At 66.8% G+C, this 41315-nt stretch carries 37 protein-coding genes; 18 read left to right on the top strand and 19 right to left on the bottom strand.

Features of this window, described 5'->3' with window-relative positions; translation table 11 throughout:
- The coding region (locus tag GKO32_RS39480; protein WP_446680223.1) for a sunset domain-containing protein at positions 1 to 1162 on the top strand (1162 nt) is incomplete at its 5' end.
- Positions 1163 to 1221: 59 nt separating this feature from the next.
- On the opposite strand, the gene GKO32_RS32265 is transcribed toward GKO32_RS39480, so the two are convergent.
- The 3 genes from GKO32_RS32265 to GKO32_RS32255 all read right to left on the bottom strand — a co-directional run bounded on the left by GKO32_RS32265 (position 1222) and on the right by GKO32_RS32255 (position 4898).
- Positions 1222 to 2289, bottom strand: a complete 1068-nt coding sequence (locus GKO32_RS32265) for a 2-oxoacid:ferredoxin oxidoreductase subunit beta (RefSeq protein ID WP_154760683.1) — start codon at positions 2287 to 2289, stop codon at positions 1222 to 1224.
- On the bottom strand, positions 2286 to 4190 hold the full coding sequence (locus GKO32_RS32260; RefSeq protein ID WP_154760682.1) for a 2-oxoacid:acceptor oxidoreductase subunit alpha: 1905 nt from the start codon (positions 4188 to 4190) through the stop codon (positions 2286 to 2288). The genes GKO32_RS32265 and GKO32_RS32260 overlap by 4 nt, the downstream gene beginning before the upstream one ends.
- Before the next feature lie 261 nt (positions 4191 to 4451).
- Positions 4452 to 4898, bottom strand: a complete 447-nt coding sequence (locus GKO32_RS32255) for an Lrp/AsnC family transcriptional regulator (RefSeq protein ID WP_312868932.1) — start codon at positions 4896 to 4898, stop codon at positions 4452 to 4454.
- A gap of 73 nt (positions 4899 to 4971) precedes the next feature.
- On the opposite strand from GKO32_RS32255, the gene ddaH reads away from it, so the two are divergent.
- The 11 genes from ddaH (at position 4972) to GKO32_RS32200 (ending at position 16232) form a co-directional block, all read left to right on the top strand.
- Entirely contained in the window at positions 4972 to 5802 is an 831-nt protein-coding gene (ddaH, locus tag GKO32_RS32250) for a dimethylargininase (protein ID WP_246245050.1), read from the top strand.
- 186 nt (positions 5803 to 5988) lie between these two features.
- Entirely contained in the window at positions 5989 to 7233 is a 1245-nt protein-coding gene (locus GKO32_RS32245; protein WP_154760680.1) for a class I SAM-dependent methyltransferase, read from the top strand.
- Positions 7230 to 8027, top strand: coding sequence for a sugar phosphate nucleotidyltransferase (locus GKO32_RS32240; RefSeq protein ID WP_312868931.1), 798 nt, complete (start codon positions 7230 to 7232; stop codon positions 8025 to 8027). Before GKO32_RS32245 ends, GKO32_RS32240 begins: the two co-directional genes overlap by 4 nt.
- The gene (locus tag GKO32_RS32235) at positions 8024 to 8671 is read left to right on the top strand and encodes a PIG-L deacetylase family protein (RefSeq protein ID WP_376766020.1); all 648 of its coding nucleotides are present in this window, start codon (positions 8024 to 8026) and stop codon (positions 8669 to 8671) included. The genes GKO32_RS32240 and GKO32_RS32235 overlap by 4 nt, the downstream gene beginning before the upstream one ends.
- Before the next feature lie 3 nt (positions 8672 to 8674).
- Complete coding sequence (locus GKO32_RS32230) at positions 8675 to 9688, top strand: NAD-dependent epimerase/dehydratase family protein (RefSeq protein WP_154760678.1); 1014 nt, start codon at positions 8675 to 8677, stop codon at positions 9686 to 9688.
- A complete protein-coding gene (locus GKO32_RS32225) occupies positions 9685 to 10944 on the top strand; it encodes a DUF4910 domain-containing protein (protein ID WP_154760677.1) in 1260 nt (419 codons plus the stop codon). The genes GKO32_RS32230 and GKO32_RS32225 overlap by 4 nt, the downstream gene beginning before the upstream one ends.
- Position 10945: 1 nt before the next feature.
- Positions 10946 to 12247 carry an MATE family efflux transporter gene (locus tag GKO32_RS32220; RefSeq protein WP_246245048.1) on the top strand — a complete coding sequence of 434 codons (1302 nt, stop codon included), beginning with the start codon at positions 10946 to 10948 and terminating at the stop codon, positions 12245 to 12247.
- Complete coding sequence (locus tag GKO32_RS32215) at positions 12244 to 13173, top strand: glycosyltransferase family 2 protein (RefSeq protein WP_154760676.1); 930 nt, start codon at positions 12244 to 12246, stop codon at positions 13171 to 13173. Before GKO32_RS32220 ends, GKO32_RS32215 begins: the two co-directional genes overlap by 4 nt.
- On the top strand, positions 13170 to 14372 hold the full coding sequence (locus GKO32_RS32210; RefSeq protein ID WP_312868929.1) for a polysaccharide pyruvyl transferase family protein: 1203 nt from the start codon (positions 13170 to 13172) through the stop codon (positions 14370 to 14372). Before GKO32_RS32215 ends, GKO32_RS32210 begins: the two co-directional genes overlap by 4 nt.
- Positions 14369 to 14917: a dTDP-4-dehydrorhamnose 3,5-epimerase gene (gene rfbC, locus GKO32_RS32205; protein WP_154760675.1), complete on the top strand. Its 549-nt coding sequence runs from the start codon at positions 14369 to 14371 to the stop codon at positions 14915 to 14917. The genes GKO32_RS32210 and rfbC overlap by 4 nt, the downstream gene beginning before the upstream one ends.
- Before the next feature lie 4 nt (positions 14918 to 14921).
- Positions 14922 to 16232: a glutamate-1-semialdehyde 2,1-aminomutase gene (locus GKO32_RS32200; protein ID WP_154760674.1), complete on the top strand. Its 1311-nt coding sequence runs from the start codon at positions 14922 to 14924 to the stop codon at positions 16230 to 16232.
- 1 nt (position 16233) lies between these two features.
- Here GKO32_RS32200 and GKO32_RS32195 read toward each other — a convergent pair whose 3' ends face one another.
- Positions 16234 to 16866, bottom strand: coding sequence for a phosphatase PAP2 family protein (locus GKO32_RS32195; RefSeq protein WP_312868928.1), 633 nt, complete (start codon positions 16864 to 16866; stop codon positions 16234 to 16236).
- Positions 16867 to 16944: 78 nt separating this feature from the next.
- On the opposite strand from GKO32_RS32195, the gene GKO32_RS32190 reads away from it, so the two are divergent.
- Complete coding sequence (locus tag GKO32_RS32190) at positions 16945 to 17202, top strand: FitA-like ribbon-helix-helix domain-containing protein (protein WP_154760673.1); 258 nt, start codon at positions 16945 to 16947, stop codon at positions 17200 to 17202.
- Positions 17199 to 17594: a type II toxin-antitoxin system VapC family toxin gene (locus GKO32_RS32185; protein ID WP_154760672.1), complete on the top strand. Its 396-nt coding sequence runs from the start codon at positions 17199 to 17201 to the stop codon at positions 17592 to 17594. The genes GKO32_RS32190 and GKO32_RS32185 overlap by 4 nt, the downstream gene beginning before the upstream one ends.
- Before the next feature lie 2 nt (positions 17595 to 17596).
- On the opposite strand, the gene GKO32_RS32180 is transcribed toward GKO32_RS32185, so the two are convergent.
- The 12 genes from GKO32_RS32180 to GKO32_RS32125 form a co-directional block, all read right to left on the bottom strand.
- Positions 17597 to 18760: a glycosyltransferase family 4 protein gene (locus tag GKO32_RS32180; RefSeq protein ID WP_312868927.1), complete on the bottom strand. Its 1164-nt coding sequence runs from the start codon at positions 18758 to 18760 to the stop codon at positions 17597 to 17599.
- Positions 18757 to 19968 (bottom strand): O-antigen ligase family protein, encoded by a 1212-nt coding sequence (locus tag GKO32_RS32175; RefSeq protein ID WP_246245046.1) that lies wholly within the window; start codon positions 19966 to 19968, stop codon positions 18757 to 18759. The genes GKO32_RS32180 and GKO32_RS32175 overlap by 4 nt, the downstream gene beginning before the upstream one ends.
- A 1-nt stretch (position 19969) precedes the next feature.
- Entirely contained in the window at positions 19970 to 21460 is a 1491-nt protein-coding gene (locus GKO32_RS32170) for a right-handed parallel beta-helix repeat-containing protein (RefSeq protein WP_312868926.1), read from the bottom strand.
- Positions 21457 to 23382 carry a heparinase II/III family protein gene (locus GKO32_RS32165; RefSeq protein WP_154760688.1) on the bottom strand — a complete coding sequence of 642 codons (1926 nt, stop codon included), beginning with the start codon at positions 23380 to 23382 and terminating at the stop codon, positions 21457 to 21459. Before GKO32_RS32165 ends, GKO32_RS32170 begins: the two co-directional genes overlap by 4 nt.
- Positions 23382 to 25544: a bi-domain-containing oxidoreductase gene (locus tag GKO32_RS32160; protein ID WP_312868925.1), complete on the bottom strand. Its 2163-nt coding sequence runs from the start codon at positions 25542 to 25544 to the stop codon at positions 23382 to 23384. The genes GKO32_RS32165 and GKO32_RS32160 overlap by 1 nt, the downstream gene beginning before the upstream one ends.
- Positions 25541 to 27433 carry an asparagine synthase (glutamine-hydrolyzing) gene (asnB, locus tag GKO32_RS32155; protein WP_154760671.1) on the bottom strand — a complete coding sequence of 631 codons (1893 nt, stop codon included), beginning with the start codon at positions 27431 to 27433 and terminating at the stop codon, positions 25541 to 25543. Before asnB ends, GKO32_RS32160 begins: the two co-directional genes overlap by 4 nt.
- Positions 27434 to 27435: 2 nt before the next feature.
- Positions 27436 to 28956: a Wzz/FepE/Etk N-terminal domain-containing protein gene (locus tag GKO32_RS32150; protein ID WP_312868924.1), complete on the bottom strand. Its 1521-nt coding sequence runs from the start codon at positions 28954 to 28956 to the stop codon at positions 27436 to 27438.
- Positions 28953 to 30278 (bottom strand): GumC domain-containing protein, encoded by a 1326-nt coding sequence (locus tag GKO32_RS32145; protein WP_154760670.1) that lies wholly within the window; start codon positions 30276 to 30278, stop codon positions 28953 to 28955. Before GKO32_RS32145 ends, GKO32_RS32150 begins: the two co-directional genes overlap by 4 nt.
- A gap of 124 nt (positions 30279 to 30402) precedes the next feature.
- Positions 30403 to 31596 carry a glycosyltransferase family 4 protein gene (locus GKO32_RS32140; protein ID WP_154760669.1) on the bottom strand — a complete coding sequence of 398 codons (1194 nt, stop codon included), beginning with the start codon at positions 31594 to 31596 and terminating at the stop codon, positions 30403 to 30405.
- Positions 31586 to 32902, bottom strand: a complete 1317-nt coding sequence (locus GKO32_RS32135) for a nucleotide sugar dehydrogenase (RefSeq protein WP_154760668.1) — start codon at positions 32900 to 32902, stop codon at positions 31586 to 31588. Before GKO32_RS32135 ends, GKO32_RS32140 begins: the two co-directional genes overlap by 11 nt.
- A gap of 102 nt (positions 32903 to 33004) precedes the next feature.
- Positions 33005 to 33877, bottom strand: a complete 873-nt coding sequence (locus GKO32_RS32130; RefSeq protein ID WP_154760667.1) for an LLM class F420-dependent oxidoreductase — start codon at positions 33875 to 33877, stop codon at positions 33005 to 33007.
- 45 nt (positions 33878 to 33922) lie between these two features.
- Positions 33923 to 34843, bottom strand: a complete 921-nt coding sequence (locus GKO32_RS32125) for a YncE family protein (protein WP_312868922.1) — start codon at positions 34841 to 34843, stop codon at positions 33923 to 33925.
- 135 nt (positions 34844 to 34978) lie between these two features.
- Here GKO32_RS32125 and htpX point away from each other — a divergent pair, with 135 nt between their 5' ends.
- Positions 34979 to 35842, top strand: coding sequence for a zinc metalloprotease HtpX (gene htpX, locus GKO32_RS32120; RefSeq protein ID WP_312868921.1), 864 nt, complete (start codon positions 34979 to 34981; stop codon positions 35840 to 35842).
- Between the two features lie 316 nt (positions 35843 to 36158).
- Here the strand turns inward: htpX and rfbA are convergent, their stop codons facing one another.
- Positions 36159 to 37040, bottom strand: coding sequence for a glucose-1-phosphate thymidylyltransferase RfbA (gene rfbA / locus GKO32_RS32115; protein WP_154760666.1), 882 nt, complete (start codon positions 37038 to 37040; stop codon positions 36159 to 36161).
- A gap of 91 nt (positions 37041 to 37131) precedes the next feature.
- On the opposite strand from rfbA, the gene GKO32_RS32110 reads away from it, so the two are divergent.
- Entirely contained in the window at positions 37132 to 37764 is a 633-nt protein-coding gene (locus tag GKO32_RS32110) for a DsbA family oxidoreductase (protein ID WP_154760665.1), read from the top strand.
- Here GKO32_RS32110 and GKO32_RS32105 read toward each other — a convergent pair.
- Positions 37761 to 37982, bottom strand: coding sequence for a hypothetical protein (locus GKO32_RS32105; protein ID WP_154760664.1), 222 nt, complete (start codon positions 37980 to 37982; stop codon positions 37761 to 37763). The two genes, GKO32_RS32110 and GKO32_RS32105, sit on opposite strands and share 4 nt — an antisense overlap.
- Positions 37983 to 38446: 464 nt before the next feature.
- Between GKO32_RS32105 and GKO32_RS32100 the strand changes: the two genes are divergently transcribed.
- On the top strand, positions 38447 to 39643 hold the full coding sequence (locus GKO32_RS32100) for an IS110 family RNA-guided transposase (RefSeq protein WP_154760663.1): 1197 nt from the start codon (positions 38447 to 38449) through the stop codon (positions 39641 to 39643).
- Between the two features lie 443 nt (positions 39644 to 40086).
- On the opposite strand, the gene GKO32_RS32095 is transcribed toward GKO32_RS32100, so the two are convergent.
- On the bottom strand, positions 40087 to 40992 hold the full coding sequence (locus tag GKO32_RS32095; protein WP_312868920.1) for a hydroxymethylglutaryl-CoA lyase: 906 nt from the start codon (positions 40990 to 40992) through the stop codon (positions 40087 to 40089).
- An 81-nt stretch (positions 40993 to 41073) separates the two neighbouring features.
- Here GKO32_RS32095 and GKO32_RS32090 point away from each other — a divergent pair.
- Positions 41074 to 41315, top strand: a 242-nt coding sequence (locus GKO32_RS32090; RefSeq protein ID WP_208024612.1) for a hypothetical protein, incomplete at its 3' end; no start/stop codon positions are given.

The following is a 41315-nucleotide window of genomic DNA, read 5'->3' as shown; positions in this document are numbered from 1 at the left end:
GGGCAGCCTCGGAGAGCAGATCTCAGATGCGGCGGTGGCCAGTCGGGGGAGTCTGGGGGAGCAGGCGCCAGAGCAGTTCGAGCCGGGTGGTTTTGGTGACCACGAGCCGGAGCTGACGTCGGCTGGCAGTGGCCGCGGCGGATTTGGTGACGTGCTGAACCCAGCGCCCGAGCAGGCCGCGCAGGGTGGCCTCGATGAGCGGGTGGCGGGACCCGAGTCGGAGCGGTTGGAGCTGGATCGGTTCGGGCGGGCGGCGGAGTCTGCGGCGCTTGGGGTTGAGCGGGACGGTTCTGGCGAGCAAGGGTCGGAGCCGGCGAGTGCCGGGCCGGACGCGGATCCTCTTGGTGGGCGGACGTCTGAGCCCATGCAATCTGATCTTGGCGGCCTCGACCGCCCGCCCCCAGCTCGCCACGAGTCGGACGCCGAGAAGACTTCGATCTTCGCGTCGTTCCAGCAGGCTGAGCCGCTCCAGCGAGCAGAGCCGGAGCCGCCGCGGCATGAGGCAGGGTCGCTGTTCGCGCCTGCCTCGGAACACGAGCGGGGTTCCCTGCCGGGTTCGTTGTTCGACCCCAACGCGCAGCCGGAGCCAAGCCGCGGCTACGCGTCGCAAGCGGAGCCGGAACACAGCTATGGGTCGCATGCGGCCGCTGAGGAAGAAGCGCCGGCATACGCCTTTGGGGAGCCGGAAACGACCGAGGAGCCCGGCAAAGCCACTGAGTCGACCGCGATCTTGCCAAAGCGTCAGCCGCGGTCGACGCCGCGCAGTAGTTTCGAGCCGCCGCGGCCGTCGATGCGGTCGATCGAGCGGCGTGAGCCCGTGGCGGACGAAGGCGGCCGCAGTGGCTCGCTGTTCGAACCTACAGTGCGTCCCAACTCCGCCGCCCGAGGCGCCCATGCCGCTCCCGAACCGGCGGCTCCCACCCCGCCGCCCGCTCGAACGCACCTGTCCGAGGACACCCCGCCCGGACCGTTCGGACCGGGGTCGGCGATGCCCCGGCCCGGTGGTGGCCGCCCCTCCGAGGAATACACGGTCAAGGCGAGCGTGACGGCTTTGCGTTACTGCACCGAGGATTCCCCCCAGTTCACCCGCATGGTCGCCGAGGTGTGGTTCCGCTCTGTGGCCGACGCCGAGCGGGTCGGGTTCCGGTCACTGTCGTCCTGACCAACCGGTGACCGAAAAACGACAGCCGGTTCCCCGACGGGGAACCGGCTGTCGCAGGGTCAGGCGATGACCGTCCAGGTGTCCTTGCCCGTAAGCAGGGATTGCAGGTCCGGCCTCCGCTGGGTGCGGGCGTCCTCCACCTGGGCGCGCGCCTGATCGTCGTAAGTCGGGCGCTGCACCTGACGGAAAATGCCCGTCGGCGTGTGGTTCAGGCTCTGGTCTCCCAGCCGCGACAAGGCGAACGCGTACGCGGTGTCCGTGATCGTCGGATCGTGAACAACCACGTTGTCCTCGCCGATCTCCGAGACCTTGCCGATCTCGAAACCGCCCCAGCCGGTGGTTGTCACGCCGTACTCGCTGTCCGGGCCGAAGCGGATCGGCTCGCCCGCCCGCAGCGGGATCAGCCGTTGCGCGGCTTCGTCCTTGTCCTTCAACACATCGAACGCGCCGTCGTTGAAGATCGGGCAGTTCTGGTAGATCTCCACGACCGCGGAACCGCGGTGCTGGGCGGCGGCCGTCAGGACCTCCGTCAGCCCGGCCTTGTCCGAGTCCAGCGCCCGGCCGACGAACGTGGCTTCCGCGCCCAGGGCAAGGGAAACCGGGTTGAACGGCGTGTCCACCGAGCCCATCGGCGTGGACTTGGTGACCTTGCCCGGCTCACTGGTCGGCGAGTACTGCCCCTTCGTCAACCCGTAGATCCGGTTGTTGAACAGCAGGATCTTCAAGTTCACGTTGCGGCGCAAGGCATGGATCAGGTGGTTCCCGCCGATGGACAGCGCGTCACCGTCACCCGTGACGACCCACACCGAAAGATCCGGCCGCGTCGTCGCCAGACCGGTCGCGATCGCGGGCGCGCGGCCGTGGATCGAGTGCATGCCATACGTGTTGAGGTAGTACGGGAACCGCGAGGAGCACCCGATGCCCGAGATGAACACGATGTTCTCGCGCTTCAACCCCAGCGTCGGCAGGAACGACTGCACCGTGTTGAGCACGACGTAGTCACCACATCCGGGGCACCAGCGCACTTCCTGGTCGGACTTGTAGTCCTTCGCCTTCTGCGCCTCGTCGGTGGTCGGCACCAGGTCGAGACCACCCAGTGCCGGTAGCCCGAGGTCGGTGGCGGTCATCGGGTCAGCGCTCCTTCGATGATGTCGGTGAAGACGTTCTGCAGTTCCTCGGCCTTGAACGGCAGGCCGGCGACCTTGGTGTAGGAGTGCACATCGACCAGGTACTTCGCGCGCAGCAGCAACGCGAGCTGGCCGAGGTTCATCTCCGGCACCACAACCTTGTCGTACGACGCCAGTACCGCGCCGAGGTTCTTCGGGAACGGGTTGAGGTTACGCAGATGTGCTTGCGCGATCGGCATTCCCGCCTTGCGCACGCGCCGGCACGCGGCCCCGATCGGGCCGAACGACGAACCCCAGCCCAGCGCCAGGATCCGGGCCTTGCCGCCGCTGGGATCATCGACCACCAGGTCCGGCACGTCGATACCGTCGATCTTGCGTTGCCGCAGCCGGACCATGTGGTCGTGGTTATCGGGGTCGTAGGAGATGTTGCCCTTCCCGTCAGCCTTTTCCAGCCCGCCGATGCGGTGCTGCAGCCCGGCTGTGCCCGGGATCGCCCACTCGCGCGCGAGCGTCTCCGGATCCCGCACGTACGGCCAGAACTCGTCCGAACCGTCCTGCGCGTTCGGTTTCGACGCGAACTCGACGTGCAGGTCCGGCAGTGTCGACACCTCCGGGACCAGCCACGGCTCGGAGCCGTTGGCGTTCGCACCGTCGGACAGGATCAGCACCGGGGTGCGGTACTTGAGCGCGATCGCGGTGGCTTCCAATGCGGCGTCGAAGCAGTCGGCGGGCGAGCGCGGCGCGATGATCGCGACCGGCGAATCGCTGTTGCGGCCGAACATCGCCTGCAGCAGGTCCGCCTGCTCGGTCTTGGTCGGCAGACCGGTGGACGGCCCACCGCGCTGCACGTCGATCACGATCAGCGGCAGCTCCAGCATCACGCCGAGCCCGATGGTCTCCGACTTCAACGCGATACCGGGGCCGGACGTCGAGGTGACCCCCAGCGCGCCACCGTAGGACGCGCCGAGCGCGGCGCCGATGCCGGCGATCTCGTCCTCGGCCTGGAACGTGAGTATGCCGAAGTTCTTGTGCTTGGACAGTTCGTGCAGGATGTCCGACGCGGGGGTGATCGGGTACGTCCCGAGCAGCACCTGCAGTCCGGCCTGCTGGCCCGCCGCGACGATCCCGTAGGCCAGCGCGGTGTTTCCGGTGATCTGCCGGTACGTGCCGGGCGCGAGCTTCGCGGGGGCGACCTCGAACGTCGTCGCGAACGACTCCGTGGTCTCGCCGTAGTTCCAGCCCGCGCGGAACGCCAGGATGTTCGCCTCGGCGATGTCGGGCTTCTTCGCGAACTTCTCGCGCAGGAACCGTTCGGTGCCCTCGGTCGGCCGGTGGTACATCCACGACAGCAGCCCGAGCGAGAACATGTTCTTGCAGCGCTCGGCGTCCTTCTTGCCCAGCCCCGTGTCCGCGAGGGCACCCTGCGTCAGCGTGGACATCGCGACCTGGTGCACGTGATACGACGACAGCGTCTCATCCTCGAGCGGGTTCGCGCTGTAACCGACTTTCGTCAGGTTCCGCTTCGTGAACTCGTCGGTGTTCACGATCAGCGTGCCCCCGGCCGGCAGGTCGGCGAGATTCGCCTTGAGCGCCGCGGGGTTCATCGCGACGAGGACGTCCGGCCGGTCGCCCGGGGTCAGGATGTCGTAGTCGGCGAAGTGGACCTGGAAGGACGAGACACCCGGGATCGTGCCCTGGGGTGCGCGGATTTCGGCGGGGTAGTTGGGCAGGGTGGCGAGGTCGTTCCCGAAGGCCGCGGCCTCCGAGGTGAACCGGTCACCGGTCAGCTGCATTCCGTCACCGGAGTCACCGGCGAACCGGATGACGACCCGGTCGAGCTTGGCGATCTCGGTTTGACGGGTTGCCGACAACGCGCCGTTGCCATTGGCACTCGTGCTCATCTGTCAGGGAATCCCTCTCTCCCGGCTTACCCGTGTCTCACCAGGGTGCCGGGCGCACTGCCGCCGATGCCGATACCTCTACCTTACTTCGCCTTTGTGGCGGGCGTCGGGCGGTGTGACCTGCCTTACCGTAGGCAGGCGAAGCGAGCGATTCCCGCCGAGCCCGAGCTCAGTGTCCGCCGCGGTGAGCTGCAGGATAAGGGGCAAGGTCAGCCGGCGCGGCTTGGTGAATACCATTGGCAGTCCACATGGTGAGACGGTTTAAGCCTCTGGTGTCGGCGGCCGCTCGAGCAGTCTCGACAATACGACCGTGGACACCGTTCGATCGATGATCTCCAGCCCGCGCAGGCGTTCCAGCGCGGTCTCCAGCTGGTGGATGTCGGCGGCGCGCAGGTGCACGATCGCATCCGCCGCGCCCGTCACGGTGTAGGCGGCCACCACCTCGGGGAGCGGTTCCAGCCGCGAGCGGATCCGGGCCGGCTGCACGTTGCCACGGCAGTGCACCTCGACGAACGCCTCGGTGCCGCGGCCCAGCGCCTCCGGATCGACGACCGCGGTGAACCCGCGCAGCACACCGGTTTCGAGCAGCCGGTCGACCCGCCGTTTCACCGCCGGGGCCGACAGACCGACGACTTTGCCGATCTCGGCGTAGCTCGACCGCGCGTTCGTCACCAGACACGAAACGATTCGCTGATCCAACTGGTTCACACGCAATGTTTAGCAGGTATCAGCGCAAGAAGACGCGATTGATTGTCGCTGAATCGAGCCATACGGTGGATTCATGACCACCCGGGTGCCGTTGACCCGCCGCTACCTCATGTGCCCGCCTCGCTACTTCGCCGTCGACTACGCGATCAATCCCTGGATGGACCCGTCGCAGCCGGTCGACGTGTCGCGTGCGCTGGCGCAATGGACCGCGCTGCGTGACACCTATCGCCGCCTCGGGCACACCGTCGAGGAAATCGAGCCGCAACCGGGCCTGCCCGACATGGTGTTCGCGGCCAACTCCGGCTTGGTGATCGGCGGGCGCGTGCTCGGCGCCCGGTTCCGGGCGCGCCAGCGGGTGCCCGAAGCCGAGCACTACCGGCGCTGGTTCGTCGAGCACGGTTACCGCGACGTGGTCATGCCGTCGCGGATCAACGAGGCCGAGGGCGACTTCGCGTGGACCGGCCGGATGATCCTGGCCGGCACAGGTTTCCGGACCGACCCCGAAGCGCATGCGGAGGCACAGGAAATACTCGGCGTGCCGGTGCTGTCACTACGGTTGGTGGACCCGCGTTACTACCACCTCGACACCGCGCTGTTCGTGGTGAGTGAGGCGACGGATTCCGCGCCGGCTCAGCTCGCGTACTACCCGGAGGCGTTTTCCCCCGGCTCGCAACGGGTTCTGGCTCACCTGTTCCCGGACGCCGTGCTGGCCGGTGCCGCGGACGCGGAGTGCTTCGGGCTCAACGGAGTGTCCGACGGACGCAACGTGGTGCTGCCCGTCGAGGCGACCGCGCTCGCGGATCGCCTCGCCGACCGTGGTTACGAGCCGGTCTTCGCCGACATCTCCGAGCTGCGTAAAGCCGGTGGCGGACCCAAGTGCTGCACGCTGGAGATCCGGAAGTAACCAGATGCGATCTGGTTCAGTCGAATAGTTTCCCTCGTAGCACAATGGTTTCCGGGCAGGCACGTGGCGATGTCTCAGTTCGGGATCGGACGCACCCTGCGCACGCCCGCTCTGTAACAAGACTCCGGGGCTACCCGAATCAGGGGTGTACGCACGCCGCGTTCGTGAGCCTAGGAGCACCTGACGATGACCACCTGCCGACTCTGTGGTTCGACGAACATGGAAAGTGTCGTCGATCTCGGCGCGACTCCGCCATGTGAGCGATTCCTCACGGTAGATCAGCTCGATGAGCCTGAGGTCACATATCCGTTGCATTTGCGGGTCTGCTCGGAATGCTGGCTGGCGCAGCTGCCGCCGTTGATCACGCCAGAAGACACCTTTACCGAGTATGCGTATTTCTCGTCCTATTCGGAATCGTGGGTCGAGCATGCCCGCCAGTTCGTGCGCGGTGCGGTGGACCGGCTGGGACTGGACCACGACTCGTTCGTCGTCGAGGTCGCCAGCAACGATGGGTACCTGCTCAAGCACGTTGTGGCACAGGGGATCCGCTGCCTCGGCGTCGAGCCATCGGTAAACGTCGGACAGGCCGCGCGGGATGCCGGGGTGCCGACGATGACCGCGTTCCTCAGCCCGGAGACCGGTGCCGCCGTCCGTGCCGACCATGGTCCCGCGAATCTCGTTGTCGCGAACAATGTCTACGCCCACATCCCGGACGTGATCGGCTTCACCAAGGGGTTGCGAGCGCTGGTCACCGACGACGGCTGGGTGTCGATCGAGGTGCAGCACCTGCTCACGCTGATCGAGAAGACCCAGTACGACACCATCTACCACGAGCATTTCCAGTACTACACGGTGGAATCGGCTCGCCGGGCGCTGGCCGCGGGCGGACTGTCGCTTGTGGACGTCGAACTGCTGCCGACGCACGGTGGTTCCATCCGGCTCTGGGCGCAACCTGACGAAGCCGCGGGCGAGCCGAGTCGGCGCATGATCGACGTCCTGGCCAGTGAGAAGGCGGCCGGGCTGCACGAACTGTCCGGCTACACGGAGTTCGCCGCACGGGTCAACCGGGTCCGGCGCGATTTGCTGAAATTCCTGGTGACCGCGGCCGAGGAAGGCAAGACCGTCGTCGGCTACGGCGCGCCCGGCAAGGGCAATACGCTGCTCAACCACTGCGGTATCCGGCCGGACCTGCTCGCCTACACGGTGGACCGCAACCCGTACAAGCACGGCCGGTTCACGCCTGGCACCCGGATTCCCGTCCTGCCGCCGGAACGCATCGCCGCGGACCGGCCGGACTATGTGCTCGTGCTCCCCTGGAACCTCAGGACCGAGCTGACCGAACAACTGTCCTATGTGGAGGAGTGGGGTGGGCGACTGGTGTTCCCCATCCCGCACGTGGAAGTCGTGGGGAAGGCAGGGAATTTACAGTGAAGGTCGTCCTGTTCTGCGGGGGCTACGGCATGCGGATGCGCAGCGGTAACGCCTCTGACGTCCCGAAGCCGATGGCCATGGTCGGGCCGAGACCGCTGATCTGGCATGTGATGCGCTACTACGCGCACTTCGGGCACACGGATTTCATCCTGTGCCTCGGCTACGGAGCACACCACATCAAGGACTTCTTCCTCAACTACGAGGAAACCACGTCCAACGATTTCGTGCTGCGCGGTGGCAAGGCCGAGCTGCTGTCGACCGACATCGCGGACTGGTCGATTTCCTTCGTGCAGACCGGAATCGAGTCGCCGATCGGGGAACGGCTGCGGCGCGTTCGCCAGTACCTGGACGGGGACGAGATGTTCCTCGCGAACTACGCCGACGTGCTCACCGACGCCCCACTGCCCGAGATGATCGAGCGGTTCGAAAACAGCGAGGCCGGCGCGTCGATGATGGTGGTGCCGCCGCAGTCCTCGTTCCACTGTGTCGAGATGGACGAGGGCGGGATGGTCGGCTCCATTACGGCGGTCAGCGAAATGCCGCTGTGGGAGAACGGCGGGTATTTCGTGCTGCGGCAAGATGTTTTCGACCACATCCCGGAGAACGGTGACCTGGTTGCCGACGGCTGTGCCGAGCTCGCCAAGCGCGGTCGCCTGCTGGCGTACCCGTACCGCGGCTTCTGGAAGCCGACCGACACCGTGAAGGAGCGTGCCGCGCTTGACGACGGCTACACGCGGGGTGAGCGGCCATGGGCGTTGTGGGAGAACAGCAAGCGCGCGGTGAGTTTCGCGTGATCGGGCTGGGTGCCGGTCCACTGCGGACAGTGGCGGTACTGGGGGCGCACTGTGACGACATCGCGATCGGGGCCGGCGGCACCCTGCTCACACTGTGCTCGGCGCGGCCAGGGATCCGGGTGGACGCGTTGGTGCTTTCGGGCGGTGGCAGCGAGCGGGAAGACGAGGAACGTGCCGCGCTCGCTGCCTTTTGTCCAGAGGCGGATCTTTCGGTGACCGTGCTCAAGCTGCCTGACGGGCGGCTTCCCGCGCACTGGGACGAGGCGAAGTCCGCAGTGGAGGAACTGCGTGGCCGGACCGACCCAGACGTGATCTTCGCGCCGCGGACCGACGATCTGCATCAGGACCACCGCGGGCTGGCGAAACTGGTGCCGACCGCGTTCCGCGACCATCTGGTGCTCGGCTACGAGATCGTCAAGTGGGACGGCGATCTCGGCAGGCCGAACGCCTACCAGCCGCTCACACCCGTGCGGGCGGGCCAGAAGGTCGAGCTACTGCAAGAACACTACGGTTCGCAGCGGCACCGTCCGTGGTACGACCGCGAGGCATTCCTCGGTCTGGCAAGGATTCGCGGTATCGAGTGCAATGCAAGGTACGCGGAAGCCTTCCATGTCAACAAGTTCACGATGGATCTGGAGGGCTGAGCCATGCGTGTGCTGCTCACTGGTCACAAGGGATATCTCGGCACGGTGATGGCGCCGGTCCTGGCCGAAGCCGGGCACGAGGTGATCGGGCTGGACTCCGGGTTGTTCGCGGACTGCCTGCTCGGGCCGCGCCCGGATACACCGCCGGGGTACGAGATCGACCTGCGCGACGTCACGCACGACCAAGTGTCCGGAGTGGACGCGGTGATCCATCTGGCGGCGCTGTCGAATGACCCGCTCGGTGCGCTCGCGCCGGAGCTGACCTACGACATCAACCACCGGGCAGCCGTCCGGCTCGCCCGGCTGGCGAGGGACGCCGGGGTGAAGCGCTTTCTCTACGCCTCGACGTGTTCGGTCTACGGCGCTTCCGGTGGTGACGAACTGGTCGCCGAGGACGCGCCGCTACGCCCGGTCACGCCGTACGCGGAGTCGAAGGTGCGCGTAGAGGACGACGTGCACGAGCTCGCCGACGACGACTTCACGCCGGTCTATCTGCGCAACGCCACGGCTTTCGGCTTCTCGCCGAGACTGCGGGCGGACATCGTGCTGAACAACCTGGTGGGCCACGCCGTGTTGTCCGGCGAGGTCCGGGTGCTTTCCGACGGCACGCCCTGGCGGCCGCTGGTGCACGCGAAGGATATCGCGCGGGCTTTCGCCGCGACGCTGATCGCGCCGAAGGAAGCGGTGCACGACAAGGCTTTCAACATCGGTACCGAGCGCAACAACGTGACGGTCGCGGAAATCGCCGGTGAGGTGGCCGAGGCGGTGCCGGGCTCGCAGCTGGTGATCACCGGTGAGGCAGGCGCGGACCCGCGCTCGTACCGCGTCGACTTTTCCCGCTTCCGCACGGCCATTCCCGGGTTCGATTGCGAATGGACGGTCAAGGACGGCGCGCTGGAACTCGTCGAGGCGTATCAGAAGTTCGGCTTGACGAAGGTGGACTTCGAGCAGCGGTTCACCCGGCTGGCCTGGCTGAAGAACGGCATCGACGTCGACGAAACCCTGCGACGACGATGACTCCCGGCGAGCAGATGCACGCTCTCGTCGAGCGGTTGTACCCGTTGTGCCGCAGCATCACGGGTGACGGCGTACGGGATACCCTGAAGATCCTCAACGAGTACATCCCGCTCGCGGTCTTCGAGGTGCCGACCGGAACGTCCGCGTTCGACTGGACCGTGCCGCAGGAGTGGAACATCCGCGACGCCTATATCGCCGACACCAGCGGCAAGCGCATCGTGGACTTCCGTGAGTCGAACCTGCACGTGGTCGGCTACAGCACGCCGGTGAACGCCCGGATGACGCTCGACGAGCTGCGCCCGCACCTGCACACGTTGCCGGAACAGCCTTCGCTCGTGCCGTACCGGACCAGCTACTACGCACCGGGCTGGGGATTCTGCCTCGCGCAGGATGTGCTGGACCAGATGCCGGACGGCGAGTACGACGTCCGCATTGACTCCACTTTGGACGATGGGCATCTCACCTACGCCGAGCACGTGGTGCCGGGGCAGGTCACCGACGAGGTGATCATCTCGTGCCATACGTGCCACCCGTCGCTGGCCAACGACAACCTGGCCGGGATCGCGGTGGCCGCGTATCTCGCGCGGAGCCTGGAAAAGCCTTGGTACACCTACCGTTTCCTGTTCATGCCGGGCACGATCGGCGCGATCACCTGGCTGTCGCGCAATGCCGACCGCATCGACAAGGTCAAGCACGGGCTCGTGCTCGCGTGTGCCGGTGACTCGGGACACCTGACGTACAAGAAAAGCCGGCGGGGAAACGCGGAGATCGACGGCGTGCTGCGGCACGTGCTGCGCGATCGTGAGCACGAGATCGTCGACTTCTCGCCGTACGGCTACGACGAACGCCAGTTCTGTTCACCCGGCTTCAACCTCGGCGTCGGTTCGCTTTCCCGCACGCCGTATGCGCGGTACCCCGAGTACCACACCTCCGGTGACAACCCGGATTTCGTGCTGCCGAGCGCGCTCGACGACACCCTGACCGTCTGCCAGGAAGCGCTTTCCATCCTGGACCGCAACCGCACCTACGTGAACCTGAACCCGTACGGCGAGCCACAGCTGGGCAAGCGCGGGCTGTACGGATCACTCGGTGGGCGCAGTGACGCCAAGGACGCGCAACTGGCGATGTTGTGGGTGCTCAACCAGTCCGATGGGGAGCACAGCCTGCTCGACATCGCCGAACGGTCCGGACTGCCCTTCAGCTCAGTTGTCGCCGCCGCCGATGCGTTGCGTGACGCCGAATTGCTGAAGGTGTGACATGTCGACGGCGATGGACGGGAAGCCTCGGCGCGGCAGGCACCGGCGGCGGTCGTCGTTGCGCGCGATGGCAGGGCGGCTGAGCTGGGGGCTGGGCGACCAGGCGGTATCGAGCCTGACCAACTTCGCCGTCGGGCTGTATGTGGCGCGTTCGCTGGGGGCCACGGCGTTCGGCGTGTTCAGCCTCGCCTGGGTCACCTACGGCGTGATCATCAACGTCTCACGGGGTCTGAGCACCGATCCGCTGATGGTCCGGTTCAGTGGCGTCGCCCCCGATCTTTGGCGCGTCGCCACCGCCCGTGCGGCGGGGACGGCGCTCTCGGTCGGCATCGGCAGCGGTGCGCTCAGCATCCTGGTCGGCATTTCCATCGGCGGCTCGGTCGGCACCGCGTTCGTCGGGCTCGGTCTCGTCCTGCCGTTCCTCATGCTGCAGGACGCCTGGCGGTTCGGATTCTTCGCCGCGGGCAAGGGAAACAAGGCTTTCCTCAACGACATGGTGTGGGCTGTCGCGCTCGCGCCCGCGATGTTGCTCGCCGCGAAGCACGGCAGCGTGCTCGGGTTCGTGCTGGCATGGGGATTGTCCGGTGGGGTCGCCGCGATCTTCGGCTGTTTCCAGACCGGAATCCTGCCGAGACCGTCCGCGTTCAGTGGCTGGTTGCGGGATCAGCGGGACCTCGGCACGCGATACCTGGTCGAAAACGTCAGCAGCAGCGGTGCTTCGCAGCTGCGCGCGTACGGGCTGGGAGCGATCGCCGGGCTCGCCGCGGTCGGCACGGTGCGTGGCGCGGAACTGCTGCAGGGGCCGTTCCAGGCTGTCCTCATGGGACTGTCGCTCGTCACGGTTGCCGAAGCGGCACGGGTTTTGCGCCGGTCACCGCACCGGTTGCCGCTGTTCTGCCTCGTGCTGGGGACGGGCCAGGCCGTAGCCGCGCTCTGCTGGGGCCTCGCGCTTTTGTTGTTGCTGCCCGACGTCGTCGGCGTGCACCTGCTGGGCTCGATCTGGCCCGCGGCGCACGCGTTGATCCTGCCGGCGACGCTTTCGGTGATGGGGGCCAGTTTCTGCACCGGTGCCGCGTCCGGACTGCGCGCGCTGGGGCTTGCCCGCCGCAGTCTTCGTTGCCAGGTAGCGGTTTCTGCATGCTATCTCGTCGGCGGTCTGATCGGTGCCGCGCTCGCCGGGGCGCCCGGCTCCGCGTGGGGTGTCGCGACCGCCACCACTGCCGGTTCCGCGTTCTGGTGGCTGCAGTTGCGTGCCGGGATGCGCGAACACTTTGGGAAAACTCAGGAAGTGAGGACGTCATGACCCCGCGGTTGAGCCTCGGCCTGCCCGTCTACAACGGTCAGGAATACCTGGCGGAGTCGCTGGATGCCTTACTCGGACAGAGCTTCGAGGACTTCGAGCTCGTCATCTCCGACAACGCGTCCACAGACGACACCGAGGAGATCTGCCGCACCTACGCGGCGAAGGACTCGCGTATCCGCTACATCCGGTTGCCGGAGAACATCGGCGCGGGACCGAACCACAACTTCGTGTTCGCCGAATCCCGCGGTGAGCTGTTCAAGTGGGCTTCGCACGATGATCTCTATGGGCGAGACCTGTTACTGCGGTGTGTGCAAGCGCTCGACGAGCGGCCAGACATGATCCTCGCGCACTGCTGGAACGCGATCATCGATGAGCACGGCACCGTGACTCAACCGTTCGACTACACGCTCCGGACCGATTCACCGCATGCGCCGACCCGGTTCCGCAGCCTGCTCCTGGAACCCGGCGGGGACGATTTCTACGGCGTGATCCGGTCGGATGTGCTGCGCAAGGTCAAACCGCACGACAGCTACCACCATGCGGATCGGACCTTCGTCGCCGAGATCACCTTGCACGGGCCGTTCTACCAGGTGCCCGAGCTGCTCTACTTCCGGCGCGACCATCCCACCAGGGCGGAGCGGGCGAACCCGACGTTGCGTAAGCGGTGCGCGAACCTCGATCCCAAGCGTGCCGACAAGCTGCGCCATCCGATGGTGCGGCTGCTCGGTGAGTACGTGCTCGGTTTCGTCGGCGCCATTCAGCGTGCCCCACTGTCCGCAAAGGACCGTCGGGAGTGCTACCGGCACCTGTTCGACTGGCTGACCGCGCGGGCACGGCCCGGTTCGGGCGAGCGGATCGAGGACCGGCCGCCGGTCGAGTTCGCCGGGTTCGATCTCGACGCCGTGGTACCGGGGCGAGTGCGGTGACCCGGGTCGGCCTGTTCGGGTTGCTCGGTTCGGGCAACCTCGGCAATGACGGTTCGCTGGAAGCCGTGCTGCGGTTTCTCCGTTCGGAGCATCCCGACGCGCGGCTGAGCGCGTTCTGCGGTGGTCCCGATCTGGTGTCGGCGCGTTACGGTATCGAGGCGACGGCGCTCAACTGGTTCGGCGGCGAGTACCGGACGGCGTCCGGCTTGCGCGCGATCGCGTTGAAGGGACTGGGGAAACTCGTCGACATCGGGCGCACGGCAGCCTGGGTACGACGCCAGGACATCGTGATCGTACCGGGCATGGGTGTCCTCGAGGCGACACTTCCGTTGCGGCCATGGGGTTTCCCGTACTCGTTGCTGCTGCTGACGATCGCCGGACGGCTGCTCGGCACGAAGGTGGCGCTGGTGAGCGTCGGCGCGAACGTGATCGGGCACCGGGCGACAAGGGAGATCGTGAGAACGGCCGGCCGGCTGGCTGCGTACCGGTCGTACCGGGACGTCGGGTCACGGGCCGCGATGACCGAGATGGGCGTGGACACCTCGGCCGACGAGGTTTATCCGGATCTCGCGTTCGCGCTGCCGGCACCGTCCGCACGGCGGCAGCCGGGCATGGTCGGCGTCGGGGTGATGGCCTTCCGTGGCGGCAACGACGAGCGTGACCGGGCTGAGGAAATCTACCGGTCCTATGTGGACGGAATGAAGGGTTTCGTACGCTGGCTGGTCGAGCAGGGACGGCCGGTGCGGCTGTTCACCGGCGACCAGGTGGACACGCCCGTGGTGGACGAGATTTTGGCTGAGTGCGGTCCGCTGGTGAGCGCGTCGGCTGCGTCCTCTTTGGACTCGATCATGCGCGAAATGGCCGAAGTGGACATCGTGGTGGCGACCCGGTATCACAACGTGCTGTGCGCGCTGAAGGTGTGCAAGCCGACGATCTCTGTCGGCTACGCGGCGAAGAACGAGGCATTGATGGCCGGGATGGGTCTTGGCGAGTATTGCCTGCCGGCTCGGTCTGTCGATGTCGCCGAGTTGGTCGACCGGTTCACGTCGCTGGAGCAGCGTGCCGAGGAGCTGGCCGCGACGCTCGCCGAACGCAATACCTTGGCCGGCCAGCGAATCAAGCACCAGTTCGCGGCGCTGTCCGCGCTCTTACCGATCCGACCGAAAGCAGGCCGAGAGCCGGCCAGGGAGGCACGATGAAGGCGATTCCGGTACCGGCCATCGCCGGTGCGTACCTGTTCGAACCCACCCCGTATGTCGACAACCGCGGCTTCTTCAGCCGCACCTTCGACCGCGAGGTCGTCAAATCCGTCGGCATCGACCCTGATTCGTTCGAACAGGACAGTGTTTCCCGTTCTGCCATCGGGGTTGTCCGCGGGATGCACCTGCGCGGGGGCAAGGGTGAGGCGAAGCTCGTCCGCTGCTCTTACGGCGAGGTGTTCGACGTCGTGGTCGATCTACGGCCCGATTCGCCCACCTACCGGAACCAGGAGTACTTCACGTTGTCGGGCAGCACGCAGGTGTCGATCTACATTCCCGCCGGGTGTGCGCACGGTTTCCAGGCGCTGACCGATCCGGCCGACGTTTCCTACCGCATCGACCGGACCCACAATCCCGCGGAAGACGTCACGATCGCCTTCGACGATCCTGAACTGGCCATTTCCTGGCCCATTCCCGTCACCCTGATTTCCGAGCGAGACAAGCAGGCTCCGTCGCTCGCCGAAGTACTGAAAATGTCGAGGTAACGTCATGGACGCTCCATTATTTCGGTCACGCAAGGCGAACCAGCGACTGCACACGCTGATTCCCGGTGGTGCCCACACCTATGCGAAGGGCGATGACCAGTTCCCGCAAGGGATGGCGCCGGTGATTTCCCATGGCAAGGGTGCGCATGTCTGGGATATCGACGGCAACGAGTACATCGAATACGGTTCCGGGCTCAGATCCGTGAGCCTGGGACATGCGCACCCCAGGGTGATCGAAGCAGTGCAACGGGAACTGGTGCGCGGCTCGAACTTCGTGCGGCCGAGCTTCCTGGAAATCGAAGCGGCGGAACGGTTCCTGGCGACCGTGCCGACGGCGGAGATGGTCAAGTTCGCGAAGAACGGGTCGGATGTCACCACGGCGGCCGTCCGGCTCGCGCGGGCCGCGACCGGGCGGCAGAAGGTCGCGGTGTGCGGGGATCACCCTTTCTTTTCCACCGACGACTGGTTCATCGGGACCACGGCCATGCCGGCGGGGATTCCGGCGCCCATCAAGGATCTGACGGTCAGGTTCCCGTACGGTGATCTCGCCGCGACGGAAGAAATGCTGCGCAACCGCGAGATCGCCTGTGTGGTCCTCGAGGCGGCGACGCAGACCGAGCCCCCGCCTGGCTATCTCGCCGGCCTGCGTGACCTCACGAGCAAGTACGGCACATTACTGGTTTTCGACGAGATGATCACCGGTTTTCGCTGGTCCGAGGCTGGTGCGCAAGGGTTGTACGGCGTGCGGCCGGACCTGTCGACGTTCGGCAAGGCGCTCGGCAACGGGTTCGCGGTGTCGGCGCTCGCCGGGCGGCGCGAGGTGATGGAGCTCGGCGGCTTGCGGGACACGCGCGAGCGGGTCTTCCTGCTCTCGACCACGCACGGCGCCGAAACGCACTCGCTCGCCGCGGCGATGGCCGTGATGGAAACCTATGTCGAGGAAGGTATTTCGGCGCGGTTGCACGAGCTCGGCAATCGGCTGGCGGACGGTGTTCGCGCGGCGGCCGCGGGCATGGGCGTCGAGGCGCATGTGCTGGTGCGCGGGCGCGCGAGCAACCTGGTGTTCGCGACGCTCGACGAGAACCTGCGCCCGTCACCGCTGTACCGCACGCTGTTCATGCGGCAGCTCATCAACGGCGGCGTGCTCGGACCGTCCTTTGTGGTCAGCAGTGCACTGTCCACCGAGGACATCGACCGCACGATCGACGTGGTCGCGCAGGCCTGTGCCGTCTACCGCAAGGCACTCGACACCGGTGACCCCGAGGGCTGGCTTGACGGGCGTCCCGTGAAGCCGGTATTCCGGCAGTACGCCTAGCTCACAGCAAACGCGCTGGGAGGAACCGGTCCACCGCCAGTGCGACCGGTGGCACGATCGCGAGCGCGGTGCAGAACCCGCCGAGGGTGTCGGTCGGGTAATGGGCGCTGAGCGCGACTTCGGTCCAGCCCATCACCGCGCCGGCCAGCAACGCGACCGCCAGTACCAACGCCGTCCCGGCGGCGGCGCGCAGCTGCAGCCGGTCGACCGCGACCATCGTCAGTACCAGCGCCAGCGCGGTCGCGAAAGCGGTGTGGCCGCTGGGGAAGGACAGGTACCCGCCGTGGATCGTGCGGTCCACCAAGGGTTTCAGCAGAGTCGTCGCGCCGACCGTCACCCCGGCCGCGACCAGCACCAGCACCGCCGATCGTCGCCGGCCGGCCAGCCAGCAGCCGCCGGTGCACACCACCAGCACGAGCACGGAACCCGTGGGCTCACCGAGAAAGTCGATCGCCAGCGCGATGTCACGTAGCGGCCCCGGCAGCCCGTCCATCGGCGCGACCCATTCGCCGCCGCTGTCACCCGCGTACGTCAGCGCTTGTACGAGCACGACGAGCGCCGCAGCCAACGTCACGACGCTCAGCGGCACTCGCAGCACGGATGGCAGCGCGGGCGGCGCGGATGTTTCGGTCACATCGAAGAGAACGCGGATGACAGGCGCTTCGTTTCATGTGACTTGACTACGGCGGCAAAATGCCTGCAAAATGACTTCATGACTGCTGTACTCACAGTTCGAGACGTCCCGGATGACGTCAAGGAAGCCCTGGTCCAGGAAGCTCGGGACCGTGGCCAGTCGCTGCAGGCCTACCTGCTGACGGTGCTCAAGCGACAGGCGGACTTCGGCCGGAACAGGCGAGTCGTGGTCGAGATCGAGCGCGACCTGGCGGCCGGCGGAGGCGCCGAAGGTGATGCGCCGGATGCGGCCGAGATCCTGGCCGGAGCACGGGCCGAAAGAACCGAACGCACATGATCGTCGTTGACGCGTCGGTGCTCGCCAACATGCTTCTCTATACGGATGAACGTGGCCACAAGGCCCGCGGCGTGCTCAGCCGGGATCCGGCGTGGGCGGCCCCGGAACACTGGAAGGCCGAGGTGTTTTCGGTGATCCGCGGGCTGACTCTAGGTGGGAAGATCAAAGAGTCCTTTGCGGCGCGCGCTGTAGACCGGTTGCCACAGCTCGGTGTCGATCACGTCTCGCTGGATCAGTTGCTTCCGCGGATGTGGCAGCTGCGGGACAGCATCAGCGGTTACGACGCCGCCTACGTAGCGCTCGCGGAGGAACGCGATCTCACCTTGACCACTTCGGACAGCCGGCTCGCCCGTGCCGCCACCGCCTTCTGCCGGGTCGAACTGGTTTCCTGAGCTCAGCCGATCGCCGCCTGGTAGCCCGCGATCAGGCGGTCCAAGCCGACCGAGGGTGTGAAGTCCTTTTCGTACCGAAGTCTCGCGGCTTCGCCCATTTCCTGGTTCCGTGCGGGCGCCACGATCCGCCGCAGACATTCGGCCAATGTGGACACATCGCCGGGCCGGTGCAGTAATCCCGTCACCTCGGCGTCGACGAGCTCGGGGAAAGCACCGTGGGCGGGGGCGACCGTGGGCACTCCGGCGGCCATCGCCTCGACGACCACCAGCCCGAACGCCTCGAGCCATACCGAGGGCACGACCACGGCCGATGCCCGCGCGAGCAGCTGCCGGCACTCCTCTTTCGTGCGCAGGCCCAGGTATTGCACGTCCCGGCGGGTCGCGGCCCACGCTGTCACCTCATCCGACAGCGGTCCGGTGCCCGCGAGCACGAGTGGCATACCGACGTCGGCGCGCGGCCAGGCCTGCATCAGCAGCCGGATCCCTTTCTCCTCCGTCATCCGGCCCAGGTACAGCACGTGCTCGCCGGGCAACTCCCGGCGCACCGGCGGTTCTTCGACGAAATTGTGTTTCACCATCAGCTTTTCGGCCGGCATCCCCGCCGACACCAGCAACTCGCGTTGTGCGCCGGAAATACAGAAGAACCGCGAGATGCCTGACCACCACCGGCGCCGGTTCACCGCCGTCGACACCGCCATCGGCACTGTCGCGATCCGTGAGCCGCGATAACAGCCGTGCTGTACCGCCGGAACGGGCTGACCGCCGACGCACGACGTGCACACCTGCCCATCGCGGTAGAGCGTGCCCGGCGGGCAGACCATGCCGTAGTTGTGCAGCGTCGCGACGGTGGGCACGTGTGCGTCCGTGCACGCGGCGACCACGGACGGCGACAGCAGCGGGAACGTGTTGTGAATGTGGACGACGTCGGGCCGGTCCATCCGTAACCGTGACGCCAGTTCCGTCCGGGCGGCCGGGTTCCACGGCACTCGCAACGGCACGGAAACCTTGCCCGCCAAGGACATCGACGCGATGTCGTCGCTGCGGCGTTCGAACAGCCGCACGTCGTGCCCGGCCGAGCGCAGCAGCGCGACCTCGGCGTCCACGACGTTGTTCTCGCCGCTCGGCTGCTCCGACCGGTACCTGTTGTGTACCACCAGAATTTTCACGCGTTCTCCTTGCCACGGGCCAGCAACGAGCCTGCGACGGCCAGATGCAGCAGGTACGGCGACGCGTCGCCGAGCCCGGCTTCGGTGTAGGAAGCCGAAATGCAGTAGACGATCAGGAAAATCGCGCACGCTCTTTCCAGCGACGGGGGCCGCAACGCGGCGACGGCCGCGAGCACCAGCAGGAAGGCCGCGACCAATGCGCAGCCGACCAGGCCCTGCTCGTGGAAGACCGCGAGCCAGCTGTTGTCGATCGGCAGGCCTGCGTAGGACTTGTCACCCAGGCCGATGCCGAACAGGTTCTCGCTCACCGATCGCGGCGCGTTCAGCAACGCGTCCCACACTTTCGCCCGGCCGGTGAGCGTGGAGAAGTTGTCTTCGGACTGTCCACGAAGGAACCATGCCTGCAGCAGCGAGCCGAGCGCGATCGCCGAGAACGCGGCCACCAGAGCGAACCAGGTGAACACCGCGCGGGCCCGGGAATTCGTCAGCCACAAGGAAAACAGTGCGACGAGCAGGCCGATGATCAGACCCAATGTCGCCGTGCGGGTGTGGGTCAGCATCAGCAACCCGATCGCCGGGATGACGACGATCAGCGCGCTGCGCCGGTCGACCCGCTTGCCCAGCCACATCAGCAAGGTGAGCCCGGAGATAACCGCCGCGTACTGCCCGATCTGCGGTGGCGTCAGCGGCCAGATCGCACCCGAGAGCCGGCCGCCGTAGATGTCCGGCATGGCTTTGCCGGGCGCGATCACCAGTCCAATCGCGACGGTCACCAGTATCGCGCTGTAGGCCTTGATGTGGAACCGGACGAAGTTCGTACTGCCGTTCCACCATCGGGTCAGCAACCACAGCGTCGCGATGAACAGCGTCAGCCGGAAACAGCGGAACAGCGCGCCGAACCCGGACTCCAGGTGTGCGCTGGAAAGGATGCTCACCGCCAGCAACAGGCTGAGCAGCAACAGGTACGCGCTGGGCCGGATGCGCAGCTGGATGTTGACGATCAGCGCCAGCAGGAACGCGATGACCAGCGCGCCCATCGTGACCAGCTGGATGACCGAGCGTGGCAGCGGGATGACCGTCTGCGCACCGGTGGAACCGAGGGTGTTGAGGATCAACAGGAGCCAGGCCACCGCCACCGGGCGCGGCGTGCTTTCCGTGGTGGCAGAGTCGTGTTTCACGAACAGCGGAGTCAACCGCACGACCGCCATGTCAACCGCCCTTGGTGAAGGTGCTGCCCTGGTCCTGTTGCGTGCTGCCCTGCCATTGGAAGGTGTCCAGGATCTGACTGGTGTCGTGGAAGACGAACGTCCACGGGCCGGCGTAGGTGTTGTCGTGCCATTGGTTGTGCTGGCCGGTGGTGACGGCCTCCTGCACGATGGCGCCCTTGTACGGCGACCAGTCCGGGTAGGTGCCGAAGTTCGACAGCAACGCCATCCGGGTGCAGGTCACCGAACAACCGATCGCGGGGGGATTGACCTCGAACCGGTTGTCGTGGATGTCGACGTTCTGTGTCTTCCACCGGCAGTCGCCGAACAGCGGATCGGTCATGATCCCCGGCCGGGCGCATTTCGCCGGGTCGGGCTGCACGAGCGTGCAGACACCGGACGAGGTGTTCGCGGGACTGTTGCAGAACCGGTCGGCGTTCTCCCACAGGGTGATCCCGGACCAGTTGTCCTGCAACACATTGCCCTGGATGTCGAGCTTCGCCGTTCGGGCCGGGACGCGCGGTTCCCCGCCGGATTCGGAGATGTAGATCGTCGCGAGCGGGAAATTGTCACCACGGTCGGCGTACTTGCGGCCGTCCACCCAGTTGTTCCGGCGGATCGTGTTGTTCCGGATCGTCGCGTTGTAGCTGGTCTCGTAGTCGATCGCGGCGCCGTCGTTGCCCTCGATGAGGTTGCCCTCGATGAGGAAGTCGTTGTTGTTGGTATCGCCCCAGAGACCGACGCCGCGGTTGTCGTGCACCCAGTTGCCGCGCACGTCCGCGCCGTTGACGGCCCAGAACTTCACGCCGCCGCTGCAGCCGCAGCCTTCGATCTTGGTCTCCCAGTCGCCGGTGTTGTTACCGGTGATCTCGTTGCCTTCGACCACGAGACCGGTGATCGTACCGTCGCCTTTGTACGCATTCAGGCCGTACTGCCCGTTGTCGCGCAAGCAGTTTCCACGCACCTGCTGCTTGGCGCCTGCCATCAGCGCGGCGCCGTCGTTGTGCTGCAACGTGTTGTGCTCGAGGATCCAGCCGTCGCCGGAGTCGTGGTTGACCACACCCTCGTCCTGCGGGGCGGCGAAGTTCTGCACGGTCAGATGCTCGATGCGCACGCCTCCGGCGTGCCCGGTGAAGGCGTACTGGTTGACGTGCTGGCCGTCGAGCGTCGCGCCGGGCGCACCGAGGTAGGCGTCGCCGTCCTTCGGCACCACCTGGTCGTAGTTGCCGTTGCCGAGCCGGTGCGTGCCGGATGCGAGCCAGAACGTGGTACCCGCGGGACTCGCCTTCGTTTTCGCCACCAGGTCGCCGACCACGTTCGGATCCACGGTCACCGCGCCGGCCGGTGCGGTCGCGGGACCCGCGGGTTCCCGGTCGCACACCGCGGCCGCCGATCCGGCGAACGCCGCCGGGGAGGGGGCGGGTCTGTCCTCAGTGGACGACGAACTGCACGCGGTCAGTACCAGCAGGCCCAACAGCAACCAGCAGAACTTCACGATGTGGGGACCTCCTCGCGGTCGAAACGGAGCACAGTGGACAGAACCCGTGCGGATCCGGTGCCGACCAGTGTCGCGGCGGGCTCCTTGCGCCCGAACCCCGGCGAATACCAGCCCAGCACCGGTTTTTCCGAGCCACGGTGCACCGACCAGTCCAGTTCGGCCGGAAGCTCGAGCACCGCGGAACCGCCGTCCCAGCTCAGCCGTGCCGTGCTGCCATCCAGCTCGACCGACACCGCGGGGCCGAGATGGAAGGCGAGGCGGGTGCGATGTCGCCGCGAGCTGACCACCTCGTCGGAGATCTGCAGTTCGCCGTCGGCGAGCTGCACCCAGCGACGGTGCACGGCAGGGGCGTACCCGTCGTGCTCGGCGGACCAGCTTTCCGGGCCCTGGGTGAGGACACGAGTGCGTGCCTGCCGCGTCCACATGAACGGGCCGCCGGAGGTGGACTGGTCGCGGTCGTCGAGTTGCACCGTGTTGTGCCCGAGCGTGGAACGGAAGTAGGAACGCCACTCGGGTTCGCCGTGATAACAGAACGTGCCGGGGTCGGCGAGGATGTCGACCCCGTTGTGCCGAACCTCGACCGAGAGCGCATCGGCGTGCGCGTGTGCGGCGATCGAGAGGAACCCGTGCGGCCCGCCGTCACACCGGCACCAGATTTCCTTGTCCCGCAAGATGGTCAGCCCGGCGTCGGCGAAGTGGTCCTGCCGTTGCGGCGGGCGGGGCGTGGTCAGTTCAGGTCTTTCGGCCAGCGCGGCGAACAGCGTGGTCCGGACGTCGGCGCGTGGCACCTTCGGCCACCAGTCGAGGCGGCCGAAGAGCGCATCACCGGTGGACAGCAGCGAAGCCCAGCGGTCCACGCCTTCGCCGTCCACGACCAGCCCGATCCCGTCATCGGCGTCGCCCTGCCGCGGCGGCCGGAGCTTGTCGTCCACAATGGACGAGAGCGCGTCGGTCATGCGCAGCAGAACCAGCCAGGTCGATTCGGGTACCGGGGTGCCCGCGGCCTGGGCTTCGAGTGCGGCTGTGAGGCCGAGTTCCAGGACGAGCCCGTGGTACTCCGTCGCCAGTTCACGGTTGAGACCGGACTCGAAAGTGTTGCGTGCCAAGTGTTCGTCGAGTGACGACACTGCTTGGGTGCGCCACAGCGTCGATTCCGGGAACCACGGGAACGCGCAGGATGCGGCGAGCTGACCCGCGGACTCGGCGATGACGTGGTTGTTCGCCGAAGATCCCCGGCTGGGGAACGCGGCGAGCCAGCGCTGATGGTGCCAGATCTGGTGCAGCGCCTCGGGATTGTCTTCGAACAGGCCCGGCGCGCCCACCCAGCCGTCGAGGAGGCGGCGGGTCCACACCCACGACAGCAGCCGGATGCCGAGCTCGATCCCGCTGACCCAGTGCACCCCGCGCAGCGGCGGATTGGCCGACCACCAGGACTTCAGGTGATCGGCGACCCGCTCGGCGTAGCGGTCCTCACCGGTGAGCGCGTAGGCGGCGGCGAGCACGGTGAGGTGCTGGTGCCGCGACGGTTCCCAGATCTGCTTGATGTCACCGACCGAGTCCTCGCTGCGGTACGGGATGTCGAAGGAGTACACATCGGACGGTGCGCGCCGCCCGGTTTTCGGGTCGAACGACCAGTCCGGTCCCGCCATGTCGTCGCGCTGGACACCGAAATACTCGGCACGCCCGTCGAGGAGCCGGTCGGCCTTCGCGATCACCGCGGCTGCCGCGTCGGGCGGCACCGTCCGGAACACGTTCGACGGCAAGGGGGTGGGAAAATCGCGCTGGGCAAGCCAAGCCGCTTCACTCGGCATCGCCGCGATGCGGCGCCACCGCCGCTTGCGCACGACATCGACGACCCGGCCACGGATCTCCGGGCCGCCCATGCGCCGAAGCCGCCGTACATACCAGCCGGGACCCATCATGACGGCACCTCGATTCGAACCGGAACGCCCGTGGCGAGGCTGGTTTGCGTCGCCAGCGTGGCCAGCGTGGTCGAGACCAATGAGTGCAGCGGGATCGGCATCGGACCACCGGAGGCGACCGCCTCGACGAACGCGTCGAGCTCCGCCTGCTGCCCCTTGTCGCGCCCCTTGGGAATGCGCGGGCCCGACCACTTCTTGCGGGAGAACACCGATGCCCGCAGGAAATCGTCGAACTTGAGCACCTTGCCGTCGCCGAGCAGGTCGATCGTCTCCTTCTGGAACCCGGTCGAACCGCTGGTGACGTAAGAGATCGTGGCGGTCGAGCCGTCCGGGTAGCGCAGGAAGATCTGCTGGTCCGTGGTGCCGCAGGCGTAGACGGCGATCGGCTCGGACTCCAGCAGCCAGCTGACCGTGTCGATGAAATGCCCGCCCTCGCCGGCGAAGCGGGTGCCTTCGGTGTCAGCCTGGTTGTACCAGCTGCTGGATTCCAGCTGCCCGGCGTTGACCAGATACCGCACGGACGCGGGACCGACGCGCCTGCCGAACTGCGCCTTCGCCTCGTGCAGCAGCGGCGCGAAGCGGCGGTTGAACCCGACCTGCAGCCGGTCGTTGCCGGATTCCTCAATCGCCGCAAGGATCTTGCCGACCTCGGCTTCGGTGAGCGCGAGCGGTTTCTCGACGAACACAGCCTTTCCGGCGAGCAGCGCGCGGCGGGTCAGCTCGGCGTGCGAGCTGTGCCGCGTCACCACGAACACCGCGTCGATCGCATCGTCCTCGAGTACCGCGTCGACATCCGTGCTCGCGTCGACGAAACCGAACTTCCGGCGCGCGTTGGCGCCGGACAGCGCGGAGGTGGTGGCGACACGGGTCAGCTCCACATCGTCCCGTTCGGACAGATGCGGCAGCAACATCGAGGACGCGTAGTTGCCCGCGCCGATGAACCCGACCCGGATGCGGCCCAGCGGATGTGCCGTGCGGGCCGGAGCGGGCACCGGCGTGGCGGCCACGACGGGTTGAGAGACCTCGGGCACCGCGTCGGGATACCGGAACAAAACCGCGACCGCCTTGAGTTCGCCGGCGTTGAGCCGCTGGTAGGTTTCGACCGCCGTCGAGAAATCCGCGACGTGGGAGATCAGCGGTTCCACATTGACGCGTCCGCGCGCGGCGAGATCGAGGAAGCATTCGATGTTGCGCCGTTCGGTCCAGCGCACGTAACCGATGGGGTAGTCGCGGCCTTCGAGCTCGTACGACGGGTCGTACCGGCCGGGGCCGTACGAGCGGGAGAAGCGGACGTCCAATTCCTTTTCGTAGTAGGCATTCCACGGCAGGTCGAGCCGGCTCTTGCCGATGTCGATCACGCGCCCGCGGTCGCGGGACAGCCGCGCGGCCAGCTCCACCGGCTCGTTCGTGTTGCCGCCCGCCGCGAGATAAACCTGGTCCACGCCGTGTCCGCTGGTCAGCTCGGCGACCGCGGCATCGACGAGCTCGGAGCCCGGCGCGCCGCACACCACGGCACCGAGCTTTTCCGCCAGCTCACACCGGCCTGGGTCCGGATCGACGCCGAGCACGCGCACCCCGGACGCGGTCAGCAGCTGCACGACGAGTTGCCCGATCAGGCCCAGCCCGATCACCAATGCGATATCGCCCAGCTGCGGCTCACCGCGCCGAACTCCTTGCAGCGCAATGGAGCCGACCGTGCCGAATGACGCGTGTCGCGGGTCGAGCCCGGCAGGCACCCGCGCATACAGGTTCTTGGGCACCCAGTTCAGTTCCGAGTGCAGTGCGTGCTCGTTGCCGGCGCACGCGACGAGGTCACCGACCGCGACGTCGGCGGCTTCCCCGCTGCCCACTTCTTCCACGACCCCGACGAGCGAATATCCCAGCGGGGTATAGGAATCCAGCTTGTTCATCACCTTGCGATAGGTCGCGGTGACGCCGTTCGTCGCGACGCTCTGCATGACCTTCGCCACCTGGTCCGGGCGGGAGCGGGCCTTGCCGACCATCGACATGCTCGCTTCGGAGACCTTCATCATCTCGGTCCCGGTCGAGATCAGCGAAAAAGCCGTTCGCACCAGGACTCCGCCGGGTTTGCACGCCGGTGCCGGGACGTCGAGGAGCGCCAGCTCCCCGCTCTTGTAGTTCTGCACTACCTGCTTCACGACGCTCCTTGAGACGTTGCACTCCGGTACCAGTATTCGAGAGTCAAGATGTGCCAAAGGTGTTTCGACCGGTCCTGTTGCCCGGAGGCGTCCTCGTCGACGAGGCGGCGCAGCGCGTCCTGCCGCAGGAAACCGGAGCGCACGAGGACACCGTCGTTGACGACTTCCCTCATCAACGGCGCCAGGTCCCGGCTCATCCACGCCCGCAACGGCGCGCTGAACAGGCCCTTCGGCCGGTACACGATCTCCCGCGGCAGGATCGCCGTCGCGGCTTCTTTCAGCGCCGCTTTCCCTTGCCGTTTCACGATTTTCCGGTTCCCGGGGATCGCGAATGCCGCCTTGACGACCTCGACGTCCACGAACGGCACGCGTACCTCGGTGGACGCGGCCATGCTGGAGCGGTCGGTGTAGGCGAGGTTGAGGCCGGGCAGGAACAGTCGCGCGTCCGCGAGGCACATGCGGTTGACGAAGTCGGTCAGCCGGTTGTCGTGGTAGGTGTTGGCGTGCTCGGTCAGCACGTCGTCCACCACGGGCGCGAGATCCGGATTGAGCAAGCCGGCCAGCTCGGCCTGGTCGTACATCGTGTAGCTGCGCCGGAAAGCGGTTTCTTCGGGCAGCTCGGCGAAGGACAGGAAGCGCTTGGCGAACCGGACCGTCCGGTACCCGCGCTTCGCCGACGCCACCGGCAACCGGTCCACAATGGACTCGACAGGACGGCGCACCGCGCCGGGAACCCGCTGGTACCGCAACGCCAAGAGGTTCGCCAGATGCTTGCGGTATCCGGCGAACAGCTCGTCCGCGCCCATCCCCGACAGCATCACCTTCACCCCGGCCTCGCGGGCCGCGCTGCAGATGAGGAAGGTGTTGATCGCGGCGGGATCACCGATCGGCTCGTCCAGGTGGTAGGTCATCCGCGGCAGCAGATCGAGCACCTGCGGCGCGATCTCGATCTCGTGCAGGTCCACCCCGAACTGTGCGGCGACCTGCCGTGCGTAACGCAGATCGTCCGGCATCGCCTCGAACTTCGCGTCCTCGGCCCGGAAACCGATGGTGTACGCCGAAATCCCCGGCTGATGCTTCGCCGCGAGCGCGGTCAGGTAGCTCGAGTCGAGCCCACCGGACAGGAAAGTCGCGACCGGAACGTCGGCGAGCAGGTGCTTGCGTGTGGACTCCTCGATGACCGCGCCCAGATCGGGAAACGGCGCCTCGGCGGCCTCCGCGGCGATGTCCTGAATGGACCAGTACCGGCCCTGGTCGATCCGGCCGTCGCGGCGCACCCGCAGCCATGAACCCGGCGGCAGTTTCTCGGCCTCGCGGAACGCGCAGCGGGCGTCCGGCACCCAGTAGTACAGCAGCGACGCGATCATCGCGGCGTCATCGACGTGCAACGATCCGCCCAGCTCGTTGGCAAGCGCTTTCAGCTCGGACGCGAAGACCAGGCCACCGCCCCGCCGGACGAGAAACAGCGGTTTGATGCCCAGCTGATCGCGGGCCAGTACCAGGTCGCCGGTGCGCTCGTCGAACACCGCGAACGCGAACATGCCGCGCAGCCGCGGCAGGCAGTCGGTGCCCCAGCGGCGCCAGGCTTCCAGCAGCACCTCGGTGTCCGACGTGCCGCGAAACCGCACCCCCGCCGACACCAGCTCTGCCCGCAGTTCCGGCGCGTTGTACAGCTCACCGTTGTACGTCAGCGCGAGACCGTCGGAAACCATGGGCTGCGCCCCGGTTTCCGAAAGGTCGATAATGGACAGACGGCGGTGTCCCAAGTGGACATCGCCGAAGTCGTACCGGCCTTCCCCGTCCGGGCCACGGTGGGCGAGTGTCTTGGTCAGCCGGTCGGTCAGCGGGCCGCCGTCCGGCCACCGGACGGCGCCTGCGATTCCGCACATCGTCAGTCCTCCTGCGAGCCGACCGGGGCGAACCGTCTGGTCGGCAGTTCACCGTTCTTCGTGCCGTTGGTGTGCACCGAAACCGGTGGGAGTTTCCTGGTCTCGTCCGATCTCCGCGGCGGGGCGACCCGGCCGCGTACCGCGGTGTGCAGGTTGTCCCACAGCGTGCCGTCCGTGCTGTCTTTCGGATCCGGATCGACGAGCACGACGCCGATCACGGTGATGTCGCAGTCCGCCAGCTGTCGCGCCACCGTGTGCAGCCATGCGGTGTTCGCGTATCCGGTGCGCACCACGAGCACCGTTTCGCGCCCGAGGTGCGTCAGATCAGTCCAGGCCGTACCGGGCCGCACCGAACCGACGCCGAGCCGTAGTTCGCCGGGTTGTACCGGGCCCAGCAGCGCGCCGCTGTCGGTGATCCGGATTTTGTCCGCGCTGCCCATGGCGGCCAGTTCCTGGTTCGGGAGATCGTCGATGACGACGACCGCCGTGGTGTCCGCGAGCTCGCCTGCGATGTCGAGCGCGAGCCGTGCGGTGACCCTGGGCGCACCGAGTTCCAGCAACGACACCGAACCCGCGTCCTCGCGGACGATCCGGACCAGCGTCGCGGCGAGGCGTTTCCTTGCCGCGGCTGGTTTCCCGCGCCAGAACCGGCGGCGTGGCAGCTGTGCGATGACCGAGGCGCCGAGGTTCGCCGCGACTTCGCGGCGCAGTACCGGCCGGTCCCGCACGATGGCCGTCACCGCGGCCAGCGCGAGTCCGATCACGAATCCCAGCACCAGCCCGATTCCGCCGTCCGTCGCGGCCGTTTTCAGCAGTGAGTGCGGCAAAACCTGTGGCGCGTCCACGATCTGCGTGCCCGCGGCGATCTGCGGGGAACCGATCCCGGCCTGCTGCGCTTGGGAGTTGAAGTCGGAGATCTTCGAGGTCAGGTCCGCACGCTGGCTGTAGAGGGTCTCCAGCGTCGTCGCGTTCGCCTTGCCGCCCTTCGCGGTTTCGGTCGCGATCTGCGTGTCGACCTGGTTCAGCTGGGCCTGGGCCTGATTGCGCTGATTGACAAGGGCCTGCGACTCCGCGTCGGCCGCGGCTTGGTTGCGCTGCACGTGATCGGCGATGAACGCGTCGCCGAGTGCCTTCGCCTTCGCGGTCGCGTCGGCGGCGCTCGTGCCCTGGACGCTGATCTGCATGACATTGTTCGTCAGCCCGAGGCCCTGGTACTTCTTCATGAAGTCGTCGGCGGATTCGGTGCTGTGCAAGGATTTCAGTGCCGCGTCGGCGATCTTGGTGGTGCCCAGCACGGCGATGTCGGTGCGCATCAACGTCCCCGAGTCGGTCGGGGAGTCGTCCGCGTGGATCACCAGCAGCTTGGTGACGGCGGTCGGCGGCGCGGGCATGACGACGGCGACCGCGAGACCTCCGAGCAGGCCGATGAGTGCGGCCGCGAGCCACATCCGGCGCTTGCGGCGGACCGCGACGACGAGCCGCTGGAGATCGACCAGGGGCGGAGAAGTGGTTGGGGTACTCACGCTGAACCTGCCATCACATCGTGGTCGCTGCCGACCTCGGGCTGTTCGGGCGAAGTGGGGCGGACTGGCTGCGTCAGGACGACACCGAGCACCTCGTGACCGGCGTCTGCGCACGCCTCCGCGATGCCGACGAGCTCCCACGCCGTTCTGCTGCCGACGGTGAGCACGACGAGAACTCCCGCCACGTGCAGGTCTTCCGGCACTGTCGGCCGGTCTGGGACAACCTCGGCGACACGCAACGGAGTGCGTTTTCCTGCCGCCGCGGCGAGCTGGGTCACCGCCCGGTGCGCCGGTGCGTCACCCTCGGGAACGAGCGTGAGCACCGGCCTGGTGGTGTTGAGCCGATTCAGCACCCGGCGGTAACGCGCGTCCCGGTTCAGCTCATCGGCGGAGATGCTCAGCTCCGGCAGATCCCATGGCTGGTCGGCGCGCACCAGCCGCCGCAGCGCCGCGACAAAGCCTTGGCGCGCCTCGGGTTTCTGCTCAGGAATGTCCACTGTGCCCAGTACCGTCGAGCTCAGTGCCGCACCGATCTCCGATTCACCGCGCAGCCGCTTGTCCGCCCGCGCCGCGAACAGATGTCCGAGCACGCCGAGCAACAGGAACAGTGCCGCACCACCCGCGGTCAGCTGGGTCATCGTGGGCGCGGCCGCACTCGTCGGCCGCTCGGCCGGACCCAGCACCGCCATGTTCGCCGAACTTGTCGCGGCGTCGGCCTGGTTCAGGTTGTTCATCGCCTGCTCCAGCGAAGTCCGCAGACCTTCGAGCTGAGTGCGGACCTGCACGCTTTCCACCGTCAGGTTGCTGCCGGTCTGCTGCCCCAGCTCGCTGATCCGCTGCACCGCGACCGCGACCTGCTGGCGCAGTGCTTCGCGCTGCTCCTGGGCGATCTGCGCGGCCGCGTCGGTCGAACCGCTGATGAGCTGGGTGGAGTAGCGGACAAACTCGGCGGCCACCTTGTCCGCGAGCTGCTGCGCGTGCTCCGGGGTGTCGGCGGCCGCGCTGATGGTCACGACATTTCCGTTGGCGACCGACGAGGTCACCTTGTCTTTCAGCTCGGCACCCGTGGTCTGCCAGCTCAACCCCGCGGCGGCTCGGTCGAGGACCACCGAACTGGTCGCGACCTGCGCCTCGGTGAGCAGTTCGTCGGCTTGCCGCGGGCCCTGCAACAACACGCTGGAGGTGGTCCGGTAACCGGGGGAGAGCAGCAGGGAGGCGCCCGCCCCGACGAGTCCCCCCACCACGGCGAGCACGATGAGTAACCGCCACCGCCGGCGCACGAGCCGCCCGACGGCGGACAGGCGCACTGTTTCGTCACTCAACGCGGATCTCCCCTCCAAAGAAATGCGTTGCCCCCGGCGAAGCTGGGCTTCCACCAACCTCGTCGCCACGATTCCCGCGTTGGTTACAGATCCACCCGCGTCTTGTTCAAAACGCGATCGTTGGTTATCGACCGGCTCCGGAGCCAGGTGGAACCAAACTGTCATATGCGGCAAGCAATGCCTTCGCGGACTCACGCCAGGCGAGCGGACCTGCCACCCTCGCCTGCCCGATTTTGCCCATCCTGGCCCGTTCTTCGGGGTCATCGAGCAATTTTGCGATCAGCCCGGCGAACGCGGACTCGTCGTTCGCCGGCGCGTAGACGGCGGCCTCCCCCGCGGACACCCGTGCCTCCTTGAGCTCGAAGGACACGATCGGTTTGGCCATTGCCATGTATTCCATGACCTTGTTCATGGTTGACACATCGTTGAGCGGGTTACGCGGATCCGGTGACAGGCAGACATCGGAACTGGACAGATAGCGCACGAGGTCTTCATCGGGAATACGTCCGGTGAATTCCACCTGGTCACGCAGGCCCAGTTTTCCAGCGAGTGTGACCATTTCGTCGAAAGTGTCCCCGGCGCCGACGAACACCGCATGCCAGTCGCTCCGCTGCTCCCGCAGCAGCGCCAGCGACCGCAGCGCGTAGTCGACGCCGTCCTGCGGGCCCATCACGCCGAGGTAGCAGAGCAGGAACGGCTTGCCCTGCTTGAGTTCCGGTTCGGGCGGCACCTGCCGGAACCGTTCCACCGCGGGCGCGCTGCGCACCACGTACACGTCCTCCGGACGCTTGCCACCACGACTGATCGCGACGTCCCGGTAGCTTTCGTTCGTCGCGACGACCACGTCCGCGGTCCGGTAGGTCGCCCGCTCCATCGCGAGAACGCCGCGATACAACAGATCCTGACCGCGGTCGAACCGCGACAGGTACAACTCGGGGACCAGATCGTGCTGGTCGAAAAGGAACTTGGCGCCGCGGCGCTTGAGCATCCTGGCGACCAGGAACAGCAGGTCCGGCGGGTTGCAGGCATGCACGACATCGACAGGGCCGACCCGGCGGGCCAGCCGGAACGTGTGCCACAGCGCGGATCCGTACTCCTGGAGATACCCGATCGGCCCACCGGTCGCGGCCTTGAGCGGGTACCGGAGAATGTGCACCCCGTCGATGACGGCTTCCGGCTCGGTGTCCCTCTTTGTCCCTTGTGGACAGATGACGTGCACTTCCCAGCCCGCGTCGCGCAGCGTGGTGCATTCCTGCCAGACGCGCCGGTCAAAGGGCACCGAGAGGTTTTCGACGAGGACAAGCGCTTTACCAGGCAAGGCCAAAATATCCCTCTTCGGTCCGGCGCACGTCGGCGTCCGGAAGGCGGACGAGGTCGATCAGGATGTGCTCGCCCCCGTGCGGCAATGCGTCCACTACGGACGGATCTGTCGACCCGACGAGGCATACCTCGGCATGGTCGAGCACCTCTTCCACCGACCCGGCCAGCAGCTGACCCAGATGCGGCAGACGCGCTTCGATGTACTCGCGGTTGGCCCCCATCAGCCGGGACAGGCTCACGTTCGCGTCGAAGATGCGCAGGTCGTATCCCTTGCCCAGCAAGCGTTCCGCGAGCTCGACGAGCGGGCTCTCCCGCAGGTCGTCGGTGCCGGGCTTGAACGACAGTCCAAACAGGCCGATCTTGCGCTTCCCCGTGCGCGCCACCAGGTCGAACGCCCGGCGCAGGTGTTCGTCATTGGAGGGCAGGACATGCGCGAGGATCGGCACCGCGACGTCGGCGCGATGGGCGGCATAGACCAGGCCGCGCAGGTCCTTCGGCAGGCACGAACCGCCGAACGCGAACCCGGGCCGCAGGTAGGCGGGGCTGATGTTGAGCTTGCGGTCGGCGAGGAACACGTCCATCACGCGGTGCGAGTCCAGCCCGATGGCCCGGCAGATCGCGCCGAGTTCGTTGGCGAAGCCGATTTTCAAGCCATGGAAGGCATTGTCGGCGTACTTCGCCATCTCCGCGACCGGGATCTGCACGCGGAACACGTCACCGGGAAGGCCTTCGTAGAGCGCCGCGACCGCGTCACCGCTGGCCGCGTCGATCTCGCCGATGACGGTCTTCGGCGGCTCGAAGAAGTCCCGCACACTGGTGCCTTCGCGCAGGAACTCCGGGTTGACCGCGACGCCGAAATCGACACCCGCGGTCAGGCCGGAGGCCTTTTCCAGGATGGGCACCAGAAGTTCCAGGCAGGTGCCCGGCAACATGGTGCTGCGAAAGACGATGGTGTGCCGGTGGGTCTGTTCCTTGAGCGCTGCGCCGATCTGTTCGGTCACGCGTTCCAGGTAGGTGGTGGAAAGGCTGCCGTTGGGTTCCGACGGCGTGCCGACGCAGATCAGCGAGATTTCGCTGTGTGCGATGGCTTCCGCGACGTCTTCGGTGGCTCGCAACGCACCGCTGCGCACGACCTCTTCGGTCAGCTCACCGATCCGTTCCTCGACCACGGGGGCGCGCCCACTGCGCACCAGCCCGACCTTCACCGGGTTGACATCGACCCCAACGACCTCGTGGCCGCGGCTCGCGAGGCACGCGGCGGACACGCAACCGACATAGCCGAGCCCGAAGACACTGATCTTCATGAAAGAACTCCCGCCGCATCCGACTGCCCCAATGGTCGGATGCGGCGGGAGTGTCGTTACAGCCCAGCGGTTTCGTGAAAAAGTGCCTTGCTGCCGGGATGTTTAGAAATTGGCCGCCTCAGGGATGACGTCCTTCGCGAAGGACTCGAACGGCTTGAGATCGGGAACCGTTGGGCAGGCACCGATCGCGACGTCCACGCCCAGTCCCGCGAGGCGGCGCAGCTCCGCCAGTAGCTCCCCGCTCTTCTCGCCGTTCGGGCCAATATCCAGGACGGTGTATACGGTTTTGGTGATTTCGGCGTAATCGCGGCCCTCTTTTGCGCAATGGTCGCGCAGTACGTCGAGTTTGTGTTCCAGGTCAGGGCCGTTGAAGATGTTGCAGGCGTCGCCGTACTTCGCGACGAACCGCAGCGTCTTCTGCTCGCCGCCACCGCCGACCATGATCGGCAGGCGCGGTTTGGCCAGCACCTGCGGATGGTTCATCAGCCGTTCGGCTTGGATGTAGTCACCTTCGAACGGGCCGTCGTCGTCGGAAAACATCTGCTTGATGTAGCGCAGCGCCTCTTCGAGCATTTCGAACCGTTCCTTGGTGGACGGGAACGGGAAACCGAGCCCACGCGACTCCTCCTCGTTCCAGCCGGCGCCGATGCCGAGCACCGCACGCCCGCCGGAGAGCACGTCGAGCGTGGTGATCGCCTTGGCCAGCACACCGGGCTGCCGGTAGATCACGCCGGTGATCAGCGCGAGCAGCTTGGCCCGTTCGGTGTGCGCGGCCAGGTAGCCGAGCGTCGTGTAGGCCTCGAGCATGTCGTTCTCGGGCGGCCCGACGACCGAGATCTGGAAGAAATGGTCCATCACCGCGAGGTATTCGAACCCGGCTTCGTCCGCGGCACGCGCGACGTCGGCCAGTTCGGTACCCAGCTTGGCTGGACCATTGGGCCACGTGAAATTGGGGATCTGCAGTCCGAGTTTCATGAAACAACCTCCGCGACCGAACCTATACCCGGAGTCACTCCAGGGTCAGATTTCGTTGATGGCATAGAGCTGATCGTGCAGCGGGTCGGTGACGAACACGGTGCCGGTGCGCCCGCTGACGGCGATTCCACCCGGATTGATCCCCAGCGAAAGCTCGCCGGTGATCTTTCCCGCGGCACCGTCGATCTTCACGATCCCGTCGGGTCCGCCATTGGCGTAGACGGTGTGGCTCGGCTCGTGCACGGCGACCGACGACGCCTCGCTGCGGAGCAGGATCCGCGCGCGCTCCGTGTGTGAAGCACCGTCGATCACCGACAGGTGGTGAATTCCCGAATTGGCCACATACAGCGAGTTGCTCGGCTCGTGCAGCGCCAAACCCGCCGGCGCCCGGCCCACCGGAATGGACACCGTGAACTCACCCGACGACAGGTCGAGGACCTCGACCGTGCCTGCACCCACGTTCGTCAGGTAAGCGACGCCGCGCCCGCTGTCGACGCGGATGCCGCCGAACCCGTTGCCGGGTCCGTGCAGCACGTCGACGACCGCCCCGGCGACCGTGTCGATCACGGCGACCGAGCCAGTGGCCCCGCCGGCCGCATAAAGGCGGTTCTTCCCACGGTCGAGGTCGACGACGGCGGCGCCGGGGCCGCTCGCTATGACGGTGCGAATCCGGCCATAGGGATCGAGCACGGTGACGGTGCCCGCGGCCTCGCTTGCCACATACACCGAGCCGGTGCCCTCGTCGACCGCCAGATCGGTGGGCGGGCCGCCGATGGCGACGCGCGCGCTGCCGAGAATGGACAGGCTGGCGTCCCCGTTTCCGACGTAAAGGCACGAATTCACCGCCACCAGCGTCGGTTCCGGTCCGGCGGGAATAGTGGTGACACGGGGCGTGGCACTCGCAGGGGTAATCGCGATGGCGCCGGCACCCGCCATCAGAGTGAAAAGTGCACGCCTGCCGAACACCACGCCTCCCTTGTGAAACTCTAACCCCAAGCGCGGTGTGATGTCGGTCCTGACGAGCACGAGAACACCGTTACGGTGGAACTTTCGCCGACCGTCCACGCGTTCACTTGTCGGACGAAAGGAGGCGTAGCGGCAGTGCACAGGCATCAGAACGGATTGAAGACAGCGCTGTTGCTGGGCCTCCTGAGTGCGATCATCGTCGGGATCAGCTCGCTGTTCGGGCGCGCCGCGTTGTTCATCGGGTTGCTGCTGGCGCTGGGCATGAATGTCTACGCCTACTTCAATTCGGACAAGCTCGCGCTGCGAGCCATGCGGGCGCGGCCGGTTTCGGAGGCCGAGCAGCCCGCGATGTACCGGATCGTGCGTGAGCTCGCGACGTCGGCCCGTCAGCCGATGCCGAGCCTGTTCATCAGCCCGACGGCGGCGCCGAACGCGTTTGCGACCGGCCGCAACCCGCGCCACGCGGCAGTGTGCTGCACGACGGGGATCCTCGACCTGCTCAACGAACGCGAGCTGCGTGCCGTGCTGGGGCATGAGTTGTCGCATGTGTACAACCGGGACATTTTGATTTCCTGCGTGGCCGGTGCGCTGGCCAGCATGGTGAGCGTGCTGGCGAACCTGGCGATGTTCGCCGGGGTGTTCGGCGGCGGTGATCGCGAGGAAGGCAACCCGCTGGTCTCGCTGTTGTTGATCCTGGTGGGCCCGATCGCGGCCGCGGTGATCCGGCTGGCGGTGAGCCGCTCGCGGGAGTACCAGGCCGACGCGTCGGGTGCCCAGTTGACGGGGGATCCGCTGGGCCTGGCCTCAGCGCTGAAGAAACTGGAAGTCGGCACCTTGCGCGCCCCGCTCGTCCCGGAGCCGCGGCTGGTGTCGCAGTCGCACCTGATGATCGCCAACCCGTTCCGGCCCGGCGAGTCGTTCTCCCGCCTGTTCTCGACCCACCCCCCGATCGCCGACCGCATCGCACGCCTGGAGGAAATGGCCCGCCGGCCTTACTGAGGTGGGCCGTGGTGTCGCGTCGCCGAGCCCCGGTGTTCGCGCTTGGGGAGCGGCACTCGCGCGCCGAATCGGCCCTCAGCGCCCGACAGTTCCGGCACACGCCGTGCGAATCCGGCGCTCAGGGCGCCTGTGCTTTGGCGCGCAGGTGCGCCGAATCCGGCACTCGCGCCGCGGTGTTCGAAGTCCGCGCCCGCCGCGTCGGGTAGCTGCGCCACCGATCCTGGCGTTGGCGCCCGACAGTCTCGGCACCCGTCCCGAGACTCCGCCGCTCAGCTCCGGGCGAAGCCGGGACTCGCGCCGCCGAGGCCCGCCGGCCCTACTGACCTCCGCCCGCGGCGTGCGCCACCGCGATCACGTAGTCCCCGTAACCCGACTTCGACAGTTTCCGCCCCAGCGCGAGGCACTGGTCGGCGTCGATGAAACCCATACGCAGCGCGACTTCCTCGAGGCACGCGATGCGCACGCCGGTCCGGTGCTCCAGTACCTGCACGAACTGCGCGGCCTCCAGCAGCGAATCGTGCGTTCCCGTGTCCAGCCACGCGAAGCCACGCCCGAGATCGACCAGTTTCGCGCGTCCCCGCCGCAAGTAGGTCAGGTTGATGTCGGTGATCTCCAGCTCGCCCCGCGCCGACGGTTTCAGCGCGCGGGCGATCCGGACGACCTCGTTGTCGTAGAAATACAGCCCGGTGATGGCCTTGCTCGACTTGGGTTGCGCCGGTTTCTCCTCGATCGTGATCAGCCGCCCGGTCTCGTCGGTCTGGCCGACACCGTAGCGCTGCGGGTCCTTCACGTGATACCCGAACAGCACGCAACCGTCCAAAGTGGACACCTCTTGTCGCATGAGGCCGGAGAAGCCTTGCCCGTAGAAGATGTTGTCCCCGAGGACGAGCGCTACGTCGTCGTCGCCGATGAAGTCCGCGCCGATCACGAACGCCTCGGCGAGCCCGTTGGGCGCGGCCTGTTCCGCGTAGCTCAACCGCAGCCCGAACTGGTCCCCGTTACCCAGCAGGCGCCGGAAGTTCGGCAGGTCCTCGGGCGTAGAGATGATCAGGATCTCGCGGATGCCGGCGAGCATGAGCACCGAGATCGGGTAGTAGATCATCGGCTTGTCGTAAACCGGCAGGAGCTGCTTGGACACCGCCTGGGTGATCGGGTGCAGGCGCGTACCACTGCCGCCGGCCAGCACGATGCCCTTCATCGGGTTCCTCTCGTCGGGTTCACCTTCCGGAGAGCCAGGGTAGTGGCTTGCGGTGGGGAATAGGCCCGAGTGAAGCCACGTTGGCCCGATCATGCGCGTTGACATCTGGTCGGATGTGGTCTGCCCGTGGTGCTACATCGGTAAGCGGCGGTTCGAACACGCCCTCGCCGGCTTCGATCGGCGGGACGAGGTCGAGGTCGTCTACCGCTCGTTCGAGCTCAATCCCGATATGCCCCGTGGCGAGGTCAGCCCCAAGGCACAGCTGCTGGTGGCGAAGTTCGGCAAGACCGAAGCCGAGGTCCGCGAGATCGACGCGCAAATGGAGCAGCTCGCCGCCCGGGACGGGCTCGAGTACAACCTCTCCGACGGCATCGTCGGCAACACCTTCGACGCGCATCGGGTGTTGCACCTCGCCAAGGAGCGTGGGTTACAGCAGGCGGCCACCGAGCAGTTCTTCAAGGCGTACTTCACCGAAAAGCGCTCCTTGTTCGACGCGGAGTCCCTGGCGGATGTCGCCGTCGCGGCGGGTCTGGCGCGTGACGAGGTGCTCACCGTGCTCAAGGAAGGCACGTACGCCGACGAAGTCCAAGAGGACATCGCGCGGGCCCGTGCCCTCGGCGCGAACGGGGTGCCGTTCTTCGTGCTGGACAACCGTTACGGCGTGTCGGGCGCCCAGCCGACGGAGACCTTCACGGCGGCCTTGACGAAGGCTTTCCAGGCCTAGGCCTGGAAAGACAGTATCAGCAGCGTGCCGATGTGGCCGTTCTCGATCCGCCCAGCCGTCCCGGAATACGTCCGTGCACCCCGGCGGAGCGGGTGTCTTGTTTTCAAAACCCCGGCGTCGTCCACGATCAGTACACCGCCCGGCAGGCCCAGATGCTCGACGACATAGTCCCGCACCCTGTCGATGTCCCAATCCACCCGGCACCGCAACCGCTGCACCCGTACGGTGACACCTCGCCCACCTGCTCCGCCGGCCGTTCTTCCGCTCCACCCCCGCGACCAGGCCCGACACACACCCGAGCCCAACCCCGCGGCACCCACCGCACGAACCGACCTGCTACCCCTTCATGCACCCGATCCATCACGACAACGACCACCACTGCGACGATCTGCCACACGCCACCCAACTGCCGTTGCAGACTTGTCGACTCAGGTGCCATCGCGAACGCCAGTCAGGCATCCCTGCCTTCTTCCTTGGGTTGTCCCGGGCCAGTCGTAGGGTTCGGGGACCCGGGGGTGCCGGGTGTGGCTTTCAGGCATCTGCTGTTGGTGTGGCTTCCTTCGATTGGCCGCCCGGTACCCCTCGACGACTCGGCCGCTGATTGAAAATTGCGACTCGATCGCTGCGTAGGGATAGGTCGGCGAGGTCGTCTGTGGGACAACATGCTGGTGCGAGTCGGGAGATGCGGGTGGAACGTGCGTGGGCCGGGGTGGATATCGGCAAGGGACACCATCACGTCGTGGTGATCGACGCCGAGGGCACCCGGATGCTGTCGCGCCGGGTGAACAACGATGAGACGGTGTTGCTGGAGCTGATCGGACAGGTCACGGCGCTGGCCGACGAGGTGCGCTGGGCTGTCGATGTCAGCACCGGTGGCGCCGCATTGTTGCCGGCGCTGCTGGTCGCCCACGGCCAGCAGGTGTTCTACCTGTCCGGAAGCCAGGTCAATCGTGCTGCTGGCGGTTACCGGGGCGAGGGCAAGACCGACGCGAAAGACGCCGCGATCATCGCCGACCAAGTCCGCATGCGCCGGGACCTGACCCCGCTGCGCGTCGATAACGAGCTCATTGTGGAACTGCGGATGCTCATCGCCCGCCGCCGGGACCTCGCCGGTGACCGCGTCCGCCTGGTCAACCGGCTGCACGAGCAACTGTTGGGCATCAGCCCCGCCCTGGAACGCTTCCTGGACCTGACCAACCGCGGGCCGCTGGTCTTGCTCACCCACGTCCAGACCCCGGCTGCCCTCCGCCAACTCGGCGCGGCTGGACTCGAAGAATGGCTGCGCACGCAGAAGGTTCGCAACGCCACCACGCTGGCCGCCACTGTCGCGACAGCTGCGGGCTCCCAGCAGACCACCCTTCCCGGTGAGCGGTTGGCCGCGCAGCTCGTCGCGGACATGGCCAAGGGGGTGATCGCCCTCGATGAGCAACTCAAACACACCGACAAGCCCATCGAGGGCCGGTTTCGCCGCCACCGGCACGCCACCGTCCTGCTGAGCATGCCCGGCATAGGGACACTGCTCGGCGCGGAGTTCCTGGCCGCCACCGGCGGCGACTTGACCGCGTTCGCCTCCGCCGACCATCTGGCCGGCTACGCCGACCTGGCCCCAGCACCCCGCGATTCCGGCCGGATCAGCGGCAACCTGCACCGTCCCCGCCGTTACCACCGCGGCCTGCAACGCGCCCTCTACACCTCGGCCCTGGTCAGCATCCGCTACCACGACGCATCGCGAATCTTCTATGACCGCAAGAGATCCGAGGGTAAACGCCACACCCAAACCGTCCTCGCCCTGGCACGCCGACGTGTCAACGTCGTGTGGGCACTGCTGCGCGACCAGCGGTGCTTCGAGCCAGCACCGCCACAAGCTACCGCTGCCTGACGTAATCACCTTGACAACCTCATTGAAAATCGAGCGCTGGCACGCACGTTACGACGAGACCTACCCAAAAGGCGGCCGTGTCCCTATTCAGCAGTCGGCCGATGCCACCGTGGACGGTGACACCAAGCCCGGATCATGGACTCGATTGGGGCATCAGTGATGCCGAACCTAGCGACCACAACTCCTTGATCAGGAAACACGAAAAGGTAACGAGGGTGTACCGACTTCATCGTGCGCGCCAGCGGCAAGGCAACCGCCACGGTCGAACGCCCGGCCGGCAACCGGCCCGGCCGGATCTGGATTTCCGTACTGGCTTAGCTGACAAATGATGCTGTCGTCGACTTCGTGACGTACTCGATCGAACCTGGAAGCACCGTCCACACACCGACGAGAGTCAGACGAGCTGGTGCGCAATGTTCCCACCGGCGGAGGGCGGGTCTGCGTCAAGCCACCGAAGCAATTCCACAGGGATCTCCCGCGCGCGCCACCATACCGGGCAGCTCGTGCCCGACCTGCTCGGCAAGCCACACCGAGCTTGACCGCAGCGCGTCGAGGTCGACTCCGGTGTCGTAACCCATGCCTTCCAGGAGGTATACCAGATCCTCGGTCGCGATGTTGCCCGTCGCGCCCGGCGCGAACGGGCAGCCGCCCAAACCGCCGACCGACGCGTCCAGCACGGTCGCACCGGCCTCGACGGCGGCCAGAGCATTCGCATATCCGGTGTTGCGAGTGTTGTGGAAATGGCAGCCGATGACGCGCCCAGGCGAAGCGAGTGTGCCGACGAGCCGGCGAACCTGGCGCGGCACGCCGGTGCCGATGGAATCGGCGAGGATGAGCTCATCCGGCCCGGCCGCCAGCACTTCCTCCGCGATGGCCAGCACGGATTCGGCCGCCACCGCCCCTTCGAACGGACAACCGAACGAGACCGCCAGGCTGATCGTGCACCGGATGCCGTCCCGACGCGCGCGCTCCACCAAGCGGAGGCCGAGTTCCAGAGCTGCGGGTACAGTCGTGCCTTGATTCCGCTCGGCGAAGGCATTGGTTACCGGCAGTCCATAGCGGATCTCATCGATGCCGGCATCGAGAGCGCGGTGGTAACCACGTTCGTTCAACACCAGGGCGGCCCACTGGACGTCCACCGTGCGGTCAATCGATCGCAATACCGCCTCAGCGCCTGCCATCGCGGGAACACGGTTGTCGCGAACGAAACTGACCGCTTCCACCCGCCTCAGGCCTGCGGCTGCCAGCCTGTCGCACAGCTCGGCTCGTACTGACGGCTCCAGCACTCGGCGCTCGTTCTGCAGTCCGTCGCGCGGCCCGACGTCACACACCGACACTCTTCCGAGCACGTGCACACTCCTCACCAGTTCTGATGCACTGGATGAAATACCCGGTTCACTGAACGATACTGTGCACGTATACTCGGGTCAATGCCGCCGCAGGTCGCCGCGGCGGAACTGGACCTCTGGATCGCAGCTCGACACGTTGACATTGTCATGCCACCGCCAACCCGGAAACGACACGAGCCGAAGACCGACCCAGACATCATTGGAGTATTGATGTTTCGCAGCGCGACCGGAGTCGTCGAGGCCTGTAGTGTGCTGTTCGTGCCGGCGTATCGCCCGGAATTGTTCGAGAAAGCTTACCGCAGTGGCGTCGATGCGATAGTCAT

This window comes from Amycolatopsis pithecellobii, from assembly GCF_009707865.1.
In the GTDB taxonomy this organism is placed as follows: domain Bacteria; phylum Actinomycetota; class Actinomycetes; order Mycobacteriales; family Pseudonocardiaceae; genus Amycolatopsis_E; species Amycolatopsis_E pithecellobii.
The sequence above is the reverse complement of the archived record's forward strand: the minus strand, read 5'-3'. Positions and strand labels throughout refer to the sequence as shown.

What these genes read in the sequence shown, in the direction of transcription:
- GKO32_RS32265 (WP_154760683.1), bottom strand. Translation starts at nt 2,289, where the DNA reads ATGACCGCCACCGACCTCGGGCTACCGGCACTGGGTGGTCTCGACCTG.
- GKO32_RS32260 (WP_154760682.1), bottom strand. Translation starts at nt 4,190, where the DNA reads ATGAGCACGAGTGCCAATGGCAACGGCGCGTTGTCGGCAACCCGTCAA.
- ddaH (WP_246245050.1), top strand. Translation starts at nt 4,972, where the DNA reads ATGACCACCCGGGTGCCGTTGACCCGCCGCTACCTCATGTGCCCGCCT.
- GKO32_RS32245 (WP_154760680.1), top strand. Translation starts at nt 5,989, where the DNA reads ATGACCACCTGCCGACTCTGTGGTTCGACGAACATGGAAAGTGTCGTC.
- GKO32_RS32230 (WP_154760678.1), top strand. Translation starts at nt 8,675, where the DNA reads ATGCGTGTGCTGCTCACTGGTCACAAGGGATATCTCGGCACGGTGATG.
- GKO32_RS32225 (WP_154760677.1), top strand. Translation starts at nt 9,685, where the DNA reads ATGACTCCCGGCGAGCAGATGCACGCTCTCGTCGAGCGGTTGTACCCG.
- GKO32_RS32220 (WP_246245048.1), top strand. Translation starts at nt 10,946, where the DNA reads ATGTCGACGGCGATGGACGGGAAGCCTCGGCGCGGCAGGCACCGGCGG.
- GKO32_RS32215 (WP_154760676.1), top strand. Translation starts at nt 12,244, where the DNA reads ATGACCCCGCGGTTGAGCCTCGGCCTGCCCGTCTACAACGGTCAGGAA.
- rfbC (WP_154760675.1), top strand. Translation starts at nt 14,369, where the DNA reads ATGAAGGCGATTCCGGTACCGGCCATCGCCGGTGCGTACCTGTTCGAA.
- GKO32_RS32200 (WP_154760674.1), top strand. Translation starts at nt 14,922, where the DNA reads ATGGACGCTCCATTATTTCGGTCACGCAAGGCGAACCAGCGACTGCAC.
- GKO32_RS32190 (WP_154760673.1), top strand. Translation starts at nt 16,945, where the DNA reads ATGACTGCTGTACTCACAGTTCGAGACGTCCCGGATGACGTCAAGGAA.
- GKO32_RS32185 (WP_154760672.1), top strand. Translation starts at nt 17,199, where the DNA reads ATGATCGTCGTTGACGCGTCGGTGCTCGCCAACATGCTTCTCTATACG.
- GKO32_RS32175 (WP_246245046.1), bottom strand. Translation starts at nt 19,968, where the DNA reads ATGGCGGTCGTGCGGTTGACTCCGCTGTTCGTGAAACACGACTCTGCC.
- GKO32_RS32165 (WP_154760688.1), bottom strand. Translation starts at nt 23,382, where the DNA reads ATGGGTCCCGGCTGGTATGTACGGCGGCTTCGGCGCATGGGCGGCCCG.
- asnB (WP_154760671.1), bottom strand. Translation starts at nt 27,433, where the DNA reads ATGTGCGGAATCGCAGGCGCCGTCCGGTGGCCGGACGGCGGCCCGCTG.
- GKO32_RS32135 (WP_154760668.1), bottom strand. Translation starts at nt 32,902, where the DNA reads ATGAAGATCAGTGTCTTCGGGCTCGGCTATGTCGGTTGCGTGTCCGCC.
- GKO32_RS32130 (WP_154760667.1), bottom strand. Translation starts at nt 33,877, where the DNA reads ATGAAACTCGGACTGCAGATCCCCAATTTCACGTGGCCCAATGGTCCA.
- rfbA (WP_154760666.1), bottom strand. Translation starts at nt 37,040, where the DNA reads ATGAAGGGCATCGTGCTGGCCGGCGGCAGTGGTACGCGCCTGCACCCG.
- GKO32_RS32110 (WP_154760665.1), top strand. Translation starts at nt 37,132, where the DNA reads ATGCGCGTTGACATCTGGTCGGATGTGGTCTGCCCGTGGTGCTACATC.
- GKO32_RS32100 (WP_154760663.1), top strand. Translation starts at nt 38,447, where the DNA reads ATGCGGGTGGAACGTGCGTGGGCCGGGGTGGATATCGGCAAGGGACAC.